Source organism: Mesorhizobium sp. B263B2A (assembly GCF_020165775.1).
Taxonomy (GTDB): Bacteria; Pseudomonadota; Alphaproteobacteria; order Rhizobiales; family Rhizobiaceae; genus Mesorhizobium; species Mesorhizobium opportunistum.
This window is the reverse complement of the sequence record NZ_JAIUIU010000011.1, coordinates 52,530-107,578: the sequence shown is the minus strand read 5'-3', so window position 1 is coordinate 107,578 and position 55,049 is coordinate 52,530. Positions and strand designations below refer to the sequence as shown.

Annotated in this window: 65 protein-coding genes (2 of these 65 cut by a window edge); 16 read left to right on the top strand and 49 right to left on the bottom strand. The window is 61.3% G+C overall.

Translation table 11 applies throughout. The features are described from left to right. The 5 genes from LB568_RS18640 to sucD form a co-directional block, all read left to right on the top strand. Positions 1-602, top strand: the 3' portion of a protein-coding gene (locus LB568_RS18640) for a LuxR C-terminal-related transcriptional regulator (RefSeq protein WP_023779197.1). The gene continues 67 nt to the left of window position 1, outside the view; 602 of the gene's 669 nt are visible here — the last part of the coding sequence; the start codon falls outside the window, past its left edge; the stop codon is at positions 600-602. A 137-nt stretch (positions 603-739) separates the two neighbouring features. Next, positions 740-1,930 (top strand): aminotransferase class V-fold PLP-dependent enzyme, encoded by a 1,191-nt coding sequence (locus LB568_RS18635; RefSeq protein ID WP_224730936.1) that lies wholly within the window; start codon positions 740-742, stop codon positions 1,928-1,930. A gap of 13 nt (positions 1,931-1,943) precedes the next feature. After that, positions 1,944-2,921: an HpcH/HpaI aldolase/citrate lyase family protein gene (locus LB568_RS18630; protein ID WP_013894917.1), complete on the top strand. Its 978-nt coding sequence runs from the start codon at positions 1,944-1,946 to the stop codon at positions 2,919-2,921. Between the two features lie 24 nt (positions 2,922-2,945). After that, positions 2,946-4,130 carry a malate--CoA ligase subunit beta gene (locus tag LB568_RS18625; RefSeq protein WP_224730935.1) on the top strand — a complete coding sequence of 395 codons (1,185 nt, stop codon included), beginning with the start codon at positions 2,946-2,948 and terminating at the stop codon, positions 4,128-4,130. A 14-nt stretch (positions 4,131-4,144) separates the two neighbouring features. Continuing rightward, positions 4,145-5,044, top strand: a complete 900-nt coding sequence (gene sucD, locus LB568_RS18620) for a succinate--CoA ligase subunit alpha (RefSeq protein ID WP_013894915.1) — start codon at positions 4,145-4,147, stop codon at positions 5,042-5,044. A gap of 220 nt (positions 5,045-5,264) precedes the next feature. On the opposite strand, the gene LB568_RS18615 is transcribed toward sucD, so the two are convergent. The 3 genes from LB568_RS18615 to LB568_RS18605 all read right to left on the bottom strand — a co-directional run bounded on the left by LB568_RS18615 (position 5,265) and on the right by LB568_RS18605 (position 7,597). After that, positions 5,265-5,759 (bottom strand): DUF302 domain-containing protein, encoded by a 495-nt coding sequence (locus LB568_RS18615; protein WP_224730934.1) that lies wholly within the window; start codon positions 5,757-5,759, stop codon positions 5,265-5,267. 63 nt (positions 5,760-5,822) lie between these two features. Then, positions 5,823-6,683, bottom strand: a complete 861-nt coding sequence (locus LB568_RS18610; RefSeq protein ID WP_041164816.1) for an alpha/beta fold hydrolase — start codon at positions 6,681-6,683, stop codon at positions 5,823-5,825. Between the two features lie 143 nt (positions 6,684-6,826). After that, positions 6,827-7,597 (bottom strand): alpha/beta hydrolase, encoded by a 771-nt coding sequence (locus tag LB568_RS18605; protein WP_140575878.1) that lies wholly within the window; start codon positions 7,595-7,597, stop codon positions 6,827-6,829. A 207-nt stretch (positions 7,598-7,804) separates the two neighbouring features. Between LB568_RS18605 and LB568_RS18600 the strand changes: the two genes are divergently transcribed. The 4 genes from LB568_RS18600 to LB568_RS18585 all read left to right on the top strand — a co-directional run bounded on the left by LB568_RS18600 (position 7,805) and on the right by LB568_RS18585 (position 11,895). Further along, complete coding sequence (locus LB568_RS18600; RefSeq protein ID WP_140575880.1) at positions 7,805-8,767, top strand: AraC family transcriptional regulator; 963 nt, start codon at positions 7,805-7,807, stop codon at positions 8,765-8,767. Between the two features lie 175 nt (positions 8,768-8,942). Further along, positions 8,943-9,800: a MipA/OmpV family protein gene (locus LB568_RS18595; protein ID WP_224730933.1), complete on the top strand. Its 858-nt coding sequence runs from the start codon at positions 8,943-8,945 to the stop codon at positions 9,798-9,800. 17 nt (positions 9,801-9,817) lie between these two features. Next, positions 9,818-10,579 carry a response regulator gene (locus tag LB568_RS18590; RefSeq protein ID WP_224730977.1) on the top strand — a complete coding sequence of 254 codons (762 nt, stop codon included), beginning with the start codon at positions 9,818-9,820 and terminating at the stop codon, positions 10,577-10,579. Beyond that, complete coding sequence (locus tag LB568_RS18585) at positions 10,576-11,895, top strand: ATP-binding protein (RefSeq protein ID WP_224730932.1); 1,320 nt, start codon at positions 10,576-10,578, stop codon at positions 11,893-11,895. Before LB568_RS18590 ends, LB568_RS18585 begins: the two co-directional genes overlap by 4 nt. Positions 11,896-11,920: 25 nt before the next feature. Here LB568_RS18585 and LB568_RS18580 read toward each other — a convergent pair whose 3' ends face one another. Beyond that, positions 11,921-14,359: a GcvT family protein gene (locus LB568_RS18580; protein ID WP_224730931.1), complete on the bottom strand. Its 2,439-nt coding sequence runs from the start codon at positions 14,357-14,359 to the stop codon at positions 11,921-11,923. A gap of 975 nt (positions 14,360-15,334) precedes the next feature. Here LB568_RS18580 and LB568_RS18575 point away from each other — a divergent pair. From LB568_RS18575 to LB568_RS18555, 5 genes are read left to right on the top strand one after another with little or no spacing between them, the layout of a single operon-like run. Next, entirely contained in the window at positions 15,335-15,553 is a 219-nt protein-coding gene (locus tag LB568_RS18575; protein ID WP_224730930.1) for a hypothetical protein, read from the top strand. Then, a complete protein-coding gene (locus tag LB568_RS18570) occupies positions 15,550-15,837 on the top strand; it encodes a hypothetical protein (RefSeq protein WP_224730929.1) in 288 nt (95 codons plus the stop codon). The genes LB568_RS18575 and LB568_RS18570 overlap by 4 nt, the downstream gene beginning before the upstream one ends. Beyond that, positions 15,838-16,071, top strand: coding sequence for a hypothetical protein (locus LB568_RS18565; protein ID WP_224730928.1), 234 nt, complete (start codon positions 15,838-15,840; stop codon positions 16,069-16,071). A gap of 30 nt (positions 16,072-16,101) precedes the next feature. After that, the gene (locus LB568_RS18560) at positions 16,102-16,326 is read left to right on the top strand and encodes a hypothetical protein (RefSeq protein WP_224730927.1); all 225 of its coding nucleotides are present in this window, start codon (positions 16,102-16,104) and stop codon (positions 16,324-16,326) included. A 3-nt stretch (positions 16,327-16,329) separates the two neighbouring features. Next, complete coding sequence (locus LB568_RS18555) at positions 16,330-16,509, top strand: hypothetical protein (protein WP_224730926.1); 180 nt, start codon at positions 16,330-16,332, stop codon at positions 16,507-16,509. 582 nt (positions 16,510-17,091) lie between these two features. Here the strand turns inward: LB568_RS18555 and LB568_RS18550 are convergent. The 12 genes from LB568_RS18550 to LB568_RS18495 all read right to left on the bottom strand — a co-directional run bounded on the left by LB568_RS18550 (position 17,092) and on the right by LB568_RS18495 (position 28,708). Next, positions 17,092-17,400, bottom strand: a complete 309-nt coding sequence (locus tag LB568_RS18550; RefSeq protein WP_224730925.1) for a hypothetical protein — start codon at positions 17,398-17,400, stop codon at positions 17,092-17,094. A gap of 23 nt (positions 17,401-17,423) precedes the next feature. Continuing rightward, complete coding sequence (locus LB568_RS18545) at positions 17,424-17,720, bottom strand: hypothetical protein (protein WP_224730924.1); 297 nt, start codon at positions 17,718-17,720, stop codon at positions 17,424-17,426. A gap of 180 nt (positions 17,721-17,900) precedes the next feature. Next, positions 17,901-18,317 carry a hypothetical protein gene (locus tag LB568_RS18540; RefSeq protein WP_224730923.1) on the bottom strand — a complete coding sequence of 139 codons (417 nt, stop codon included), beginning with the start codon at positions 18,315-18,317 and terminating at the stop codon, positions 17,901-17,903. Further along, entirely contained in the window at positions 18,314-18,670 is a 357-nt protein-coding gene (locus tag LB568_RS18535; RefSeq protein WP_224730922.1) for a hypothetical protein, read from the bottom strand. Before LB568_RS18535 ends, LB568_RS18540 begins: the two co-directional genes overlap by 4 nt. Before the next feature lie 97 nt (positions 18,671-18,767). After that, positions 18,768-19,124 carry a hypothetical protein gene (locus tag LB568_RS18530; RefSeq protein ID WP_224730921.1) on the bottom strand — a complete coding sequence of 119 codons (357 nt, stop codon included), beginning with the start codon at positions 19,122-19,124 and terminating at the stop codon, positions 18,768-18,770. A gap of 1 nt (position 19,125) precedes the next feature. Continuing rightward, complete coding sequence (locus LB568_RS18525) at positions 19,126-19,617, bottom strand: carboxypeptidase (RefSeq protein ID WP_224730920.1); 492 nt, start codon at positions 19,615-19,617, stop codon at positions 19,126-19,128. A 137-nt stretch (positions 19,618-19,754) separates the two neighbouring features. Continuing rightward, on the bottom strand, positions 19,755-20,435 hold the full coding sequence (locus LB568_RS18520) for a hypothetical protein (RefSeq protein WP_224730919.1): 681 nt from the start codon (positions 20,433-20,435) through the stop codon (positions 19,755-19,757). Beyond that, entirely contained in the window at positions 20,432-20,941 is a 510-nt protein-coding gene (locus LB568_RS18515; RefSeq protein WP_224730918.1) for a hypothetical protein, read from the bottom strand. Before LB568_RS18515 ends, LB568_RS18520 begins: the two co-directional genes overlap by 4 nt. 4 nt (positions 20,942-20,945) lie before the next feature. Beyond that, a complete protein-coding gene (locus tag LB568_RS18510) occupies positions 20,946-24,416 on the bottom strand; it encodes a phage tail protein (RefSeq protein WP_224730917.1) in 3,471 nt (1,156 codons plus the stop codon). Beyond that, positions 24,416-25,261, bottom strand: coding sequence for a DUF2163 domain-containing protein (locus tag LB568_RS18505; RefSeq protein ID WP_224730916.1), 846 nt, complete (start codon positions 25,259-25,261; stop codon positions 24,416-24,418). Before LB568_RS18505 ends, LB568_RS18510 begins: the two co-directional genes overlap by 1 nt. Further along, a complete protein-coding gene (locus LB568_RS18500) occupies positions 25,258-25,869 on the bottom strand; it encodes a DUF2460 domain-containing protein (RefSeq protein ID WP_224730915.1) in 612 nt (203 codons plus the stop codon). Before LB568_RS18500 ends, LB568_RS18505 begins: the two co-directional genes overlap by 4 nt. After that, positions 25,859-28,708: a hypothetical protein gene (locus tag LB568_RS18495; protein WP_224730914.1), complete on the bottom strand. Its 2,850-nt coding sequence runs from the start codon at positions 28,706-28,708 to the stop codon at positions 25,859-25,861. Before LB568_RS18495 ends, LB568_RS18500 begins: the two co-directional genes overlap by 11 nt. A 56-nt stretch (positions 28,709-28,764) precedes the next feature. Here LB568_RS18495 and LB568_RS18490 point away from each other — a divergent pair, with 56 nt between their 5' ends. Beyond that, positions 28,765-29,169, top strand: a complete 405-nt coding sequence (locus LB568_RS18490; protein WP_224730913.1) for a TM2 domain-containing protein — start codon at positions 28,765-28,767, stop codon at positions 29,167-29,169. Here LB568_RS18490 and LB568_RS18485 read toward each other — a convergent pair. From LB568_RS18485 to LB568_RS18420, 14 genes are all read right to left on the bottom strand, one after another. After that, positions 29,159-29,476: a hypothetical protein gene (locus LB568_RS18485; RefSeq protein WP_224730912.1), complete on the bottom strand. Its 318-nt coding sequence runs from the start codon at positions 29,474-29,476 to the stop codon at positions 29,159-29,161. The two genes, LB568_RS18490 and LB568_RS18485, sit on opposite strands and share 11 nt — an antisense overlap. Positions 29,477-29,499: 23 nt before the next feature. Next, the gene (locus LB568_RS18480; protein WP_224730911.1) at positions 29,500-29,946 is read right to left on the bottom strand and encodes a hypothetical protein; all 447 of its coding nucleotides are present in this window, start codon (positions 29,944-29,946) and stop codon (positions 29,500-29,502) included. Positions 29,947-30,041: 95 nt separating this feature from the next. Then, the gene (locus LB568_RS18475; RefSeq protein WP_224730910.1) at positions 30,042-30,227 is read right to left on the bottom strand and encodes a hypothetical protein; all 186 of its coding nucleotides are present in this window, start codon (positions 30,225-30,227) and stop codon (positions 30,042-30,044) included. Between the two features lie 11 nt (positions 30,228-30,238). Continuing rightward, entirely contained in the window at positions 30,239-31,474 is a 1,236-nt protein-coding gene (locus LB568_RS18470) for a phage tail tube protein (RefSeq protein WP_224730909.1), read from the bottom strand. Between the two features lie 43 nt (positions 31,475-31,517). Then, positions 31,518-32,435 carry an NUMOD3 domain-containing DNA-binding protein gene (locus LB568_RS18465; protein WP_224730908.1) on the bottom strand — a complete coding sequence of 306 codons (918 nt, stop codon included), beginning with the start codon at positions 32,433-32,435 and terminating at the stop codon, positions 31,518-31,520. A gap of 82 nt (positions 32,436-32,517) precedes the next feature. Continuing rightward, a complete protein-coding gene (locus LB568_RS18460) occupies positions 32,518-32,970 on the bottom strand; it encodes a hypothetical protein (protein ID WP_224730907.1) in 453 nt (150 codons plus the stop codon). Position 32,971: 1 nt separating this feature from the next. Then, positions 32,972-33,574 (bottom strand): hypothetical protein, encoded by a 603-nt coding sequence (locus LB568_RS18455; RefSeq protein WP_224730906.1) that lies wholly within the window; start codon positions 33,572-33,574, stop codon positions 32,972-32,974. After that, a complete protein-coding gene (locus LB568_RS18450) occupies positions 33,575-33,931 on the bottom strand; it encodes a hypothetical protein (protein WP_224730905.1) in 357 nt (118 codons plus the stop codon). Continuing rightward, positions 33,928-34,833, bottom strand: coding sequence for a GIY-YIG nuclease family protein (locus LB568_RS18445; RefSeq protein ID WP_224730904.1), 906 nt, complete (start codon positions 34,831-34,833; stop codon positions 33,928-33,930). The genes LB568_RS18450 and LB568_RS18445 overlap by 4 nt, the downstream gene beginning before the upstream one ends. Positions 34,834-34,906: 73 nt before the next feature. After that, on the bottom strand, positions 34,907-35,338 hold the full coding sequence (locus LB568_RS18440; protein WP_224730902.1) for a hypothetical protein: 432 nt from the start codon (positions 35,336-35,338) through the stop codon (positions 34,907-34,909). 307 nt (positions 35,339-35,645) lie between these two features. Then, on the bottom strand, positions 35,646-37,133 hold the full coding sequence (locus LB568_RS18435; RefSeq protein WP_224730901.1) for a hypothetical protein: 1,488 nt from the start codon (positions 37,131-37,133) through the stop codon (positions 35,646-35,648). Then, entirely contained in the window at positions 37,133-39,046 is a 1,914-nt protein-coding gene (locus LB568_RS18430; RefSeq protein WP_224730900.1) for a hypothetical protein, read from the bottom strand. Before LB568_RS18430 ends, LB568_RS18435 begins: the two co-directional genes overlap by 1 nt. A gap of 84 nt (positions 39,047-39,130) precedes the next feature. Further along, positions 39,131-39,730, bottom strand: coding sequence for a hypothetical protein (locus LB568_RS18425; protein WP_224730899.1), 600 nt, complete (start codon positions 39,728-39,730; stop codon positions 39,131-39,133). An 87-nt stretch (positions 39,731-39,817) separates the two neighbouring features. Continuing rightward, entirely contained in the window at positions 39,818-40,573 is a 756-nt protein-coding gene (locus LB568_RS18420) for a hypothetical protein (protein ID WP_224730898.1), read from the bottom strand. Here LB568_RS18420 and LB568_RS18415 point away from each other — a divergent pair. Next, positions 40,555-40,731 carry a hypothetical protein gene (locus LB568_RS18415; protein WP_224730897.1) on the top strand — a complete coding sequence of 59 codons (177 nt, stop codon included), beginning with the start codon at positions 40,555-40,557 and terminating at the stop codon, positions 40,729-40,731. The genes LB568_RS18420 and LB568_RS18415 overlap by 19 nt on opposite strands. Here LB568_RS18415 and LB568_RS18410 read toward each other — a convergent pair. The 19 genes from LB568_RS18410 to LB568_RS18320 all read right to left on the bottom strand — a co-directional run. Further along, on the bottom strand, positions 40,713-41,111 hold the full coding sequence (locus tag LB568_RS18410; protein WP_224730896.1) for a hypothetical protein: 399 nt from the start codon (positions 41,109-41,111) through the stop codon (positions 40,713-40,715). The genes LB568_RS18415 and LB568_RS18410 overlap by 19 nt on opposite strands. Positions 41,112-41,113: 2 nt before the next feature. Next, on the bottom strand, positions 41,114-41,707 hold the full coding sequence (locus tag LB568_RS18405) for a hypothetical protein (RefSeq protein WP_224730895.1): 594 nt from the start codon (positions 41,705-41,707) through the stop codon (positions 41,114-41,116). A gap of 11 nt (positions 41,708-41,718) precedes the next feature. After that, positions 41,719-42,216, bottom strand: a complete 498-nt coding sequence (locus tag LB568_RS18400) for an N-acetyltransferase (RefSeq protein WP_224730894.1) — start codon at positions 42,214-42,216, stop codon at positions 41,719-41,721. Continuing rightward, the gene (locus LB568_RS18395; RefSeq protein WP_224730893.1) at positions 42,213-42,995 is read right to left on the bottom strand and encodes a hypothetical protein; all 783 of its coding nucleotides are present in this window, start codon (positions 42,993-42,995) and stop codon (positions 42,213-42,215) included. Before LB568_RS18395 ends, LB568_RS18400 begins: the two co-directional genes overlap by 4 nt. A gap of 2 nt (positions 42,996-42,997) precedes the next feature. Further along, complete coding sequence (locus LB568_RS18390) at positions 42,998-43,396, bottom strand: hypothetical protein (protein ID WP_224730892.1); 399 nt, start codon at positions 43,394-43,396, stop codon at positions 42,998-43,000. A 68-nt stretch (positions 43,397-43,464) separates the two neighbouring features. Further along, positions 43,465-43,998, bottom strand: coding sequence for a hypothetical protein (locus LB568_RS18385; protein ID WP_224730891.1), 534 nt, complete (start codon positions 43,996-43,998; stop codon positions 43,465-43,467). An 83-nt stretch (positions 43,999-44,081) separates the two neighbouring features. Further along, positions 44,082-45,530, bottom strand: coding sequence for a phage major capsid protein (locus LB568_RS18380; protein WP_224730890.1), 1,449 nt, complete (start codon positions 45,528-45,530; stop codon positions 44,082-44,084). Positions 45,531-45,626: 96 nt separating this feature from the next. After that, a complete protein-coding gene (locus LB568_RS18375) occupies positions 45,627-46,310 on the bottom strand; it encodes a head maturation protease, ClpP-related (RefSeq protein WP_224730889.1) in 684 nt (227 codons plus the stop codon). Between the two features lie 10 nt (positions 46,311-46,320). Next, a complete protein-coding gene (locus LB568_RS18370) occupies positions 46,321-47,289 on the bottom strand; it encodes a collagen-like protein (protein ID WP_224730888.1) in 969 nt (322 codons plus the stop codon). Next, positions 47,282-48,628 (bottom strand): phage portal protein, encoded by a 1,347-nt coding sequence (locus LB568_RS18365; RefSeq protein WP_224730887.1) that lies wholly within the window; start codon positions 48,626-48,628, stop codon positions 47,282-47,284. Before LB568_RS18365 ends, LB568_RS18370 begins: the two co-directional genes overlap by 8 nt. Then, entirely contained in the window at positions 48,628-50,460 is a 1,833-nt protein-coding gene (locus tag LB568_RS18360; protein ID WP_224730886.1) for a terminase large subunit domain-containing protein, read from the bottom strand. The genes LB568_RS18365 and LB568_RS18360 overlap by 1 nt, the downstream gene beginning before the upstream one ends. Then, on the bottom strand, positions 50,457-50,846 hold the full coding sequence (locus LB568_RS18355; RefSeq protein ID WP_224730885.1) for a hypothetical protein: 390 nt from the start codon (positions 50,844-50,846) through the stop codon (positions 50,457-50,459). Before LB568_RS18355 ends, LB568_RS18360 begins: the two co-directional genes overlap by 4 nt. A gap of 95 nt (positions 50,847-50,941) precedes the next feature. Beyond that, positions 50,942-51,241, bottom strand: coding sequence for an HNH endonuclease (locus tag LB568_RS33795; protein WP_224730976.1), 300 nt, complete (start codon positions 51,239-51,241; stop codon positions 50,942-50,944). 739 nt (positions 51,242-51,980) lie between these two features. Further along, complete coding sequence (locus LB568_RS18345; RefSeq protein WP_224730884.1) at positions 51,981-52,310, bottom strand: HNH endonuclease signature motif containing protein; 330 nt, start codon at positions 52,308-52,310, stop codon at positions 51,981-51,983. Between the two features lie 344 nt (positions 52,311-52,654). Then, a complete protein-coding gene (locus tag LB568_RS18340; protein ID WP_224730883.1) occupies positions 52,655-52,930 on the bottom strand; it encodes a hypothetical protein in 276 nt (91 codons plus the stop codon). Further along, positions 52,930-53,160, bottom strand: a complete 231-nt coding sequence (locus LB568_RS18335) for a hypothetical protein (protein ID WP_224730882.1) — start codon at positions 53,158-53,160, stop codon at positions 52,930-52,932. Before LB568_RS18335 ends, LB568_RS18340 begins: the two co-directional genes overlap by 1 nt. Further along, a complete protein-coding gene (locus LB568_RS18330; protein WP_224730881.1) occupies positions 53,157-53,885 on the bottom strand; it encodes a hypothetical protein in 729 nt (242 codons plus the stop codon). Before LB568_RS18330 ends, LB568_RS18335 begins: the two co-directional genes overlap by 4 nt. Continuing rightward, positions 53,885-54,523 (bottom strand): hypothetical protein, encoded by a 639-nt coding sequence (locus tag LB568_RS18325; RefSeq protein WP_224730880.1) that lies wholly within the window; start codon positions 54,521-54,523, stop codon positions 53,885-53,887. The genes LB568_RS18330 and LB568_RS18325 overlap by 1 nt, the downstream gene beginning before the upstream one ends. A 96-nt stretch (positions 54,524-54,619) precedes the next feature. Further along, positions 54,620-55,049 carry the 3' portion of a hypothetical protein gene (locus tag LB568_RS18320; RefSeq protein WP_224730879.1) on the bottom strand. It continues 14 nt past the right edge of the window, so only the last 430 of its 444 coding nucleotides appear in the window; its start codon lies beyond the right edge, outside the window; its stop codon occupies positions 54,620-54,622.

Below are 55,049 nucleotides of genomic sequence, written 5' to 3'. Positions count from 1 at the left end.
AACGCAATCCGCTCGTCATATCGGCCCTGCGCGAAATGCTGGAATGTGACGGGCGTTTCGAACTCCTGGCATCGGTGCAGAGCGGCAAGCATTTCCTGGAACTGGCGACGGCACGCGAATTCGACGTCGCCGTCATCGGCTGGAAGCTCGCTGACATGGACGGCGCCGATGTCCTGGCCGAAATCCAGGCCAGCAAGCTCCCCGTGCGCATCGCCGTGTTTTCAAACGACCATGACATCGGCATCCTGAAGCAGTGCGTGCGGCTCGGAGCCCAGGGCTACTGCTTCCAGTTCGACGATCCGCATATCATCTTCGAGACGATCCTGGCGGTCGCGCACGGACGCATCTGCATCCCTTACATCGACATCAACAAGGTCAACGACACACCCTTGGCGCAGCTCACGGTTCGTGAGCGCGAGCTGCTCGCGGTGCTTTCCGACGGCTGGACCAATCTGCAGATCGCGACGCGGACCGGCATTTCCGAGAACACGGTGAAGTACCACCTCAAGAATCTCTACGACAAGCTCGACGTCCGCAACCGGGCGATGGCCGTCGCGCTCTATTCACGCGAGAGGCGCACCCAGAAGCAGCCTTTCGGGTAAGGTAAGCGGGTAGGCCAACCGGGTAGGCCCACCCCACCCGCGCGCGGCGAGATGTTACCCGCCAAGGTGTTGTTGGCATTGGCCGTCGAAACGAAACTCCCCATCACCGCTTTGCTGGATCAGGAGGAGTTCGCACCATGGCCGGTTTCACCCATCTTTTCATTCCCGGGCCGACCAACATCCCCGAACAGGTCCGGCAAGCGATGAACCTGCCGATGGAGGACATGCGCGCCGCATCCTTCCCCGATCTCACCTTGCCGCTGTTCGAGGATATCAAACGCGTCTTCAAGAACGAGACCGGCCGCGTCTTCATCTATCCGTCCTCGGGCACCGGCGCCTGGGAAGCGGCGATGACCAATGTGCTCAGCCCCGGCGACCGCGTGCTGATGTCGCGCTTCGGCCAGTTCTCGCATCTGTGGGTCGACATGGCCGAGCGGCTGGGTTTCGAGGTCGACGTCATCGACTGCGAATGGGGAACCGGCGTCCCGCTCGAACTCTATGCGGAGAGGCTGAAGGCCGACAAGACGCACCGCATCAAGGCGGTCTTCTGCACGCAGAACGAGACGGCTACGGGTGTCACCAGCGACGTCGCCGGCTGCCGCGCCGCGCTCGATGAGGCAAACCACCCTGCCCTGCTCTTCGTCGATGGCGTGTCGTCGATCGGCTCGATCGACTTCCGTCAGGAAGAATGGGGCGTCGACTGCGCCGTCAGCGGCTCGCAGAAGGGTTTCATGCTGCCCGCCGGCCTCGGCTTCCTGTCGGTGAGCAAGAAGGCGCTTGTCGCATCGAGAACTGCGGCCCACCGGCGCTGCTTCTTCTCCTTCGAGGACATGATCCGCGCCAACGACGCCGGCTATTTCCCCTACACGCCGGCGACGCAGCTGCTGCGCGGCCTGCGCGCCTCGCTCGACCTGATCGCCGAGGAAGGGCTCGACACTATCTTCGCCCGTCACCATCGCCTCGCCGAAGGCGTGCGCAAGGCGGTCGATGCCTGGGGCCTGAAACTCTGCGCCAAGGCGCCGAAATGGCATTCCGATACGGTCAGCGCCATCCTGGTGCCGGATGGCATCGACAGCGGCGACGTCGTCAAGCGTGCCTACCGCACCTACCAGACATCGCTCGGCGGCGGCCTCAACAAGGTGTTCGGCAAGGTCTTCCGCATCGGCCATCTCGGCTGGCTGAACGAGGTGATGGTGCTGGCCTCGCTGTCGGCAGCCGAAATGGCGCTGCTCGATTGCGGCGTGCGGCTGGCGCCGGGCTCCGGCGTCGGCGCGGCCATCCAGCATTTTCGCGCCTCGGCCGCGGTGCCGGTCGCCGAAGCGGCGTGAGAGGGAGCCGACGATGAGCCACACCATCAACCATTTGAAGAAACTGAGGCTGCAGCGCAGCGAGCTGGCGGTTCCCGGCTCCAGCCCCGAGATGATCGACAAGGCGGCCAACAGCGCCGCCGACTTCGTCTTCCTCGACATCGAGGACGCGGTCGCGCCGCCCGACAAGGAACGCGCCCGCAAGAACATCATCCAGGCGCTCAACGACATCGACTGGCGCGCCAAGGGCAAGACCGTCTCGGTGCGCATCAACGGGCTGGATACCCACTATATGTACCGCGACGTGGTCGACGTCATGGAACAGGCCGGCGACCGGCTGGACACCATCTTGGTGCCGAAAGTCGGCGTCCCGGCCGACCTCTATATGGTCGAGGCCATGGTCAACCAGATCGAGATGGCCAAGGGTTTCAAGACCCGCGTCGGCCTCGAAGCGCTGATCGAGACCGCGCTCGGCATGGCCAATGTCGAGGCGATCGCCGCGACGCCTGGCCGGCTGGAAGCCATGCATTTCGGCGTCGCCGACTATGCGGCGAGCTGCAAGGCGCGCACCGTCAATATCGGCGGCCTCAACCCCGACTATCCCGGCGACCAGTGGCATTTCGCGCTGTCGCGGATGACCGTCGCCTGCCGCGCCTATGGGCTTCGCGCCATCGACGGGCCGTTCGGCGATTTCTCCGATCCGCAAGGCTACATAGCTGGGGCCAGGCGCGCCGCGGCACTCGGGATCGAAGGCAAATGGGCGATCCATCCCTCGCAGATCGTACTCGCCAACGACGTCTTCTCGCCGCCGGAAAAAGAGGTCACGCGCGCCAGGCGCATCCTCGAAGTGCTGAAGGAAGCCGAGGCGCAGGGCAAGGGAGCGGCCGCGCTCGACGGCAAGATGATCGACGCCGCCTCGGAGCGCATGGCCAGAAACGTATTGGTGGTCAACGAAGCGATCGAGCGCGCAGGCCAACTTAGCCAACGAGAGCCGCGCGTCGCAGCACTTTGACTTTGACTGTTCAGGGAGGACAAAATGGATATCCACGAATATCAGGCCAAGGAACTGCTGGCACGGTACGGCGTGCATGTGCCGCGCGGTGGGCTGGCCTACAGCCCCGAACAGGCGACCTACCGGGCGCGCGAGATCGGCGGCGGCAAATGGGTGCTGAAGGCGCAGGTGCATTCCGGCGCGCGCGGCAAGGCCGGCGGCATCAAGCTGTGCGCCAATGACGAGGAGATCTCGAGTGCCGCCGAAGCGATGTTGGGACGCAAGCTGGTGACGCAGCAGACCGGCCCACGCGGCAAGCTGATCTCCAGGCTCTATCTCGAGGAAGCCGTCGACATCGCGCAGGAACTCTATGTCGGCTTCGTCCTCGACCGCAAGGAAGAGCGCGTCATGATCGTGGCGTCGGCCGCCGGCGGCATGGAGATCGAGGACATCGTCGAGAAGGCGCCCGATTCCATCCTGCGCACATCGGTCGATCCCGGCGTCGGCATGCAGCGGTTCCAGGCGCGCGAGATCGCCTTCGGGCTCGGCCTCGACCACGATTTGATCGGCAAGGCGACCGAGACCATCTTCAGCTGCTATCAGGTGTTTCGCGACTACGACGCTTCCATGCTGGAGATCAATCCGCTGGTGGTGACCCGCGACGGCAATCTGATCGCGCTCGACGCCAAGATGTCGTTCGACGAGAACGCGCTGTTCCGGCGGCCGGAAATCTCCGAACTGCGCGACAAGAGCCAGGAAGACCCGCGCGAGACCTTCGCCAGCGACCGCGGCCTCTCCTATGTCGGCCTCGACGGCAACATCGGCTGCATCATCAATGGCGCGGGCCTCGCCATGGCGACGATGGACATGATCAAGATCGCCGGCGGCGAGCCGGCGAACTTCCTCGACATCGGCGGCGGTGCCTCGCCCGAGCGGGTGGCGAAATCGTTCCGCGCCGTGCTCGGCGACAAGAATGTCGAGACCATCCTGGTCAACATCTTCGCCGGCATCAACCGCTGCGACTGGGTCGCCGAAGGCGTCATCAAGGCGATCCGCGAGGTCGGCGTCAACGTGCCATTGGTGGTGCGGCTCTCCGGCACCAAGGCCGAGGAAGGGCGCCGCATCCTGGCCGATTCCGGCGAGGCGGTGATCGTCGCCGACACGCTGGCCGAAGCCGCCGAAAAAGCCGTCGCCGCATGGCGCGCGGCCGCCAAGAAAAAAGCAGCCTGAGGGAGGTCGAGAAAATGGCAATCCTGCTCAACCGCAGCACCCGCGTCATCGTCCAGGGGTTCACCGGCAAGATCGGCAGCTTCCACGCCGAGGACATGAAACGCTACGGCACCAAGCTTGTCGGCGGCGTCACCCCCGGCAAGGGCGGCCAGAAGCATCTCGGCCTGCCCGTCTTCAACACGGTCAAGGGCGCGGTGCGCGAGACCCGCGCCGAGGCCAGCATCGTCTTCGTGCCGCCGCCCTTCGCCGCCGATTCGATCATGGAAGCAGCAGACGCCGGGATAAAACTCTGCGTCTGCATCACCGACGGCATCCCCTCGCAGGACATGATGCAGGTCAAGCGCTACATGCGCCGCTACCGCTTCGAGGACCGCATGCGGCTCGTCGGCCCGAACTGCGCCGGCGTGATCACGCCCGGACAGGCGCTGATGGGCATCATGCCCGGCAACATCTACCTGCCCGGCCGCATCGGCATCGTCGGACGCTCCGGCACGCTGGGCTACGAGGCGGCCTCGCAGATGAAGGCGCTCGGCATCGGTGTGTCGACCAGCGTCGGCATTGGCGGCGACCCGATCAACGGCTCGTCCTTCAAGGACATTCTGAAGCTGTTCGAGCAGGACGACGAGACCGACGCCGTGGTGATGATCGGCGAGATCGGCGGACCGCAGGAGGCGGAAGCCGCGATCTGGGCGCGCGACAATATGAGGAAGCCGCTGATCGCCTACATTGCCGGACTTTCCGCCCCAAAGGGCCGACGCATGGGCCATGCCGGCGCCATCATCTCCGCCTTCGGCGAGTCGGCGCAGGAGAAGGTCGAAATCCTGAAGGAGGCCGGCGTCATCATCGTGCCGACGCCGTCATCGTTTGGCGAGGTGGTGGCCGATACGCTGGCCAGGATGAAGAAGGCGGCCTGATTTCAGGGTCTCTCCACGCTGGCGGTGTCCTTCACACACGCCCGCGCGATCGTTCCGTGTCATAAGGAGAGTCGGCGATCACCCTTGCCGGGCGCCGCTCGCCGAGAATTGAAACCTCCAGCGCCGTACCGGGCGTTCCAAGCCCAGCGGCAGCAGCGCCAATGCTATGTCATGGCCAAATACGTGGGCGTAACCTGCCGCTTGAAGCGTCACCATGAGCCTAGTGCGCGCATTCGCGCAGCAAGGTTGTGATTTTCGCATCAAGATCGCGAGCGACGGCAAGGGCCTCCAAACTGCCATAAGGGAGCAGACAACTCTCCATTTTGTCGTAGGAGACATGAACGCCATCGAGACGTTCATCAACAAGGACTGTGACTGGAGCGTAAGATCCAGCATCGGGAACGTGCTTGACCATTTCTTTCATGATGAGTGGATTGCCCACCAGGAACCGCATGCTCTTGGGAGTCTCGGTTCCAGTTTCGCGGCGCAGAATGGCGCCCAAGTCGAATTCCCCGAAGAGCATGAGACCTGTTCGGCCGAGGCCGCTTTGCACAACGCGCTCCAAATCCGAGAAGGAATTTGCAGCCCTCGTCGCCTTGAAAAATTCGACCATGTCAGGTTGCCCGACCGCTGACTTGAGCGCGGCCACAACGGCGTCGAATGGTTTGGAACACGTCAGGCTGAAACGCTCAACCTCGACCTTTGCGATTGTCATTTCTTTCTCCGCAACAGCTCTCAGGAATAAAGGGGCGACCGATCGCGCCGTGACCACCGCTGATTACGCTTCCAGGAAGGTCCGGACGTGGCTGACGAACAATTCGTGGTACTGAAACAGGGCGCCGTGGCCGGAATCGGGATAGAGGACCAGCTGAGCGTTGCTTAGAGCCTTGAACATTGCATAGGCGTTGTCCGCCGGCAGCATGGTATCGTGGCTGCCGCTGACCACAAGGGCGGGCTGATGGATGGCGCGCAGAATAGCGTGCTCGGGATCAGGTGTGGCGCACCAGGTAATAAGCGCCTTGGCCTGTGGATCCGTCACCGCGCCGCCATTATCGGTGTCCCGATCTTCCCCGCGCGCCTTCGCCCGCTTCAGGAACGCCAGGCCGGCCGACTGGCTGGCGGACGACTTCGTGAAGAACAGCGGCAGGCGGGGGTCCGGCGCGTCGGTTTGGGAAAACGCGTCCTGCAGAACCGCCAACAGATGTTCCTCTCCGCCTTTCGGAGCGGTGCCGACGAGGATGAGCTTGCGCACCAGCGTTGTGTGCTCGGCGGCGATCTGCTGCGCGATGAAGCCGCCGAGGGAAAAGCCCAGCAGGTCGACTTGGGAGAGGCCGAGCAGGTTGATAAAGGCGACCGCGTCTGCGGCCATCGCCGCGATGTTGTCGGGCGTTTGGCCTGTCGAGCGGCCGACCCCGGCATTGTCGAAAACGACCACCGGTCGATCGGTGGCCAGGGCATTGACGACGGCGGGGTCCCACGCATCGATGTTGCCCGAGAAATGCTGCAGGAGAACCAGCGGCGTTCCGGTCGATGGGCCGAGGCGGCGATAGGCGAAGCGGATTCCGCCGCCTTCGATGTAAAGGGTGGGCGCCGTTTCTAGAGTGGCGGCGTTCTGGCTCGCGGTGTCGAGTTCAGTCATGTCATCCTCCGGATGCTTGGCATAAATAATCGAGTAGCTGGTGCGGTTTTGGCCAAGTTTGAGCCGCTCGCGGCCCAAGGCATTTCGTAGCCGGTCGAGCACGGGTGGTTGCTCCCGGCACGAAAGTGCCGGGAGCGGTATCGTCACTTCACGAGTGCGGCCTTTTCAATCACCGCGGCGACTTCCTTGGCGTGGACGACCAGGGAGGCGTGGCTGCCGGCGACCTCCGTCGTATGGGCCTTCATTCTGGTAGCGAAGATCTTCTGGACCTCGGGTGCAATGACCTTGTCCTTCGTGCTGATCACATAGAATGTCGGCTTGTCGTGCCAGGCTGCCGTATCGACGGGAGCCTCGAACGCCGTGTGGTTCAACGGCAGCTGATGGTTTGCCAGGGATTCGGCGATCTCAGGAGGAAGATCGGCCGCGACTGCCGAAGGAAATACTTTGGGATCGATGTAGAGGTTGCCCTTTTCGTCGGGATGAATCGCCGCGCCGCCTTCGGTTGCCGGACCGCTCTTGGCCAGGCTCGCCAGGGATTCTCCCACGTCGGGCGCGAATGCGGAGACATAGACGAGCGCCGACACCTTGGGATCTTCACCTGCCTGCGTGATGACCACACCGCCCCAGGAGTGGCCAACGAGAACGGTCTTGCCGTCCTGTTTGGCGAGCGCCTGTTTGGTGGCATCGACGTCCGCCGCGAGGGAGGTGAGCGGGTTTTCGACGAGCGTTACGTTGTAGCCCTTCTTCGTGAGGATATCGGCAACCGGCTTCCAACTCGTCTGGTCTACGAAAGCGCCATGGACGAGCACGATATTGTGAGCCGCCCCCTTGGGCAGTTGAGCTGATTGGGCGGGGGCGGCAACTGTTGCTCCGGCCATGAGGACGGTGGCGACCGAGAGGAGAAGATTTCGCATTGGTGCTCCTGTTGAGATACGGACGACGCGGGTCCGGGAAAGGACAGATGTGTCGGCACAAGTCGCGGTTCTTCCATCTGCCGTTTGCGGGTTTGCTCCGCGACCTGTTGGCTCGACTTGGGATCAGTTAGTACGTGGGGCATTCGGACGTTAGGCATCAATCGTCCGAATATTGTGTCTGACCGTCCGTCGTATTAGCATCGGGGGATGGACATCCTCGCCCAAGTGCTTGATCGCGTCCGCCTCGGTGGCACCCTGCTCTTCCACTTCGAGCTCGGCCATCCATGGAATCTGGCATTGCCAGCGCGCCCATACGCCCTGTTCCATTATCTCAGTCGTGGCTCAGCCACCCTCGCGCTCGATCAGGGGGGAGAACTCCACATGACCGAGGGCGACTTTGTTGTCGTCACGCGTGGCGAGCCTCATGTGATCTACTCGGATAGCCGGACAGAGCCGTTACCGATTGTCGATATCGATCGGCTAGCTGGGCGTCTTGGCATCGTTCGTCACGGAGACAGCGCGCAGCCGCTCGCGACGATGATTTGTGGTAATTTCACAGTGGCACGGCCCTCGCGCGGCAGCGTTTTGGAATTGCTTCCGCCCCTGCTTCTGCTGAAACCGACGGAAGACGGTGGATGGCTCGAGGCGATTCTACAACGCATGGTGAGCGAGGCAGCGTTCGAGCGTCCCGGACAAGGCGTCGCGCTCTCGCGTCTGACTGAAGTGCTCTTCGTTGAGGTGTTGCGGAGCTGGATCAAGTCGCTCGGCCCCGGAGAAGGCGGGTGGCTGGGGGCGATGGCGGATCCGCACATAGGACCGGCACTTCAGTTGATCCACGAACGACCGGATCGGCCCTGGACGATTGGCGAGCTCGGGCAAAGCGTGGGACTTGGTCGGTCGGCGTTTTCGGCTCGCTTCACCAAGCTCGTTGGCGAGCCCATGTACCGTTATCTGATCTCACGCCGGATGTCGGAGGCCGCTTTTCTGCTCGAAACCAGCGACGAGGGGATTGCACGGATTGCGGCCCGTGTCGGCTATGAGACCGCGGCCGCGTTTTCGAAGCTGTTCCATCGACATCACGGCCTATCGCCCGGCCGCTACCGAGCATTTCGCCGCTCTGACGGTGGCCGGAGGCAAGGGGACGATCTGGAAGCAGAAGTCGTCGATTGAGCTCCCGCGCTTGGGGATAGTCGAGCGTGCGCGGCAACCAGAGCCGCGCGCATGGAGCCAAGATCAGGCCAAGATTGCGCAACAAAACTTAACATCACTTCACGCATGCAGCCACTTTCATTTGAAATAGTCCGAGCATCAGGGGCACTTACTGCCTCGCTGCTCTGGAGCATGCATGTTCAAAATCGTGTCTGGAATGTTCGCCGGCCGAGCCTCTCTCGCGGCGATGACAATCCTGTTTTCAACGCATCCGGAGATCGTACTGGCGGCGGACGCTATTGCCGTCGATACCGAAGAAGACTTGACCCCGCCGCCCGAGCCTTCGCGTTTCGGGCGGTTCGAACAGAAACTGGCCGACTGGCATGTCGTCCTTGGCGGCGGCGCCATCATCGTCCCCAAATATGAGGGCAGCAACGAGTTCAAGGTCATGCCGGTGCCCTTCGTATCGGCGACATTTCTCGACACGGTGAGGATCGACCCGACGGGCGCCAACATCGCCCTCTATGAACAAGGGCCGTTCGAATTCAGTGCGCGGCTTGGCTATGACATGGGCCGCAAGGAAGACGATGCCGATCACCTGCGCGGCCTGGGCGATGTCGACATGGGCGCGATCGTCGGCGCGAAGGCCGCGATGAAGTTCGGCCCGGCGGAAATCTTCGCACAGTTGGACAAGACCATCGGCGGCAGCGATGGCATAGAGGGCACGATCGGGATCGAGGTGACCCGGCCGCTGTCGCAATCGTTGATCGTCGGCGCCGGCGCATCGGTCATCTTCGCCGACGAAAAATACATGCAGGCCTACTTTGGCGTCACGCCGGAACAATCGGCCCGCTCGGGGTTGGCGCGCTATGATGCCGGCGCCGGGTTAAAGCGCGCCGATTTTTCGATTTCCGCCACATATATGCTCAATCAGAACTGGATGGTGCGCGGCCAGGCGGGGGTCGGCATTCTCTTGGGTGACGCCGCCGACAGCCCTGTTGTGGTCGAGAAGGTCCAGCCCTCGGGGATGCTTCTCGTCGGATATCGGTTTTGATGCCAACACATGGTGCAATGCAGGCTGCGGCAAACCGGATCGATTTGAACGCAGAGTTCAAATCGCCGAGGCAAGGGTCGCATGTCCTCATTGTCGAAGACGATGTCGAGATCGCGCGTATGCTGGGCGAGACGCTCACCGAAAACGGCATGATCGTGGAAATCGCCGGCAACGGCGCCCGGATGAACGCCGCGCTTCTCAACCAGAAATTCGACCTGATCGTGCTCGATATCATGCTGCCTGGTGAAAACGGCCTCAGCATCTGCCGCCGTCTTCGCGCGCACACGAATGTTCCGATCCTGATGCTGACGGCGCTTGGCGAGGAAATCGATCGCATCTTCGGACTGGAGATCGGTGCCGACGACTATGTGACGAAACCGTTCAGCGCGCGCGAACTGACGGCAAGGATACGGGCGTTGCTGCGCCGTACGGCCTACGCTCCCGAAGAGCGGGATCGATCGAAAGTGCTTCGCTTCAACGGCTGGCGCCTCGATCCCGTTCGCCGGCAATTGCATGACCCGAGCAATGCGCGGGTTGCGACCACGACGCACGAATTCGATCTGTTGCTTGCGTTCTGCCGCAATCCAGGCCGGGTTCTGTCGCGCGAGGAACTTCTCAGCGTAACCCATGCCGGACTTGCCGGCCCGATCGAGCGAAGCGTCGATGTCCATGTCAGCCGCATCCGCCAGAAGATCGAAAAGGACGCACGCGACCCGGTGCTTCTGAGGACGGTCCGGCTGGGTGGCTACATTTTCACCGCGACTGTGGAGGAAGCGTGAGGGATTTGGCCCGGCGTTTCCTGCCGCAGTCGGTCCGCGGGCAGTTTGCGGCAATCATTTTCACCGCGGTGATTGTGATCATGTCGGTCGGATCGGTCGTCGAAGGTTGGATAGAGAATGTCGACCTTCCCGTTGTGGAAGATTGCGAAAGGCGGGCCGCCATTGTCGCCGCCCTGTTGCGCAAAACACCGAGCGAAGCCCGTGGTGCCCTTCTGGCAACGGCAACGCGGGCAGGCTTCGATTTCAAGATCATGCCCAAGGAACAGACCCACACTATTCCCTTTTCCTATCTGCAATCGCGGAGCATCGAATGGCTCTTCGCAATCGACAGGGGTGATGGGCACTGGACAAGGATCGACGGCCAATACGCGTATGTCGTCGATCTGGACCAGCAGAGCGTCCTGGCTCACTTCGGCATGCCCGATTCCTGGCTGACATCAGGCTTCGTCCGTGCCTTGTTCTACCGATTCATGGCTTTTGTCGCCTTGCCCGTCCTGATCTGGCTGTTTGCGGTATGGGCCGTGACCGACCCATTGAAGCGCATCTCGGCGGCGGTGGGGGAAGCCGAGATCGAGAATGGCAACGAGCTTTTCGCCGAACACGGCTCGATCGAAATGGTCGGCCTGGCGCGCGCCCTGAACACGATGCGGAGGCGTATCCGCACGATGATCGAAAACCGCACGCGCATGCTGCGCAGCGTCAGCCATGATCTGCGCACACCGTTGACGCGGCTGCGGCTTCGCGCCGAGCGCATGGATGATGGGTCGGTCCGAACCGCCATACTGTCCGATGTCCAGCACATAGAAGATCTGATCGACGAGACGCTGACCTATCTGCGCAACGATGTCTCGACGGAGAAACTTCAGCGGGCAGACATTGCCAGCGTGCTGCAAACCGTTTGTGCCGAATTCTCCGATGTCGGGTTCTCGGTTACCTATTCCGGACCGGACAGACTCCTGGGCTGGTGCAAGCCCAATGCGCTGGCGCGTGCGATCACCAATCTGTGCGACAACGGGGTCAAATTCGCCGGCAACGTCACCGTTGCATTGACGCAGGCCGACACAGCGGCGCGCATCGCAGTCGGCGACGACGGGCCGGGCATTTCGATGACGGCACGCTCCAGCGTTTTCGAACCGTTCTTCAAGGAAGACATGTCGCGCGGCGTTGCCTCGAAGCACGGTTTCGGCCTGGGCCTCTCGATCGTGGCGGACATCATCCAGGGCCACGGCGGCAAGATCGAGTTGCATGACAACGAGCCGAACGGCCTCGTTGTTACGATCGATCTGCCGAACGGACCAAACGTCCAGCCCTTATAGGACGGCCACCGTGCCGGGGATTCCCCTACATGCGTCCGCGCGCGCCTTCCGGGTCATAGGGAGAGTCCGCGATCACTTTTGCCGGGCGCCGCTCGCCGAGGATTGAAACCTCCAGCGCGGTGCCTGGCGTGCCAAGCTCCGCCGGCAGCAGCGCCAGGGCTATGTCGTGGCCAAACGTATAGGAGTAACCCGCCGAGGTGACGCGGCCGACAAGCTTGCCGTCGCGATAGACGCCCTCATAGGCAAAGGCGCTTGCCCCATCCGTATCGATGGACAGCGTGACGATCCGGCGCGTCGTGCCCTGCTTTTGCTTCGCGGCCAGGGCGGCACGGCCGATGAAGTCGCCCTTGTCGAGCCTCACGAAGCGGTCGAGGCCGCTTTCCCAGGCCGACAGTTCGAGGTTCATGTCGCGGTACATGGCGCGGTAGGACTTGTCGAGACGCAGCGATTCCAGCGCCTGCAGCCCGACCAGCCTCAGCCCATGCGCCTGTCCCGACGCCAGCAGCGCATCCAGCAAGTGCCGCTGGTAGCAGAGCGGATGATAAAGCTCCCAGCCAAGCTCGCCCGAATAGTTGACGCGCATCAGCCGCACGTCGCTGGCCAGGCCAACGGTCGCCGACCGCACGCTGAACCAGGGGAAAGCCTCGTTCGACAGATCGATCTCGGTCAGCGGTTGCAGCACTTCGCGCGCCTTGGGTCCGACCACGGTGAAGCTGCCGCGATCGTTGGTGACATTGCGCAGGTGCACGCTGCCGTCCTTCGGCAGCAGCCGGCTGAGGTCGTCGTGGTTCCAGCGCTCGGCGCGGGGCGTCGAGACGAGGTAGAACAGGTCGCTCTCCAGCCGCGCCACGACATACTCGGCCTGCACGCCGCCGGCCGGCGTGATGTGATGGGCGAGCGCGATACCACCGAGCTTCGGCAAGCGGTTGGCGAGGATCCCGTCGAGCCAGCGCTCGGCGCCCGGGCCGCTAACCTCGAACTTGGTCATAGGCGTCATTTCGACCAGGCCAACGGCTTGCCGGACGGCCTGGACCTCCTCGCCGACATAGGTACCCTTGGCGGTCCAGCGCCAACTGTACGAGTTGCGGGCCTCGACGCCCGAAGGCGCGAACCAACTTGGCATTTCCCAGCCGTTCAGCACATCCCACACCGCGCCGAGCTGGCTCAGCCGCTCGTAGGACGGAGCCGTTTTCTGCGGCCGTGCCGCCGGCATGTCCTGGCCGGGATAATGCTGTGCCGCATGGGTGCCCCAGGCTTCCCGCACCTTCTCCCGGGTCCAGTTCTTGTTGGCATGGTCGCCAAAGCGTCGCGGATCCAGTTCCGCCGTGTCGATGCTGTTGCCGCCTTCGACAATCCGCTCGGAAAGATAGTGGCCGATCGCTCCGCCCCACAGGATGCCGCCAGGCACGCCTTCGGCGAGCCAGACATTTTGAAGCCCCCAGGCCGGCCCCATCAGCGGCAGTTCATCGGCCGTCATCTGGAAAGGTCCGCGCACATTCCGCTTGATGCCGGCGCGCCCGAGCGCGGGCACCAGTTCGCTCGCCCGTTCCCAGTTCCAGGAAACGGCGTCGAAATCCTCATCGAGCAGGTCGGCGCCGAACCATTCCGGCACGCCGTTCTCGGCGAACAGCTTGAGCTGTTCGGTGCGCTCGTAGGGGCCGAACATCAGCCCGTCTCCCTCTTCGCGCAGATAACCCTCGTAGCCCTCGTCCCGCAGGATCGGCATTTCCGGCAGGCCAAGCCGCTTGCGCTCCACCACTTCGGGCACCGCCTCGGTGATCCAGTACTGATGCACGATCGGGATGGCCGGAATGTCGAGGCCAAGCATGGCGCCGGTCTGGCGTGCATAATTGCCGGTGGCGAGGATGACGTGTTCGCAGATCATGTCGCCACGCGAGGTTCTGACCTTCCACTCGCCGCCTGGCAACCGCTCGAAACCCGTCACCTCGGTGCCGAGATGGATCTTCGCGCCAAGGTCGCGCGCGCCCTTGGCCATTGCCTGGGTCACGTCGGCGGGCGCGATATGACCGTCATCGGGATGATAGAGCGCGCCCAGCATGTCGTTGTTGTTCAGCAGCGGCCAGATCTCGTGCGCCTCTGCCGGCGATACGATCCGCGCCCGGATCGCCTGGACCTCGGCGACATCCATGTAGCTGCGGTATTCGTCGAGCCGGTCGCGCGTGTTGGCGATGCGCAGTTGGCCGCATTTGTGCCAGCCGACCTTCTGGCCGGTTTCGGCTTCGAGGCCTTCATAGATCTCGATGGACTTGGCGATCATGCGGCCGACATTGAGGCTGCGCGCATAGGAGGGTATCAGCCCCGCCGCATGCCATGTCGAACCGGCGGTGAGCTGCGTTCGCTCGAGCAGCGCGACATCGCTCCAGCCGCGCTTCGCCAGGCCGTAAAGAATGCCTGCGCCGACACAGCCGCCACCGACGACCACGGCCCGGAAATTGCCCAACATAAGCGATGCCCCTGGATGGAGTTGTCACGGGCACTATAGGCAAGCGCGAACTCGTCGGTCACGCCATTTGCGACGCTGGCGTGGCGAATGGCGATTGGTGCACCATTGCGTGCCGGCGCGCACTGGCGCCGAGGCAAGGCGGATCGGAGAGAGAATGGTGCGGTCGAGAATTGTCGCATTATGAGGCTGGCAAAGGACTTCCGGCCAAAATGCCCCTCACCTCGACCGTTGATTCCGTTGAACAACCCCTTGTGCTCCCCCCACCGCTCGCGGCGCTCTATGTCGAAACTGGCGGTTCATATTTCAATCTACCTGGCGTCGATCCTTGGGATGAAGCGCGTGACGCGCGCCAGTACGCCGGGCCATGGCCGGTTGTCTGCCATTCTCCATGTCAGCGGTGGGGTAAATTCTGGGCTGGCCAACCGCTGTTCATCAAGCAGACCGGTATCAGGAAGATAAAGGGCGATGACGGCGGGTGCTTCGCCCATGCGCTATGGGCGGCCCGGACCTTTGGAGGTATCCTTGAGCATCCATGCGATAGCCATGCCTAGGACCATTTCAATCTGAACAAGCCACCACGAGAAGGCGGCTGGGTCGCTGCGGATTTCGAAGGCGGATGGACATGTTGTGTCGAGCAGGGGCGCTATGGCCACTACGCACGCAAGCCGACATGGCTTCTGGCCTATCGCTGCGAACTGCCGGAACTGGACTGGGGCATCGGAGAGCCACGCCTTGACCCTGCTGTCATAGCGCGCATGGGGCTCAAGCGCGCCAAGCGCCTTGGCGAGGTCGGCGCGCGTGGTGGAGGCAAGGACAGCGCCCCTCGCATAGGCACACCGGAGCCGTTCCGCGATCTGCTCATCAGTATTGCGCGGTCAGCCGATGTGACAAATCATGGGTGTGAAATCGATTTACACCCAGAATATGTCACAAGCCGGCCGGCCGTCCTGACGTTCTAACCCAAGGAGAAATGCAATGAGCGACCGCGTGGACTTCAACGATGACGGAACGCTCGATGAGGTTGTCTCGACCAAGGGCGCGCATCTGGAGCATCTTGGCGGCAATCGCTGGTTCCTCATCTTCTACCATGAGGACGGGACCGATACCGCGATTTGGTTTAGCTCCAGAGACCTCAAGCGCCCATTTGGGGAAAAACGCAGGCCACGCGCCCGTACTGAGAGGAGCGAGACATGAGCGAGATCCCGGAAATGGTCGAGAAAGTTGCACGCGCGCTTTGCGTGGCGTCTTTGCGTGACCCAGACAAGCTGGTGCCAGCATTGCCTAACAGGACCATCATGGCATGGCAGCAGTTTGAGCACGGCGCCCGCGCTGCGATAGGGGAAATGCGGGAGCCTCTTCCAAGCATGTCGGAAGCGATGCTGACCGCCTTCGCGAAAGACCCGGAAGGCTGGGTGCGCTGGGGCGATGTATGGCGTGCCGGCATCGACGCAGCCCTTGCCACACCAGGAGAGGGATGAATGGACGCTATTACGCTGACTGACCCGCTAGTGTTCTTTCGCGACCAGGACGACGGCACATGCATGGCGGTGATTGTGGCCTTTACGGAGCGCAATCCGAAGCCGACAGGAATCGCTGAGGTTATCACCTTCAATGTGCTGCCGAGCCAGCGGGCTGCTCAGAATTGGGCGGCTGAAACCCTTGGTGGGCCGCTCGCCGATACTGTTTATGTTGCGCCGGGACGCCGTTCCTAACCCCCGCATGTTCGCACCACAGGATAGGAGATGGAAATGCAGCCCGCGATTGAAAAGACCACGCTTGGCGCGATTATCGGGATCGGGCTTCAGATGCCGGATGGGGCTCCCGTGCGCCTGGTGGATACGGCCAAGGTCTGCTGGGTCGTCTGGCCGGCATGCGTCGATGATCAGGCGGCTGTCTATCTCAATGAGGCTGAGGCGCTTTATGATCTCGATCGGCAGATGGAGCGCACCCAACAGGATAGGAGATGAAGGATGAACGACGGCAAGCGGCAGGGCTTTATGGGGTTTCACGAACTTGACGCCGAACGAGACACCAATAGGCTGATCACATTCAAGGACCGAAACCCCATGACTCTCCGCTCACTCCTCTATCTCGCCGCAATCGGTGCCGTGCTGATTGCTCTGTATTGGGGGATTAAGCTGTTTTGGTGAGGGGGATTATGGTAGGGTTTTGCATGGATTGGGAGCCAATCGAGACGGCACAGACCGATGGGACGATCGTTCGATTGCGAGGAACTTGGCCCAGATCTAAGGAAATACTCGAACTGGACGGTTTTTACGACACAGGCGGGTACACTGATGGATGGGTAGATGCTGACAGACACAATGAATTTTGGGCCACACATTGGAAGCCGGCCACTTAGCGCTTCTTCGGCGCAAACGCTTCTAGCCTCGCCCGCACCCCGTCCTGCTCCATAGCTTCCTTCATAGAGTATGCTTCTGCTCTATCCTTTGTAGATAGAACTGTTTTCCAGACCTTCTCTTTGCTGTCATAGGCATCGACAACGTAGGTGGTTATCGGCGTGCTCATTTGAGCGGATATAGCGCGGGGCTGAAACGCGAAAAGGGCCGGCGCATCCCCGAAGGAACGCGCCGGCCAGTCTAGGGGCAAAAGCGGAGATCAGTTCAGCGCGAGCGCCGAGGCGACCTCGAGATAGAGCAGAACGCCGATCATGCCGGCCAGCGTGAACACCAAGCCGGACAGCACGTCGAACTTTTTGGAGCGTGGCATCTTCACAGCTTTGATCCTTTCACATGATCAAGGATTTGTGTCAGTGCCAATAACAACCCCGCAACCGTCAAAATGATCCACATGCTCGTAGAGCCAAGCCAGCGGATACGGGTCCAGAGCTTGACCACTGCGAACCCCGCCTCGAAATGGTCCTTGTCGAGATCCAGGAACTTGTCGAGCCGGTCGCGCTGGTGGCGGTCGAGCTTGCCTGCCCAGATCAGGGCCTCCCGCTGGTCATGGTCAAGGCGGTCGAGCCAGAGGATGGTGTTCGCGTCAAGGTCGCGCAGTCGGTTCGGTATCTCATCGGTCATGCCCCAAAGCCCCAATGCACTGCTCAAGTTCCATTATCGAATTGCGCCTTCTCGCCCGACAAGACGAGGCAGGCGACCTTGCCGTTGCCGAGCAAGACACTGAACGTCCCGGTGTCGGATTTCAGGATGATCACCTGCCGTCCGGTCGCGTCGCCGCTCATGACCGCAAATTCATGGTAGAGGTCGGCCAGGCTTTTCAGCAGCACCGGCACCGGGCCGCACGGCAGCGGATCGGCATGCGCCGGCCGGATGGTCAGGTAGGTGATCGCTGCCAGCGTGAGCGCGATGCAGGCGATGAGGACGGCCCAGGCGCGCTTCATTTCACCAACGCCCTGATGGTATTGATCGCCGCATGCTTGCCGCGGCGGCAATCCCCCAGCGAAGCACGGTCCCTGGCCCATAGCCGGCCTGCCTCGTCATAGGAGAGGAGCCTGTGTGGCACGTCGACAACAGCCTGGCATTCCTGCAACACGCTCGCGTCGACATGTTTTGCCGGCGGGTCAACGGCCAACCCCGTCGATGCCGATAGACACCCTTGCAGGGATGCCAGCATGGCAAGCAGGGCCAGTCTTGGGATCGGATGGGCCAAGGTCTTCGTCCTTCTGTAGCCGGATGTCTTCCTCGAGCGAGGCGATATGCTGTTCGTCGGCATGCTGCTGCTTGGCGTATTCCAAAGCCGCGGCGTCGATCTCGACCTGTTGCGCCTTGGCCTTGGCTTCCGCCTTGATTTGCGCCCTGCGCTGCTGCTCCTGCCAGACGAGGCGTTCGGCGAGTTGGCCGGCGCTGTAGCCTTCGTGATGCTTGTATGCCCCGTAGCCCCACAGGGAGCCGCCTAGAAGCAGCGCGGCCGCTCCGTAGGTGATCAGGCCCGCGGCAAGCGTGTTGACGCCTAGGAGCCTCGCTATGAGCGCTATCATGCCGGCTTCCACTTCCCGTCTTCCATGTCGTCGTGTTGGAGAACGAGGCGAAATTCGGATTCCTTCGTCGCGCCGCCGCAGGTGAGATTGGAATCGAGCCTTGTAAGATCGTCCCAATCTTCTCCGTTGACGGCTTTGACGTAACCCTGGCCCTTGAGGCGGTCGAGAAAGAAATAGCCGCCGACACATGTATTCCAGACGATCTCGCCGCCATGGCCTTTGGTGATCACATAGCAGTCAACGCCTGTCTCGCCGTAGCCTATGCATCTGACGATCTTGTCGAACGAAATCATCGGTTCGTTGAAGTGCTGACGGCACATCTCGTGCAACTCGTCAGAGTGGACCTCGCTCATGCCCACACCGCATACAGCGCCAGCGCCATGGCGAGCATCACCACATAGGGCGCTATGGCCCGCCAGACGGCCAAGGCGAGTTCGATCCGGCCTTCCATCATTTTTCTCCTGGTGGCTCCGGCATCGCCGGGCCGGTCGGCATCTCTGGCGGAACGACCGTGCGGGCCTGATAGATTTCGGTCGACATGCCGCCGCCCATGCCGCCCATGTTGCCGCCAATGTTGGTCAGGCCGCCCTTGTCGTCCCAGACTGCACCGAAGACATAGGAGCCGATGACCGAGGCCATGAGCAGCAGCAGCCCGTTCACCGCGGTCTCGGAAAGCTGAATCGGCCGGCCAAGGATGGCGAGATACGTGACCATGGCGCCGCACCAGACGAGCACGATGATGATGATGCGCCGCCGCATCGTCCACGACGAGCGGAACGCATTACGCGCGGCGCTGCGCGGGTTCATGTCAGCCGACCCACTCGGCTTTCAGGGCCTCGTCATAGTGCTGCGCGATGACGGCGATCTCCTGCGCGCGATCGGTGCCGTTGATGATGCGGCGCGCATCGACGAAATCGGAATGTTGCAGATCGATGAAGTCATTGAGGTCGCGGCCGGTGAACCAGCCTTCCCGCATACCGGTGACCGCGATCTTGGCGGCGACATTCGGATCGAGCGCCAATGCCGGGTTCTGGTGGACGGGCTGGCCAGTCTCGGCTTCGGCGCGCTGATAGTTCTTCTCCCATGTCAACTGAACAAAGCCGCGGCCATACCACGGGTAATAGCGGAGGTTGCGCCGGCGCCAGTCCTCCGAGAGCCAGTAGGCCTCGACTACAGGCTGCATGGTGTGCGCCGTCTCCCAGAATGCGGTTGCCAGCACATAGGCGCACTGGTTGCGCAGCAGGCCCTGTGCCTTGCTTTCATCGATAAGCATGCGGGTGCAGCCCAGGGACAGGTCCATGGCATTTCCTTCCGTGATCGCGGAGTTGCTTGTTCAGATTTTGCGGCATACGGTCGAGGAAGGGTCCACCCCATCCCACCCGATGATAGACCCTAGGCCCGGCGTAGACCCTAGAACCCGCGCCGGGCCGCCCCTATTTAGGTCGAGAGCCCCGGCAGCGCGGCGTCGGCAACGGGCGCGGTCAGCGTCACGGTGCGGATGAAGGTGCCATTGTAGGACTGGTCGGTCGGATCGCCGCCAAATGAGGCGGTCGCCATCGCGTTCATCGTCGGCGTCGCTGTTACCGTCACCACCGCGCTGCCATCGCAGGAGATGCTGAGAAACGCACTGGTGCGCGTCACCGCGACCTTGTGGACGCCTACACCATGCGAGGTATTGATCGCGACGTTTCGGACGATGTTGCTGCTCTCGTGGGCATCGACACGCAGCCCGGTGAAGGCGTTGCCGCGCTCGATGACGAGAGAATGGTCGGAACCTCCAGGCATCTCAAACAGGTAAAGCAGATAGGTGGAGAAGTCGGTCGTCAGTTCCTGCCATTCGATGACGACGGTCCAGTCCATCGACTGGAAATCAGTCAGCAGATCACCGATTGAGTCCACGACGCCATCGACATCGTTGTCGAGGATTTCCAGACCGCTGGCGCCGACCCGAGCCGGCTTGTCGATGATGTCCGCAATGGCGACCGAAGAGCCATTGTTGGTGTAGACTTCGCCGAGGAAATCCAGGCTCCAGTCGAAACCGGTCGGCGGCACATAGCCGGATGGCGGTGAGAGCGCTGCAACCGACGACCACAAGCCGCGTCTGAGATGGAAACTCACGTAAAATTACCCGCGCCGATGGCGCTCAAACCGGCGCCTGTTGTGACCTTCCAAGCCCCGGAGACGCTGATCAACCCGAGCGGAATGACGAACGGGACAAGGTTGGAAAGGCTCGCGGTGCCGCCCGCGAACACAGTGATGGAAGTGGCGCCGTCGAGCAGAATGACATTGCCGGCATCCACCGTCGTCGGGATCACCAGGATATGGCTGATGAAGTCACCAGCCGCACCTGTTGCGCCGAGCACTTGTGCGGTCTGGGATGCCGCGACGGTCTCATATTCGCCGGCACCGATGTCTGTCAGCGTCTTCAGCGAGCTGGAGCGATCGGTGCCGTCGCTGCCGCGCAACTGCACCGGCAGCGGCTTGCCGGAGGCGGTATCGACATCGTTTAGGGTGCCATCCGGGCCCCACCCGGTTTTGACGCGCTGAACCTGGCGACCGCCACCGATATCGTCGGTCGCGATTGTCACGCCGCTGCCGGGAGTTACCGTGATGTCATCTGCCATGGTTTCAAGCCTTTGTCAGTGCGAGGAGAAGCCCGATCGGCTCACCGATGCCGGATGGATAGAAGTGGAAGCGCGCCCGGTAGCCGCGCCCGACGACCGCGCTCATCATGTAGACGTCCATGAAGAAATCGGTTGGCGGGTCGCTGCCGAGATCAGCAATGACATCCGCGGTGGCGTAGTGCATCGAGTTCGTGGTGATGAAAGAGGGCGACTGTCCGAACGTGTTCAGCACCGTCACGCCGTCGGGATCAACGATATCGACCTCGAACCGAAGATAGGCCTCGCCGAAGTTAGCCGGGTTGATCCCTGTGGCAAGGCGCGAGCGATAGTCCCATGAAAGGTCAATGCCATCGGGTGACGCCACGACCGCATCGAGATTGACGCAGGCGTATGGCGTCTCGGCGGCGCCAATAATGAGGTTTCCCCTGACGACACCGGTCGACGGGTCTTGGCCAGTGCCGACAGCCTTGTAGAATTTCGTCTTGTCGAGATCCGCCAAGGGATGCTCGACCGACGTCAGCCACTCCGGCTTGATCATAACAAATAGATCGCCGACCTGGTGCTGGTCGGCGAAAACCTCAGACCCGCGATAGCCGCGAACCGTGAATCCGGACAGCGTAAAGGTGCCGTCTCCATTGTCGGTCACGGTCTTGTAGCCAACGGCCTCCCACCGGCCTTGCTTGCCGATATAGGCGAAGTTGTCGCCGGCCAGCACTTGGTCCTCTGTCTTGTCGACCAGCAGTGTTGCGTCACCCACCGTGAGCCGGAATGTCACTTCAGAAGCATCATCCAGCGCGAACGGATCGACGGGAGCGTTGAACGTCGTCGTGCAGATGCCAATGACGCCCTTGTGTGGCGCCTGCGTCAGCAGCGCCGACAATTGCGAGGCGGTGTCTCCGCGGTACAGGACACCGCCAGCCCAATTCGCCTGCCCACGACCGGCCACGACGCCATACTGCCGCAAGCCGAGCCCGCCGAGGTCATCGGCATAGCGGAACAGCGGCACGTCGAGATGGATGTACTGCGTCGCCAGGCTGACCGGTACGATCTCCTGCCCTATGGTCGAAACCGGCGTGACCGTGGTCGAAACCCTGGTCTGGAAGTCCAAGGCGACGATATCGGCCTTGATGCTGCGATCCATCGCCACGCTGTCGATCTGGACGGTATAGGTGACCGCACCAGAGGGAACCGAGACGATATCTCCAGGAAGGTAGACCGGCTTTCCAGACACCGAAAAAGCATGGTTGCGGCGCTTGGCCTGCAGTTCGAAGAACTTCTGGATGACGAAGGTCTGGCCATCAAGGTCGGTCAACACCAAAGCGCTTGGATAGCGCTCCGTCCTGATTGAATTGGTGATCGCAGGCATGGCGAATGATGCCGGCCGCGTGGTGTAACCCTGATCTTTCGAGATGTATTCAAGCTCGACCCGCGCGACCGAGCGGATATCGGCGTCATCCTCGCTCTTGACCCCTTCGGAATCGCCGAACACCAGATCGGCCGTAGTGATCGCATCATCCAGGGAGAAGCTGGCATCGCGGCCTGGTTTCTTGAAATAGTAGCCGTTGCCGGTATCGGCGAACGAAAACCCGTAGATGTCGGCGATCGACTGCACGACGGTGCGCACATTGGTGTCGCTGACGATGCCGACGCCATAAGCCGAAAGCCCATCAAAGCCTTCGAAGACCAGTTCCGATGGGCCATACCCCCCGAGCGACATCACCTTGGTGAGCATGGCCTCAAGCGTGATCGAGCCCGGCAGCGTGTTCGGCTGGCGATGGACGGTCCAGATATAGGCACCGGTCGCGGTCATGTAACGGGCGTTTCCCTGGTCGACGATAACCTCGGCCAGTCTGGTAAAGTCCGGTGCGGAAAGTCCGGTGGCGAAGGTCGAGATCGACTTGCTGCCGATATCGAGCAGCGCGACCTCATTCGAACCGGTGGTTTGGAACATCGCCACGAACCCAGGCTTGCTGATCATCCGGTCATGGAAGAATGGCACCAGCGCGGCGACGTTGGTGTAAACCTTCGCCGCGTTTGCATCGAAGGTATCGACCACCGTTGCGGTGTCGGGGTCGATGTATTTGAAGCGGTTCGTTGGCCCGGCGAGAAGATAGTTGATGACGAGATAGCCCGTCGCCGGGTCGAACCACAGGACGTTGACGGACAGGCTGGTGAGACCGGTCAAGGTCGCCAGTGGGATGGCGGACCAGGAGTCACCATCGAACCGCAACTCATAGACATCTGCTGTCCCGGCCAGGGTGGCGGTCGCCGAAAAGAACGAAGTGAAACCGGACGTCACGCGGCCTTTTACCGCAACATAGGTTCGTGGCCCGTCGGGCAGGATGTTGGCGACGTCGAGCGAACCGGCTGCGGGGTCGAACACCGCGGCCATGCAGTTCGGATCATCAACCAGGCTTTCGCCGAAGAAGACCCATTTCTGACCGATCTGCTGGCCGGTGAGCCAGACCATGTTGACGGTGTCGACGTAGGAGGCGATCAGGTGGCCAGTTACCGCCTCATAGACCGCCGTCATGTGGTTCGGCATGGTCAAGGTTACGAAATGGACGAAGACAAGCCCGCTGCCGTTCATCGCAATCGGAACGCTCAACTGGTAATCGACGGCATCCGACGTGTAGGTTTCCGATCCCTCCAAGGGGACACGATAAAGCTCCAGCCGAGAATCGACGTCGAGCACGGAAAGCCAGACTCCTGAAAGCCCTGGAATGTCGGTCGGCTCGAGGATCTGATAGATGACGCCCTCTGCCGGATCATAGGCCGAGCCGTGCGGAAAGGCGTCGGTGACACCGCTTGGTGCCTCGCCAGACCAGACGATCTCACCGCTGCCGGCTGTCGTCGTCGCGTTGTTCGAGATCACCGCCTTGACGGACGGAGGGCTGGTTGCCGCGAAACCGTCGAGGTAGACCATGGCGAAGTTCTGCCATGCCCCGGCATTGGCTCCGATCGCCTTCGCGGTTATGGGATCTACGGCGGTATGATTGCCGCCGTAGAAGCGGAAGGTGGTCGATGCACCGATGCCCTTTTCGGCATCGAAGACCACTTCGTCATTCACCTTGAGTTGGACCAGCTTGTAGCCGTCGCCAAAAGGGTCGTAGGCCAGCAGATAGCCCATGGCCGCGACTTGGCTTGCGCCCTGGATGGGCACCAGCGCGACGCGGGAGAACGGATCATTGTTCAGCCACGCCACGCCGCCTACGTCGCCCAAGCCCTGCAGCGTGGTCAACTTCACCTGGGTGTAGCCCGATATGCTGGTGACGGTGGACGCACCGCCAATGACAGGAACCCCGTCGACCGGATAGGTTCCGATTACGATCGGGATCTGGCGACCGAGGACTGACGAAAAGGAAAACGGCGCGGCCGCCGTAACCGGGTCCGGCGGCTTCGTCGTTTCTGCGCTGGGGCCAAACGAAAACGACGGCGCGCCAGGCCTGTTGCCGGATGGCACAAACCAGACCATCAGCCGACACCCTGCACTTCGGCCGGAGTATAGTCCTGGCCGGGGAAGCGGTTGACGTTGTTGTGGAACTTGCACCCGCGCGCACCCGAGCGGGAGAGATCGCAACCATCGCTGATGGTGAGTCCGTCGCCGACCTCAATATCGAACGGAGCGCCATTGACCAGATCGACCAATGATGTCCCCGGCGTCCAACTGCGCGCCCAATCCTCATAGCCGGCATTGGCGCCAGAGGTGAACGCCACCTTGCCATGCGTGAAAACAAGGTTGTCGGGGTTGGTCACGGTGATGGTGAACCTGCCATTGTCGGTCACGGTGGCAACCGTTGCGGTGAGCGTCAGGGGAGCGAGATCGACGCCGCATTGCGTGCCTCCAAACTGGAAAGAGCACTTCGGCTGCACGGTGAGCAGGAAGATATCGGCCAGCGCATCACCCTTGGTGACGACCTCGATGTTGCCGACAAGTCGATCCGTGAACTGTGTCTTGCCGACAAAGCCGGCGACGATGATTTCGCGATCGGACGGGTTCTGCGAATTTGCCAGCCAACAGGTGATCGCCGCCCCTCGCCAGGCACCGCGCTTGATGTCGTCCGCCAGCAACGGGCCTTCGCCATCGAATGGCAGCGTCAGGTCGATGCCGGCCGGCCTGCCGCCGCTGGCCACGGTCCATTTCGTGACGTTGAAGCCGGGGGACTTCAGGAAGACGTTGGCGGAAACCGTGCGATCGGCATCCCAATCCGTCATCCTGACGGTACCCTTGATGGCGCTTACTAATTCGATCATGAAGCAGCGCGTGACCTCCTCGCCTTGCAGCATGGAGACCAGCGTCGGCGACCAGTCATCCCTCACGGGATCACCTCGATCGCCTGAAGGTCATCGATGTCGAGAATGTCGGCGAGACCGCCGGGGATCGACGGAGCGAAGGAATCGCCATCGAACCGCACGGGGACATAGAATTCCCCGTCGACGGTGATCACTTGCCCCATGGTCGGGATGTTGCCGCCGGTAAAAGTGATCAGCCCGGTCGCGCTTACGGTGTAATGCGTCGTCAGGGTCTTGGTGACGCCAGCCACCTTGACCACCAGCGTGCCTGACTTGATGTGGCGGATGATGCGCACATAGGCGTTGAAGCCGGCGGTATAGGTCTTGGTGATCTGGAAGGTGGCATCGCTTCCGTCGCCGATGCCGATCTGTTCGGCGACCAGTTGGAAGTCAGTCCAGTCCTTTAGCAGCCATGCCTTGAAGTCGCCGCGGCGATCATACCAGAAGGCGCGGAGCGTCGCGATCAACGAGGCATCCCGATTGCGCTGCGACCAAGCGAAATAGTGGCGGGCGATCGACAGGTTTTGAAGACGCCTCTCCTGCATGTTGACCGACGTCACCTTGTCGGTTGAAAAGCGCGGCCCGCCCTTGAAGCCGGAGGCGACGCTTTCCGAGAGGATAGCGTTATCGACCATTGATCGACCTCAATCCGTCACGGACAGCGTTGGCGACCTGACGGCGGAGCTCGGCTGTGCTGTCCTTGTTCACCTGGGCGCCGGCTTGCATATAGATCGGCATGTTGATCTCGATCGGCCGGTCACCGCCGGATGATGATGAGCGGCTACCGCGCTGATCACTGATCTGATCGTCGTCTGCGATAATCACCTTTTCCCTTGGCCGCTTGAAGAATTTGACTTCTTGAGTGTCGCGAGAATCGCCGCCGATCATGCCGCCAGAGGCGAAGCCGTACACGGCGCGATGCGCGATCTGTTCCGGGGTGGCGGCCAGACCTTGACCGCCATAACCGATGCTTCCGGCACCGACGATCCCGGCGGCTCGGAAGTTGGAGCGAGCGGTCTGCAGCGCCTTCGCATAGGCTGCTGATTGGGAGTTGTCCGCCGCCGAACCCGACGACGAGGAGGAGCCGCTATACGACCCGCCGCCGATCGAGGCTGATCCTGTCGTCTTGATGTCGTCGAGGATTTGCGCGGTCTTCTTGGTGTTGGTCGCGGTGTCGGTGATGGCGGCGACGAGCTTGTCCTGGTCGGCGGTCGGTACTGTGACCGCCGATTGCGGATCGGCAAGAGCGCTCATCTGTTGGGGCGTGAAGATGCCGACGGTCTCCTGCGGCGACTTGAAGAAGGAGACCTGTTGGCTGTCACCAGGATGGATGACGCCGCCCGTCGCGAAGCCATAGAGCGACTTGGCGAGCGCTGCCTGGTAGTCGTGCGGATCCTGGTAGGTGTTCGGCTGGACGTAGCCATAGGAGCCCGTCGACGTGTTGAAGATCGGCGTCGAGGATATCTGCCGGTCGCTGGAAAACCGGGTGACACCGACCGTGGAGGTGCCGCCACCGCCATATCCGCCCTGGCTGCCGTAAGCGGTGCGCGGGACGTCATAGGCGGACTGCGTCATGGTGCTGGCGCCGCCGTAGCGGGTGACACCGACGCCGCTGGTGCCGCCGCTGCCGTTCGGGACGTCATAGACGGATTGCGTGCCGGAGCCGACCTGGCGCGTGACCACCGTCACCGTCACCGTTCGGTTCGGGATATTCCGGATGCTCTGGCCGAGGCTGTCGACGTTCGATTCCAACTGGCGGACGGCCATTTGACTGTGGACTATCTTGTTGATGAAGGCGTCGACGGTTTGGGCGTCGCCGCCCATCGCAATCAGCGAAGCCCGCACCATTTCGATGGCTTGGTCGACGCCGCCGACGGTCTGCCTGCCCTCATCGAAAGCCGTGAAGACCTTGTCGATCGTATTGACGGCGTTGGCGATTGCACCCTGCCCGCCAGCGCCATCGAACATCTTCCCGAACACATCAGAGACCGGGGTTTGGTCAACGGCCTGCAGATAGGCCTGGACCTTCTTCAGGTCGCTCTGCGTGCCTTGGAGCTTGGTCCGGACGTCTTCGAGACCGGCGAGTTGAGAACGCTTAGCGTCTTCAAAGGCGCGGGTGACGTTCACCGCCTCCTGCTGTATGCCGCCGAACTCAACCTTCACGCCGTTTGCGGCCTGACCGACGCCGCCAAGAGCGCTAGTGAAGGAATTCGCACCGCCGATGGACTTGCCAAAATCAACGTTGGCGATGGTGTCGATATCCTCCAGCGCGTGGTTGGTCTGGATCTGGTCGACAACCGCCTGTCCGAAATCACGGATAGGCGTCTCCTTCATGATCTTCTCGATTGCGGCGTTGCGGTCGACAACGGCCTTCTTCAGGTTCTCCAGGTATTGGTTGTCGAGAGGTGCGACCGTCTGGTCCTTCGCATTGAGCAGCGGCACGTCTTGCCCGGTCAGCCGGTTGAATGCAGCAATGATGCTGTCGACGGCATCCGATGATTTCTTCACCAAGCCGTTTAGCGCTTCGATAGCGATGTTTGCTGCGCCGACGAACGCCGCGCCCATGATGTCGGGGAAGGTGTTCCAGAGCGTCTTGATATCGGTGAACGCCGCATGGAACGAATTGATCACCAATTCGGCGATGTCGACCGCTGCCGAGCCAAGCTTTTGGAAGGCGTAGAGGATCGGATTGATCGCAGTCGTGACGAACGGGCCGAAGGCGTTTGTGAGACCATCGCGGATGACCTGGTAGGTAGCGACAAAGGTCTCACCGAAGCCGATCTGACGCTTTTCCGCATCGCTGGCAGCGTCCCTGATCTGGTTGAAACCCAGTGCCACGCCCGCGAGGACGGCGCCGAACTTGGCGAAGCGGGAGAACAGGCCACCGAACATGGAGCCAAGTTCACTGATCGCCGCGCCGAACCCGCCGCGTCCCATGAAGATTTGGCCGATCTGCGCGAACTGGAAGCCGAGGTTCTGCAGGAAGTAGAGTGGCGATTGGAAAGCAAGGGGGATCGACTGAGCGATATCGATAAGCTGGAATTTGAGGTTTCGCAGCTCGTAGCCGGCAAGCTTGCTGGCCGTGGCGCCTGCCGCCATTGACCCTACTGCGCCAGCCTGCTTGGACCGCACAAGGTCCATGACGCGGGCAATTTCGGCCCCATCAACGCCAAGCTTCCGAGCTGCAGCATCGGCAGCCAACATCGCCGCTTCCATGTCTTTGGTGGCACGATAGGCGGGGTCGACGGAAGCCTTCAGCCGCTCCCATGCTCGGGAGGTAGCCGAGATAGATCCTGCCGTCTTCGTCATCACGATGGTCTGCTTTTCCATCGCCAAGGTCGCGGCGTTTTCCTGCTCGATGACCTTGTCGACGGCTGATTGTGCTGCCTTCATGGCGCGCACATAGGCGGCCGAACCTGCCTCGGCACCCCTCGCGTCAATTGTGAGCTCGGTTACGACGACTTCATCAGCCATGATTGCTCCGGCGGGAATGTTGGTTTAGCGTCCCGTTTTTGGGCGGGAGGAAACAAATGGGGCAGTCAATTCAGGAACAAATACTGATCGAGCAGCGGGTGGCGAATGAAGCCAAGTCGATCGGCGTCGCCTACGCGCTGTGGTTCTTTCTGGGCCTTGTGGGAGCCCATCGGCTTTATCTGGGCAAGAAAGGCACCGGGCTTGCGATGCTTGGTTTGACGATTGTCGGTGTGGCCACCTCGCCCATCGGCATAGGCAGCGCTTTCCTTGTCGCAGCCGCGATCTGGACTCTTGTCGATGCCTTCCTGATCCCCGGCATGATTCAAGCCCACAAGGACGGCGTGAGGCGCAATTTCGGGATGGACGCCATGTTGTCGGAGGCGGCCGCGATGCCAGTCGACACCAGCAAGTGGTCGCAAGCCGACAAACAGCGGTTCATCGCGCAGCGGATCAAGAAGTAGTCTCGCCCTTCCCTGCCATCAGGTACGCCCGGTCGAGCGCTTCCATCATCTCGATTTCCCACGGGTCGAACCGGCGACCGGTGACTCGCAGGAAAGCGTCGATCTCCGACCACAGAAGCGGGGCATCCGCAGACCGGCGGTTGGATATTCTGAGGAAGGTCGACCAGAGATAGGTCAGGCAGGCGGGAAGTGGTGGCACGTCGAGCTCGGCCGCGAGTTCGGCCTTGCGCTTCGGCTCCCTGGCGCGGGCGAGAAGGCCTTGCAAGGTCTCCCGCAACGTAACGCCATCCTCGACAGTGCAGAGCACGAACTCGCGCTCCGCGAAGGCAATCAGGCTTTCGCGGAGGCCTTCGTAAAAGACCGCTCATCACCGATCCATTCGACGATCTGGGCAAAGGCCCATCCCATGGAGGGGCGGGAGAGCAGTTCGATCGCCACGGCGTCAGAGAACGGATAGGTCTCGGCGCCGATCTTGACCGCCGGCGACCAGCCGACAATGCGGCTCACGGCCCACTCGACGTTCTCGCGGCGCACGTCGTCGACCTCACGGTCTTCTGCAACGAACTTACGCCCATTCACTTGGGCGGCTTCGATGCGCTGCTGCCTGCGAAGGTTCCGCTTGGAGATTTCATTCGTCCAGGCAACGGCCTTGGGATGCGCCGGGCCGGCGAGCGTGATCATCCAGCCGGTGCCTTCGGTGCCGCCGGGCTTGAGGATTTCCTTGATGGTCTCGTCCTGTGGGATGATCCCGCCGAGATCGATGGCTTCGTCTTTCATGTCTGTTTTCCTTTGTCGGAAGGGAGCGGGCGACAGGTCCGACAACCCATCGCCCTCTTGCGCGCAAGCTCTGTCCCGTGGTCGGCGGGATTGGTCTATTTCTTGGAGGGTTTGGCTTTGGGCTCGGGAGCCGGCGGCGCGAATTTCTTCGTCTCGCTGACCGGAATGCCAGCAAGCAGATGCTTGGGAAAATCGACGCGCAGACCGATAGCTTCCGCTTCGCCGATGACGGTTTCGAGATTGGCCGCCGCGTCGAGCACGGCCTTGTGACAAGGATGCATGGTCGCTCCTTTCAGGTTGCGTTGCTGACTTGGATTTGAACCTGCGTGGCGTTGTAGCCGGCCCCAGTCACGTCCACACCGACGAGCGCTGCAGGCACCGATATCGACTGCGTGCGCGGGCCGCCAGCCTTGGCCAGTGCCGACTTATCGACGGAGCCAAGCGTGAAGTTCGGCACCGCGATCGAGACGAAGCTTTTCGGCTCACTCTCGTTTTCCGTGGCCAGGATGTGCAGCGAATACGGCGTCTCGGCGAGGAAGTCCGACATGAATGTCAGATCCTTGCGCAGCGCCGTCAGGTTCATCGTCACCATCTCGGAGCCGGAGAAGACGTCCGGTGCGTAGGGCGACGCACTTATGACGTCCGGCGCCACCGGCTGATTGTCGACGGTGATGTCGAACGACGTCAGGTCGACTAGGTCAACGCCGTTCATGCGGACGGTTGCCTCTACCACGGCAAGCGGCACACCGGTCGGCGTGGTCGGCGAGGTGAAGTGCGGCGAGGCGCCGGAAGCCTTGACTTCGGTCTGGCCGGTGCCGACCCACGAGGTGTCGAACAGCAGCAAGCCGTTAGGCTGCATCGAAAGCTTGAACGACCCCCAGACGCAGTCAGTGAAGACCTCGGAGCGATCGGTGTCGTACTCATATTCCTCGACCGTGTAGTAGCGCTTCACCAGCGCGCCAGCGCCAGGGTTGACCAGCACGCGGCCGGTTCTGGTCATAGTGAAAGCGGTATCCGCGACAGCATTGACGGTCAGCGTTTCAGCAACCGTGAGGGTCAGCGCCGTGACGCCCATGATGCGCAAGTTGCGCGAATTGTTTCCGGCCGACGAGTGCCCGGTCAGAACCCAGACGTCATTGACCTTGACCCCAGCGGTGATCCAAGAACCGGCAGCGGCCACGATGGTATTCGCGCCGGTCGTGATGCTGGTCAACCCGGCCGTGGCCTCGGTGATCGCCAGATCGGCTGCGCTCCAAGTGCCGCGCAGGACGGCCTGCATGATGTCATCGAAGCCGCCGACCGAATATTCGCTTGTATAGGCACCCGTCGCCTTGCGCAGCCCGTGGCGTCCGCGCGTCGACATTCCGTCGCGTCGGACTTCCTGGCTTTCGATTGCGGCTTTCGTGGTGCGGCCACCGACGCCGCCCGTCTGTCTGATAATAGTAGCACCAGTAGAACTGGCTTGCGAACCAAGTGCAGACTGGGATTTTGCGGCTGCATAGCCGTTCCATTGCTCGACATATGACACTTTTGCTTCTCCTGTATTTAGGATTTATTGCGAACTTGTGGAACTAAGCGTTACGCTTGGCAGCCTTCATCTTTTCTCTGAAGGCTGGGTCTGCCCACTGCTGTTTGGCTTTTTCGCGCTGTTTCTGTCGGTAGTCATCATTGTCAGTAGCGGCTGCAATCGCAGCAGCCCGCCGTGCAATGAACTCAGGGTCCTTCATCTTCTCTAGGATGGCAGCGGTTAGTTTTGCTCGGGTTTCCTTTGACGGCATCCGGGCGTCGCGGGACAATTCTAAGCGAGCGCGGCTTTCGGGATCGGCCCACACACGGCGGAACTTTTCCGACACCTTATCCCGGTTGGCCGCCATCCATTTTGCTTGAGCGGCGTTACAGGCATCGTTCAGCGGTCGTCCCTTTTTCGCCGCTGACAATTTCGCCTTATGCTCTTCTGTGAGTGGCTTGCCTTTCAGCGCCGCCGATCTGCGATCTAAGGTCTCCTGCCGCCAAACGTGGCCCTTCATGCCGGCCGACATCTTCGCCAAACGCTCCGGCGACAATTTGCGACCACGGGCCTTTTCTCCGACCATCTTCGCAGCGGCTAAGCGCGCTGGTGTATACCAATCTGATCCAGACTGGCCTTGCCCGCCGTTCGTTCGATTTGAGAGGCTGCCAGCCCCTTTGTCAGCGCGGCCATAGAGTGCGATCAGGCGCCGTTCTTCGGCGGCTGCGCCTTTCCAGTCATTGAACCAGCCAGAGATGCTGTAGCCGACCACCTCGCCGGATGCGGCGATGGCGCGCATGACCTTATACTTGGCCGATTGCTTGGCGGATTCCGCGTTCCGCTCGTGATGCATGATCCGGCGCTTCGTCCCGACGCCGACATAGAACGGCGATCCATCCGGCCGATGCAGGATGTAGACGTAACGCTTGCCAGGATTCGCTTTGATTTCCGCCATGCAGGCGGCTAGAGAAGCGGGAGCCATTTCGACCTCTTGTCAGGTTGGCGTGGTCAGGGCCGAGGCGGTGTTACCAGCACCAATTCGGCCCGCTTATTCTACCCTTTCTTCATCCCCTGTGCCAGTAGATGAAGTCACATGTCATCGTGACTCTAAACCAAATCCCGTCATCATCGCCGGAACCACCGCCGTCGACTTGCGGTGAGAGCGTGCGGACATAAGAGCCTTGGCCGTCGTCATAGAATTTCGCGGCCCGGAAGATTTCTCCGATGGTGCAGGCGTATTGGTCGGCCTGCTCGATGCCCTCTCCGACGGGCACGAAAACATGCACATGGATCTCGCCTGGATACCGCCAGCCTCGATTGCCGGGCTCGCCGAAGGTCCAGATCGAGCTGCCCTCGCCGATGATCTCCAGATTGACCCACGGCTCCAGCGATCCGTTGTCGCGTTTCGGCGGCCATGGTTGCGCAGGCTCTTCGTTCTGGTAGGTGATGCGCGTCGTCGTCCAGCCGGTCTCGATCCGCGAGCGGATGGCGGCCTTTGCGCCTGCGTAATCGGCCATGTCAGTCGATCTCTTTGATGAGCATCACCGGGTAGCGCAGGTCCGACCTATTCCCGCGCCTGCCCGTAAGGACCGAACCACCCGTCGAAGTCAGCCCGCGATAGGTGAAACCGATCTTCGCCACATTGCCGAATCTGGCCCGGACGATTTTGACTGCGCGTTCGTAGACGTGAGGCGGGACTCTCATCTTCATCGCGCCGACCTCGATCTTTCTTGCATAAGGTTCCGGGTTCGAAATGGTGATCTCGCCGCCCTTGTAGTTCTTCAGGTTTGGCACCGCGACGCCGCTGACGAACAGCGTATGGGCGTTGCGATACCGGCCCGAGAGCACCGGCGAGAGATCGTAAAGCGTCTCCATCGCGAACTGCGCGACTTCCTCGAGGCGAGGATAGAAATAGACGATGACGCCGTTTGGCTTGACGGCTTCTTCCGGGGCGCCGAGCCGGCCGTCGACAACCCGTTTGAACGATGTCGGGCGTGGCGCCGTGGCCATGATCTTGCCGTGCTCGCGCTTGGCGATCTTGACGACCAGTTTCTGCGTCTCGGCGAGGGTCTTCTGTGCAGCGACCGTAAACTGCACAGAACTGGATTGGAGCCGAGCCATTTACCCGCCCCGCACCTGAAGTTCATATGCGATCAGCGTCGTGCCTATCCGGCGTGTCGAATCGTCGGCCGCCTCGATGTTGCACTCCACGCCGCGAATGACGGCCTTGTCGCCGGTCACCACGGGAAGCGCGAACTGCGCGTCGATCAGATCCTCGACGAGCACGATCAGCTTGCGATCGCCCTGAACCAGAGTTCCAACCAATTCGTGAGGCTGATAGCCAACAACCCTCGCGAGAACGGGTGCATCAAAGCGCGGTCTATTCGCGCCAGAGCCCGTATATCTACGGATCAGTATAGGCTCTCCAACCTCTGAGAGTATGCGCCGATAACTCGTTTTGATTTCGGTCGGCGTCATGTCGTTTTTGCTCTGTTGCGGTTCCGCGCCTCCATCTGAGCAGCGCGGTATTCTGGATTTGCCCACAGTTCTCGCATGGCCCTCGATCGTTCGGCCCTGTGATCTGGATTACTCCAAAGCTTTTTGGCGGCTTTGGACATGCTGGCGAACGAGGCACGCTGACCGGCCATCATTTTTGTCCGACCGGTAGGGTCGGCCCACCTCAGCCGCGTCGCTTCAGTAATTGCCTCTCGGTACGCGATGTCATTCCATGCTTCAGTCGTTGAGAGTGTCACTTTGTGTCTATGGTCTTCATTCGACCAAAGAGCATTACTCGCCGCTGAAAGCTTTTCCTTAACGCTAGGCTGCGACAGCCCTTCGCGCATAGCTGCAATACGCGCGTCCTTATGATGAGGGTCACTCCATTTCTCGGCTACTGCTGCGATAATGCGCTCTCGCGTCGCCTCATTCTCCCACATGCTACGGCTATTGGCTGACGCCTTCCGCCGTGCATCGTCACTCCTACGGGCTTCGCAATAGCGAGCATGTGCCTGCGTCCCAATCTCCATGCCGGCCTCGCCGCCGGGCGTAGCGTTTGCTAGCGGCCCTGTCCCGCAATCTAGCCGGCCTAGTTGCGCAATGAGTTCGACCTCCCGAGCAAGTGCCTCCAGATCGCTGTCCACCCATCGGTCGATGCGATATCCAATAGTTTTCCCTGAACGCAGGAGGCTTCGAATAATATTGGCTTTCCTCGAGCGATCGCTCTTGTCGGTAATGTCGCGCTCGTGACTGGCGATCCTGCGGCCGCGTCCCTTTCCAACATAAAACGGTGTCCCATCCGGCCGATGCAGGATGTAGACGTAACGCTTGCCAGGATTCGCTTTGATTTCCGCCATGCAGGCGGCTAGAGAAGCGGGAGCCATTTCGACCTCTTGTCAGGTTGGCGTGGTCAGGGCTGGTCTGGCGTTGCAATCGCCAAATCAGCCCGCAAGAACACTACCTTACTGCGGCGCGAATTGAAACGGATGTGTTCCCGGAATAAACTCCAGTTGTCGTCAGTTTGCACCTGAGACGATCCCCAAGCACGCCGTCGAAGACGCCCTCGCTGCCGAGGGCCGACACAGCCGACACTGCTTTCGAGAGCAGGCCTGAAAGGTTGACGACCTTCGACGCGTTCGCCGTGGTGAAGTCGAACCGGGCAACATCGATCCAGTTGGCGCCTTGGTCGATCGATGTCTGAACAATGGCTGAAACTGTGGTGCCGCCAGATCCGTATATGAGGCTGGCATAGATCGTGACGGCCGCCATCCAGTCGAGGCCGTCGATAAGCGACTGCGCAACACCGGAGGCGGACACGCCATCGGTGATGACCTGGTTGGTCAGCGCCGTGGTGATTGTGGCATCGCCGAGATTGAAGATTCCGCTCATTGTGTCCTCACTGGCCGCCGCTTGCCGAGAAAGCCTGAACTGCCGACATGGCCTGGTCCCGCAGATGCAGGACGCGCGCTTGCATTGGCCATTCGCCGACCGAGAAAGCTCGATGCGTTCTGTTCAAAGGTTGGCTGGTCCGGTGCAGCCCGATCCGGGAAAACATGCCTCCGGACCAGGAAAGCTCCGGCCCATGACACTGCGGGACCATTGATCAAGGCGGGTGACCGGACGACGCGCTCGCCGGCGCCAGTGACCGAACCCCAACGCCCGCCCCATCGATTGCCCCACCTGGCGCCCCATGCGCTCATGCCGGGCGCCACTCATCCGTTGTTTCGATGCCGTTGCCGGTGATCAGGTCGTCGGCCACATATTTGATATTTGCGTCCACCTGCCCGGATACCGTAAAGCCGAGGCTGTCGGTCTTGGCCTTGATGCTGCCTGTATCGCTCAGGATCGTGTTTGTCGCCGCGATGATCAGCGATTGGTCGGCCGGGTCGGACGGCAGGTTGGCGGTCTTGGCCGAGATCGCCGCGATGCCTGCATTGTCCGGCGCGGTGTAAGAGCCAGATGCGAGCCTTGTGCTGATCGCCGCGTCGAGATTGTCCAGCAACCCGGCCCTGGTGTTGGTAAGCCGAGACAGCAGTGTCGTGGTGCCTGATGTATCGGCACCGGCATAGGTCGAGCGACTGGAAACATCGGCGTCAAGGTGAGCCATGCGAACGCTGGTCACGCTTGCGTCGGCCAAAGCTTGGTCGGCCTGCGTCTTTACCTGCGCGGCGGAAAGATTGTTGAGCGCGGCGATGGCTGCCAGGGTCGCATCGTCGGCGCCGGCAAGCGCTGTGGTCAGTTCGGCATTGGTCGGAAGCGCATCAAGTTGAGTGTCGAGATTCGCCGAGGCAAGGCCGACCGCGCTTCGCACCCCGGCCGCGTCGAGCGGCGCGGTATAGCCAGAAGCGGCAAGCCGGCTCGAGACATCGGCGTCCAGATGCGCAATCCGCGTGTCTCCAAGCGCCGTCAGTCCGGCACCGGCCGCGCCGATCCGCGCAAAGGCGTCCCCTGTCATGGCGGGTGCCGTGGCACTCTTCCAATCGAGTACGTTGACATCGACTTGGTTGGACACGGTGAACGTGACCTTGTCGGTCTGCACCTTGATCGCCGCGGTATCGACTTTGACGGCGGCAACGTCCGCGCTGACAGAAGCACCAGCGGGAGCGCCTATGCGGGCAAAAGCATCTCCGGTCATCGCCGGAGCGGTCGCGCCCTTCCAGTCCACCACATTGCTATCGACAACCCCGCCGACAGTGAAGGTGAGGCTATCCGTCTTGGTCTTGATGGCGCCGACATCGCTGGCGGTGAGCCCGGTGACAGATGCGGCAATCACGCTTGCGCCAATGTCGCGCGCGGTCTGCGCGGTGCCGGCAATCGCAGCGACATCGACGCGACCGTTGCTGTCGATCAGCGCTGTCTTGCCGCTGGTGGTATCGCGGCGGTAAAGTTCGATCGTGCGGGTCACCGGCGCCATGGTGGCGCAAGTGATGTGGACGCAATATTCCTCGTTGTCGGAACCCGATGCGATCGTCGTGTCTTCATCGATCAGCAGCGCGTAAACGCCTGGCATGTTGGCTGCCGACAGTTCGACAACCGTCGGCGTGGTGTAGACCGTGGCGGTTCCACCATTACGCGAACGATAGACGGTGAATGCCGACAGACCGGTCTTGCGGGTGACGCGATCCGTGGAATCGAGCGCCACGAAATCGATGGACTGGTCGACCTTTCCGCTGGGGATCCTCATCAGGCTGCTATCCCCATATCGATCGGATGCAATCCGACATTGGCAACCGCCGCGCTGGCCCGTTCATTCACATAGATGCCCGGAGCCACGACATAGGATTTCGATACAGTGATGCCAGAGATCGACGGCTTCGGGTCGATATAGTAAGTAGTCGATGCCTTGGCGGCCTTGATCGTGATGTTGATCGGCCCCTTCTGCCCCGGCGTAAAACTCGGCACAACGATCTTGAAGCCGTTGCCCGCCCCGCCGCCGGCCCATGTCGAACCGTCCGCACTGTTGTTCGTCGCAGCGGAGGCCGCAAGACTGTTGGCTTTCGTGGTCGTGATGATGGAGCCCAATGGTGAGCCGGAAGCGCCGAGATATTCGACCTCGACCCAGATTTCATCGTCCTTCGGCACGCCGCCGCCGGTGGTAGTCCCATAGATCGTCAGCGACGTGATAGCCGATGTGCTGTCGTTCCAGATCGTGATCGGCTGGCTTTCAAACGGGAATATCCATTTGCTATTGGCCGTCGTGACGATCTTCTCTGAGATCAGCGTCGTGCCATCCGTGGCACCTCCCGTGCGAACGATGGTCGTATCGACAGTCTGCGTGCCCTCATAGGTATATCGGGCATTGAGATAATTGGTCGCGCCGCTGTCGCACTGGATGAAATCGTAGATTGCCCCCCGAGTGTTTGGCGTCGCCGCCAGCGTCACCGAAGCACCAAGCTTGCACCGGGTGACCTTGAAGCGATCCATGCGGTTGGCATTTGCGCCAACAATGGTCTTCCCCGATGTAAAGGCGGAGAGGTCTACCCCATCAAGCAGGACTTCTCCGCCCGTGCCATTCGTCACATCGAACAGCGTCGTTGGGACGCTCCCGGTCGCGGCTATCGAGCCGCCGATGATCTCAACCCGTGCGCCGTTCGCATTCCTCATGGTCTGTCCGACCGCGCCGAACGTGAAGGTGCAAGAAACCAGCCTGACCTTTTCCGCCGATGAAGACCCGAAAACCATGTTCGCGGTAGAGCCAGTCGCAGGGATGGAAAAAGAACACGCTTCGAACAAATGCGCGTTGGCAGAGCCGCTTCCGATCGTCAGGACCGTGTTTTGAGCGGTGGTCCCACAATTGAACGCGGTGGCGTAGAAATCGGCATTGCCTCCGATCGAAAGATTGGAATTTCCCGTTGTCGTGATCGAAGCGCCGGACGACAGATTTGCCGAAACTGGCGGCAGCGTTGTCTTCGTCACGCTGTAGAAAAAACTGGGGTTTGCCTGAGAGCCGGGTGAGGTGACCGTGCGGTTCGCAGCAGATGTCGATAGGCTCTCCGTTGCGATGAAGAAGGCATTGCCGGCCTGTCCCCAAGTGGCCGTGCAAGCGTTCTCTTCCCGCGCATGCGGCGCCTGCCAGCCGGTGAAATTGCCCACCACGCCAAGTGAGGTCCACGTCACTGTGTTGTCGGCTGTGGTCGTGCCCGCTGTGTTCGAAAAAGCCGGTTCCGCGCCATTGCCCGCCGTGCCGGCCGTGGTGCAGATCTGGTAGCTCGCGCCGTTGTCGCGCTTGATCACCTGACCAAGCGTGACCGCTGTATTCTTCACACCTCCGGGAGGCGTTGCCGTGATCGTCCAGCTTGGCGTGTTGGTCGCATCGCCATTGAGAGCCGCGATGCCGGTGCATTCCTGCCAGGTGACGGTGTTGTCCGTCGTCTTGCCGCCGCGCGTGATGACCCATGTCGGTTCGGTGGTCGCGTGTGTTGTGCCGGCGACAATGCAGACGAAGACGCGCTCTGACCCGACTGCCGGTGCGGCGAGTTGGCGCCGAAGCGCACCGGCAGCAATGACCGTTCCTGTTGCCCACTGTATTACGGCATAATAGCCCGTCGACGAGCCGTTGCCGTAGTTCACGTACCAGGCCTGATCAACGAGCGCCATTTACGCACGCCTCATCGTCGCGCCAGCCGGCTTGGTCCAATTGCCGGAACCGGAGGTGAAAGTCTGGACATCAACGGGCATGGTTCAGGCCAAGGCCACGTTGCGAAATCTTTTAAGCTGGCCGGCGACGAGATCGGGAACGGCACCTTCGTTCGATTGGCCTGGGACAGACCCGACCCAATAGGCGGTTTCCTTTTCGAGGAGGCCTGGAACATTTTCACGTTGGCTCTTCACCAGTGGATCGCGGCTCTGCTCCATCCACGAGGAGCGGAAGAAATCGGCCGCCGCCATCTTCAAGTCTTCGGGAACGGTCTCGAACCCGGCTCCATAGACGACAACCACCTTCCGCGCGCTCCACCATGTCGGGTAGTCGCTGCAAAGCTTGGTCACCATTCCCGATTCCGGGTCGGCCATGAAATCTGCATCAACGAGCGTGACGGCATCCTCAACGATGCTGGTGACAGTGACGTCATGTCGGCGCGAAAGGATAAGCGTCTCCCCGCATGCCTGGTAAAAGGTCTCGGTCAGGGTTTCGCGGAGCAGCGTAGGAGGCGACCCGGCCCCGACCGCGATGTTGCACTCCGACATGATCGATGCCGCGACACGGCGCTCCATGGCGCGCAGAGCGGTGTCCGAGCCTGAGCCGGTGACACCTGCAGCGGCGCGCATCTCCTCGATCGACAAAAGCGTGAGATCGCTTGCCGGCGTCGTGATGGTCAGGAGTGATTTCACTGGATCACCGTCAGTCGCTCGGGCTGGTGGAGGCGTTGGTTAGGGGAACACGAACATGACGATGTAGTCAGTGCCATTTGAGATCACGACACACGATGACGACCCCGAGCCAGCAACTACGCTACCAGCGACAGGGAGATTGGCGTCAAATACTACCGCCATCCCTCGGGCGTATGAGCCGGCTGGGAACGACGAATTCAACGAAGCTACAGTGCCGGCATTAGGCACAATTGGAGGGGCGGGAGGCTCTAAGTGCCATTCGACACCGCCATTTGAATTCATCGCATATGGAAGCTGACCAAAGGTGCCCCCGGCTGGTAATGGTTCTCTTTTATTTCGGAAATCTGTTGCGTTATCCCATGACCCATATTGGCAACCCCACCGATATTCGGGGATCACGTCACCATTAAATGCGAAGACGACGTTATTGCCCTCCTGATTGAAGACAACCCGGAAATGATCTCCGATGCTGTTGCCGAGATTGTCGATGCAAGAGATCGTGCCGCCACCATTCTGCTTGACTTGGACCACATCGGCAGGGTTGGTTTGGCTCACGAAAACGACATTGATCGTCCTACCCGGCTCAGCATCACCGACGAAATTCAGCACTTCGATGTCTGCGGTGCCGCCGGATGTCACCTCTACAACAAGCGCAAACCAGCCTTTGTAGTTGGATAGCGTGAGATCGACCGGCGATGCACCAGTGGTGACGGCTACCGTTTGGATCGCGCCGGAAAGACGGCGGACTTGATCACCCTCATCCGAGGCGATCGCATATGTTGAAAGCTTTGGCATCAGGCCGCCTCATCCAAAAGAGTTTCGCCGTCTTCATCGAGGAGTGTGAGGCCGTCTTCGTCGAGCAGTTCGTCTCCGCCCCCACCACCCCCGCCCGCACCGATATTCGCCGCGCTGGCGATGGCACCTGGACCGCGCATCAGGCGGCGACCTGGTAGCCGGAACAATGCCAATGGTTCACACCGACGCGCACCATGTAGAGCACTGCAAACTGCTTGGCTGTGACCAGCGTTTCGGCGGTATCGATGGTGACGCCAGCGGCGCCAATGACAGTGACCTGGCCGGCACCGCCCTGCTCAATCTCGAAAGCGCCGCCGTCGTCAAAGGCTGCCCCATCCGTATCGGCCGGGATGATGACCGAACTTGCACTGCCACTCATCATGCGGAGGCGCGCCCCGGCATCGGTCGACCGCGCTTTCCGCGACGTGCCTTCATGCTCGATAATCCGCACTCTGTTCGAAAGGTCGCGCAATTGCACCAAGATCGGAGACCCGTCCTTGAACACCTGGACCAGTTCGGAGCCATCAAGCACAGACATCGCTACCTCCAGTGCTCCGAGACCCAGAGGTCATTGATTTCATCCATCTTTGGCACCCCGTGGAAATAGACGATCCGGGTGTCGCCAAGCCCATGATCGCGGATGTGGCCTTTGTAGCTCTGCGCCTGGCCGGGGAAGACATCGTCGATGAATACGTGCGGCTGTTTGCCCATGTGTTCCATGTCGTCGCCGCCCTGGTAGGTCGACCAGACGCTTTCGAACCCTGCCGAGACCAGTTGGACACCGGTGCAGGCGCGGTGCTTCGCATAGGGGTCGCGCGGCAGCGCCAGCATGCCAGAAGTCATCGCGAACGCGGCCATCTCGTCACAGTTGCCCGTGACCACCGTATCAAGCCCGACCAGAATCATCGGTTCGCCTTGCCGGTAAGGCTCGATAAGCGCGCCATAGTCTGGCCTTGGATTGGAGAGCATTTCCTGCTCTATCCCGGCAGAGAATTCTCGCTCCCGCTCGGTGAAACAGACAAATCTGAACGGCAACGAAATGTTTCGGCGGAAGCCGCGATGCAGCCGCTCGACCCACTCTTCCGAATAACACCGGCTGAACTCGAACGACGTCTCGTTGGCGTCCCAGAACACAGTCGCGACCGTTAGCATATCAGCCGCATCCGTTTCCGTTGGCTTGACGGCACATGCGACAGGTAGCCGTTGCGTCGAAGGACCATGCCGGCAGGAACATTCCGATCGACGATCGCGCCGGCGGCGACGAACGCGGCGGCGCCGACCGTGTAGCCTGGCAGCACTCTGGCACCCGCGCAGATCGATGCACCGTCCTCGATCCTGACCGTGATGCCGGCGGCGACCGCCTCGTGATCGATCCCGTTGTGCGTGGCATCCGGCCACATGTCGTTGCAGAAGATCGCGCCGGGCCCAACAAACACATAATCGCCGATCACGACGCCGGGATTGATCGAGCAATGGTCTTGGATGCGGCAATTCCGGCCGATCACGGCGCCATCGATCTTGCTGTAGGGGCCGATATTGGTCCCGTCGCCTATCCTGGCGCCGCGGATTACGCTTGCGAACTGCCAGATCGAGACATCCTCACCGATCTCTGCACCTTCGACCACAGCCAGCGGATGGATCATGCCGGCATCCATTCTAAGGGGCGGTAGAGCGGCAGGTCGTTGCCGTCGGCAGCGCCCCAAAAACGTTCAGGCTTGCCCGTCCAGACGACCACCTTTTCGCGGAAGGGATAGTCGGTTTCGCGCGACCTGATCGGCGAGCCGTCATAAGGCGCGCTCCCCATCGGACGCCATGTCAGGCAATCCTCAAGCGAGCGAAACGGAAAGCAGTCGATCGCGCTGCCCGGCGTCGCGTTGACTACGTCGATGGTCAGAACCTTCGCCAGCCCACGCCAGCCGGGAAGGAATTGCCCTTCGAACACCGGCATGTCGTGCAGGCCGTTATAATCCTCATGCCCATGGGTGCGGCCATCGACCGCCCGGCATTCGAACCCGGAGAGGATCGCCCGAGCCCCGCCCATATCCTGCACCAGGCAGGTCATGATGTGCCCACTCGAGGCCTGCGCATGCTCAGCAAAACCGCCGATCCGAGAGGCCAGTGCGTTCACGTCGATATAGCGGACCCGATCACCGAGCCGCCCTTTCGAGTGCCGGTTGGCACAGATCACCGGACCGGGCCAATCCTCGATCAGGTCGATATGCTGTTCGCACCAGGAATTGTCGGTGAAGTATAGGATGTCCTTGTCGGTCGCGATCGGACGGACCTTGCGGCACCCGCTGTTGATCGCCGCGAAGCGATGACCCTTGAGCAGCGCAAGATCGATTGCCGCGTGCGAGGGACCGCCGCCGATCAGGACGACGGTCTGCCCCTCAAGCGACCGATCCGGCTGCCAGCAGGTCAAGGCTATTCGGCTGCGCGGCGCTGCAGTTCGGCGTTGATGACAGCGGCGATGTCGTCCTTGCTGCGGACGGTCTCGTCGGTCAGGGACGCCGCAAGAGCCCGCTGATCGACATAGGGCAGTTTGCTCCAATCGTCGGGGATCTCGACCGCCGCACGTTCCGCGAGCTTGTCGGCCTCGGCTTGCAGCCGGGCGGCTTCAGCGGCTGCCTCTGCCGCAGCCTCATCAGCTTCGGATGTCTCAGCCTCGGCAACCGACACCTTCGGTGAAATGTCTTCGGCCCAGCCGCGATCGATATACTTCTGGGCATAGGCCTCTTCGACCCGGCCGTTGAACTCGACCTCGTCGCCGATTTTGTATTCCGGCCGGCCACCAAGTGGCCTGGCGGTGAACTTGATCTTCATGGGTGCTGATCTCCGGTGGGGAATAGGCCCCGGCTACGTGAGCCGGGGCCAGTCTCAAGCGACTACGATCAGTCGACGATCGCGGAGATCAGCGTCTCTTTGCGGTCGCGCGGATCGTAGAGCATGTATAGGCCGCAGCCGAGCTGCGCGTTGGTGCCTACGTCGGCGACCGAGACGCGGATGCAATCGTAGCCGTTGGCGATATCGAGCATTTCCGGCTTGATATCGATGATCACGATTGCCGCCTGTTCGGCGAGATCCGAGTTCGTGTAGGTGTTGGTCGAGAACGTGTCGTTTGTCGCGGCCGAGGCCGAGGTCGACTTCGTATAGGTGCCGACCGCCAGAAGGTTTGAGGCGGCCTGCTTCTTGTCGACGCGGGTGAGCGTCAGCGCCTTGTTGGTGCCGAACGCGATGTCGGTACCCTGCAAGACAGTGATGGTCGGGTCGTCGCCGGCTGTGCCGACTGCCTTGTAGAAGATGATCAGGCAGCCGCCATAGCCTTTCAGGCTGATGACGTCCCATGTGTTGGCGGCAGTGTTCATCGCCACAGGCAGCGAGCCCTGGCAGAAGTTGAACTGTTCCGCAGCGTGCTGATTGTACATTTTCGTGCCTTTTCAAAATTGGGCGCCATGCCGGCGCTGTTGAGGGGATGCTGGCCGGAGCGGGCCGGCCAGCAAAGGCGCTATCAGCGAGCCTGGAGGGTGACCGCCCAGGACAGTTCGTTGCCGGAGCCATTCTGCCGGGTGATCGTGCTCGACCATGCCGGTTGGCCGTTGACGCGGAAAATGAACCGGAACGCGGTCAGGGCCTGGTCGAAGTACAGATGGATCGAGGTATCGGTCTGCATGCCGCCAGCCTTCGTCAGCGCCCAATACTGGTTGAGGTCGACGAAGATGATGTCGCCGAGATCACCGAGCGCTCCGCACGCCTCGACAGGAACGACTGGACGACCCTTGAGCGTGCCATAGGGCGAGTTCGCGAGCGTGCCCGGCTGCATATAGGCGGGAACCGCCGACGTGCCGGGGATCAGCGAAGACGCACCGTTCGCCTGGAACGCCATACCGTTGAACTGCGGCTCCAGATCCTGGTTGATCAGCCAGATCGCATTGCGGCGCCACGGCGCGTACATGCGGGAATACATGGCTTCGATGTTGACCATCCAGAGCGTGTCGGCCGGCTGCGAAGTGGCCTTGCTGACCTGCACGACCGAATTGCCGACGGCGGTGCCGCCAGGGATGATGCCGAGTGGCTGGCCGACGCCAGTACCGTTGATGATCGCCGTGTTGATCTTCGCGGCCATCTTCGACGGAGCCTTGGCGCGCAGCCAGGATTCCAGACCGGAGGCATCTTCCAGCAACTCATCGCTGACCGGCACGATGCCGAACAGCTTGGAGAGGCGCAGCGAGCCCATTTCGAATGTCGGCTTGCTGTTGGCTGGAACCTGAGCCTCGCCTTCCCAATAGACCTGCACGCCGCCGGTGGTCTGCCACGGCGTGGTTTCGTCCTTGGGGATCATCATTGAGTTGCGATCGGTGACGAGCGGAGCGCAGCGGTTCAGCAGGTTCTCTTCCGCCATCACCTTCTGCCAGATTTCCCGGCTGAATTCCGGGGGGACGAGGAAGCCGCCGTCGGCGCCGGTGCCCTCGTTGCCGTAGGTCGTGGTCGAGTTGGCGATATTGCGCATCCGGGTGACGTCATCATTCTCGACGCCGCGGTAGGAAGCACGAACCGTCTGGGCGAAGGTGCCAAACGACTGGAAGCCGTGGCGCGGATTGTCGGCGCGCGGCTGGGCCGGTACGTGGCGCTGGCCACCCGGCTTGGCGCCATTCTGCGGTTCTGCCGTGGAGCGGCGACCATTGCCCTGGATGGGCGACGCCGGCTGAATGCGGGCGCTGATCTGGCCGTCAAGCTTCAGGATAGCGGCCTTGTTCTCGGCGATCGTCGCCAGGTCTTCGTCAGGAACGTCGATATCGGCCTCGTCAGCCGCATCGAGCAGTGCCTGATTGGCCTCCATAAGTTCGGTGCGGCGATTTTCGAGGCGTACCAACGCTTCGTTGGCATCCATGAACATCGGGCCGAAATATGCAGTGCCGTTGAGCAAGCCATCGCGGGCCCGCACAATGTGCTTGGTCATCGTATTCTCCTGAGTTGTGGGAGGCGCGGCTGAATTGCCGCCGGGATATGCTTGCCCAAGGCGCTGAAGAGGGCCTGCGCCGGCTTCCGCCGGGTTCTATTTGCGGAGACCAGCCATCATGGCTTCTGCCGCATTGCGGTTCGGACGGAGCGAGACCGGCAAATTCTTGAACATTTCGGGACGCTTCACCGCTGACGCCGCGACCTTGAGATTGGCCACCATGCGGTCGGCGAACTTGGCAGCGACGGCTTCCTTGCCGTTCAGCCAAGTCTCGTCCTTCATCATTTTCTTGATCGTTGTCGCATCGTTGCCGGTGCGCGCCACATAGACGTCGACCACGGAGCCGTTGGCGGCATCGAGCAGGTTGGCATAGGAGCGCATGTCCTCGGCGCGGCCCATGCAGCCGCCGGTGCAATCGTGGATCATCACGAAGGCGCCCTCGGCGATCTCAATCTCGTCACCGGCCATGGCAATGAAGGATGCGGCCGAAGCGGCCAGACCGTCGATATGCACGATGATCTTCGCAGCATGGTCATTGAGCAAGGTGTACATGGCCTTGCCGTCGAAGACGTCGCCGCCTTCGGAATTGATGCGGACGTCGATCGTCGTGACGTTGCCGAGCTTCTTCAGGTCATCGGCGAACACCTTGGCCGAGATGCCATCGCCCCAGAAATCCATGCCGATCGGGCCATAGAGGAATACCTCACCGCGGCCGGCGCCGCGATTGATCATGCGGTAGCCTTCCGGCGTTTTCGCGCCAGCGCGGTTCTTGATGGTCATGAATGGTCCCTCAGTCGAGAGTGAGCAGCCGGCGCTCGACGCCGTTTTCATCGATCAGCGAAACGACGCGCAACCGGCCCAAATCGGAAGCCGAAAGGTTGGCCGGCGAAGATTCGGTGAGTTCGTAGGACGTGCCGGCTGGGCCTTGATCGCCTTGCGCTCCAGCCTCGCCGCGGGCGCCGCGCTCACCCTTCACGCCCGCCGGGCCTTGCTGACCCATCGGGCCAGCCTCGCCGACATCACCCTGCGGACCTTGAACGCCCATCGGGCCGGCTTCGCCCTGCGGGCCGATAATAATGCCGACGATCTCGTTCGAGCCGTCGGTGTAGCCAAGGACGAGACGGTTTTCGTCATCGATCTTGCTGGAGATGATCGAACGACCGGCGAGACCGTCACGGCCATCGCGCCCGGCGTCTCCGCGCTCGCCCTGCGCGCCGCGCGGACCTTCCGGCCCCATCTGCCCTTCTGGGCCAGCTTCGCCCTGGCGGCCTTCTATGCCCTGTGGACCGGCTTCGCCTTGAAGGCCGGTCTCACCACGATCACCGATCGGACCAATAGGACCGCGCTCGCCGACAACACCAGGAGAGCCATCAAGACCGGCAACGCCTTGCGGGCCAGCGGGACCGATGCTGCCCTGTGGACCTTCAGGGCCGACTTCGCCCTGCAGGCCGGCGGCGCCGGCAAATCCCTGCGGACCGGCTGGGCCAATATCACCCTGTAGACCGATAGGACCAATGATGCCCTGCGGACCGATGTCACCACGCTCACCTTGAATGCCGCGGTCTCCTTGCGGGCCGATCGCGCCGGCAACGCCAGGAAGACCGTCACGGCCATCGCGCGGCAGTCGCTGCTCGAGCGCAACGAGGCGCGCGGCCAGACCCTTCATGCCATTCCAGACGTCCGCGAAAGGATTGGTCTGCGGCTTTTCCGGCGGCGGCGGCGGCGTGATCGCGCGGTTCTGGATCGGTGTTTTAGCCATGAACAGGCTCCGAAGATGCCAGAATGCGGTTGAAGTCGTCCATGGCGTTGGTCGCTGCCTGATCGGGTGCCGGCGTGTCGGCGGCGGCCGGAGCCGGAGCGGCGGGCGTTACCGGACCTTTCGCAATGAACTCGAGCGGCACCATCTGCTGCTGCATGACGTGGATATCGCCATCCGGGCCGAGCGTGTTTTCGTCTTCGAGTTGCAGGATCTTGTTCGGCGAGTAGGCACCGACGAACTCCATGCCCTTGTAGAATTCCATGCGGGATTTCATGTCGCCGCGCAGCAGAGCGTTCATGTTCATCTTCGTGAAGAGGTTGCGGCGGTTCTGGCCGAAAAGCTTGTAATTGCCCTCGTCCTCGAACCGCTTCGCCCACGGCGTGATGCAGTCGACGACGACCTCGATCGCCTGGTGCTCAATGTTGGAGAAGGTCGCCCGCGCCAGATGCATGACCTTGTGCGGAGGCACGCCGAACCAGCGGCAGATTTCCTCGACGAGGTACATATGCACCTCGATCAACTGCGTCTCGGCAGCATTGAGGCTGATTGTCTCGATGTCGGCATCGTTGTCGAGAAATGCCGCTTTGTTGGAGCGGTATGGCCCCTTGAAGAGATTATCGAACTCGGCGCGCTGCGCCTTCAGGCCGTCGACGCTGAGTGCCTTCTTGTTCTTGACCACCACCGTCGGCGTCGCGCCGTTGCCAAAATAGGCTGCACCGAAAATCTGAGCCGCCTTCGCCCAGCCTAGCGATTGCGCCGCATAGTCGATGACGTTGACGCCGACGACGCCTTCACCGAAGCCGCGGATATGGAACATGTCTGCCGCATCAATTTCGATTCCGGCACCGCCGCCAGGGCCATTGCTGACCTCGTAATAAAGAACGGCGGTATTAGGATCGCGGCAGACCTTCACCCGCTCCGGATGGATCGGCCAGAGCGCAAACGGGCGCCCAAGCGTATCGCGCTCGATCTCGGCGTAGCCATTGCCCCAGCGCAGCGCCCAATGCGTCAACGTCTCGCGAAACTGGAACGATGACCACTCCGGATTCGGCCTGGAATAGAGCAGCCAGTCGATCGGGTTCTTGTCCTGGATCTCCGATCCGCCCTTGACCTTCGCCATGGCGTGCCAGGGAAGGCCGGCGACGGTCTGCGAGATGAAGCGCAGGCAGGCCCAGACCGTCGAAATCGTGACGGCGGTATCCGGCGTAATCGTGACCCCAGCCAGCGTGCGCGGGGCCGATGGAACCCGGCGCGAAGCCGGATAGCGCGGCTCTGTCGAAACGCGCTGCGCGAGGATGGCAATCCCCTGCGCCAAGCTGTTTCGGAAGCCTTCAAGCATCAGTAGTCCTCATCTGCCATGGCGAACCGCTTCTCGTAGCGTTCGCGCATCTCTTGCCACCGCGGATGCCGGGTATCGGCAAGGATGGCCGGGTCAATGTCGTCTGATTGCGGGTCTTCAGCAGGCATTTGCGCCATGCGTTCGAACACCGAAATGCTGGTCTGCGGGCTCAAGCCCATCAGCACCTTGGCGTGAAGCGTGGCCATCAGCGGATCGATCTTGGCCGACCCGGAGACCTGCTTGTCGATCGAGATGGCATTGCCGCGCGGAACGATCTTCGCGTTGCCGACGGCGAAGTTCATGAGCGCCTGGCCGGGATGGATGATGTTCCCGCCGGCCAAGTCTCGTTCGGTATCCTTGATGGCGCCGTTCAATTTCCAGCCTTGCGAGATGCCGACGATGCGTTCCTTGTCGATACCATCGTCTCCGGTCAGCGCCTTGGTGATCGCGGCGACGCCGAAACTGTCGACGCCGACCGTGTTTTCCTCGGCCAGTTTTCCAGACGCCTCGACCTCGAACACCATGTCGGCCAGATGATCGACATCCTCACCCGGCAGTTTCACAAAGGTCAGTTCGCCGGCGCGCTCCAGATCGTCGAGCTTCGGCGCGATTTCCTTGCGCCGCTCCTTCACGATCTCGTGCGCCCAGGCATGGTTCCACAGCAGAAGCTTGCCGGTTTCCTTCTCACGCCCTAGCACCGCCAGGCCGAGCAAGTCGTCCAGCCCGCCGCCGTCTATCCCGATGACGATCACTTCCGAGCGCCGGATGACCTCCTGCATCGTCAACGTCTTGTCGACGTTCGAGGCCCCAGTCTTCGGATTGCCGAGCCAGAAGTCTGCCCCTGCCCATCTGTCGCTGTGCAGCGCCAGGCCGATTTCGATGTTGAGGTGCTGTGAAGCCCATCGGCGTTCCTCGCCGTCACCCTTTTCCTTCGCCTCGGCAAAGCCCGAGATCATCGTGTCGAGATGCTGCGAGCGCCCCAGGTTCGGCGTCACCAGCGGCCAGTTGACCGGCTCGGCCCACGGCTTGGACTGGTCGACCTGCAACTCCTCCGGGAACTCGTAGATGATCGGTAGCATCCGCGAATTCTGGATGCGGCCATCCCTGACGCCGCGGGCATACATCAACTCGGCCCGAAACACTCCCGCCGGCGGCTCATCGCTTTGCGTCGAGATGATCAGCAGGAAGGCGTTCTTCTTCGATTGCAGAGCGCCGCGGATCTGGCCGATGACCCGAGAAGCGAAATGCATCTGCCCCATGATGTGGAGTTCGTCGATCAACACCCCGATCGGCTTCGCGCCTGTCATCACCTTCATGTCGAAGGTTTTCACCTTGACGAAGGCCTTGTTCGTCCGGTCGCGGATCGTCTTGCGGTTCTCGATGACGTGGAACCGCTTCTGAAGGTACCCCTCTGGATCCGCATCTATCATGCCGGCGGCCTGTTGGAAGGCCAGGTCGGCAATCTCTTGCGTAGGCGCCACGAACAGGAATTCGCCGCGCGGCACCTCATTGACGAGGAGCGCGGTGAGCATCAGCCCGGCGCCGTTGGTCGTCTTCGAGTTCTTCTTCGCCACCAGCGAGAAGACTTCCGGGACGTGCCGAACGCCGGCATCATCGAGCGAGCCGAACACAACGCGGACAATGTCGCGGAACCAGTCACCGGCCGCCTCGGCAAATGCCGGCTGGTCAGCGATGTCGGGCACCCGCAGCTTGTCGAATATCCTGACCGCCTTGTCGGCCTTGGCGTTGAACAGTGGCAGATCGGGGACAAGCCGGCCTGTCGATTTCAGCCGCGCGAACCAGTCAGGCTGCGCGAAATTCCATCCTGTCATTGCAGGACGTCACCCCAGCCAGGCGAAGCGCGCGATACCTGCGCTTCCTCGTCGAGGATTTCCTTCTTGCCGAGCTTAGCCGCCTTCGGCTGGGAATGCGGCCTTGGCGGCAGCGCGCCGGCCATTTCGAGGAACTTGTTCTGCGCCGCGACATTGCCGGCCTTCGCAGAATTGTACCTGGCCATGATGATTTCGGCCGTCACCTTGGCCGCGCCGACCTCCAGATCGGCTGAAAAGTATTTCCGAAGCGTCGGCACCGATATGCCAAGCGCCTCCGAGATCGCCTCGTTCGTCATGCTGCTGGAAGCCTTGAGAACGCGGACTTTCTCGCGCTCCTCATCAGTCGGCTCATATTCTGGCCGGCCGCGTGATTTTGTTGCAGCCATCGTGAAATTTGCCTTCGCAGAAAAAAAGGGTGTCAATTGCCCCGGAGCGGATGGACCCCCAGTCGGCTGGTAGCGATTTACCCCTCCCCCCGCCATCATCCGAACAGGCGCGTCTGCCCGAGCGGCTTGGATGACTTGGCGAGGTTGCACGACCTGCAAGCGCACTGTGTATTGCGATACGAGTGCTCACCACCAACAGCGAGCGGAAGGATGTGATCCAACTCGGGCGATGTCGGCTGGTTCTTGCCGCGCAGCTTGCGTGGTGTCTTTACCCCGCATAGTTGGCATCTCCACTTGTCCCGATCAAACACAGCTATGGGGTTCACCGTCTCAACCGTCACACCTCTCAAGCGAAGCTTCCTGGCCTTCCGTAAAGCGGCTAGCTGGCCGGACATCCTCATTTGTTCGCGGGTGCGACGCCTAGCTTTGACCTTGGACTTGCGTTTGCACCCGTCACAGCGGGTCACCCACGCCTCAACGGTCATCGGGACTGCACAATCCTTGCATGTCCTGGTAGATGGTAGCGCAGTGGAGCCGCAGCCTGGCCGACAGTACCTTCTGCTCTTTGCACTTGAGGCGAATAGCGCGTTGCAGCCAGCACAGGATACGAACCAAACAGATCGGCTTGGCCAATGGCGGATGCTGTCCGCTCTGCACCCGTTCGAACAGAACCGTTGCCTCACTCCTGTCTGCTTGCTGCTCCTGCTTCCTTGGGTGAAGCCGCCGCCGCACTGCTCACAGACGCACTGCTTTCTTGCGCGGCTATTTTCACCCCTAGTCCTCTGTGCTTTTGCATTCGCGCAAGCGGCACATATCTTGGCTTTACTCTCTACCGCCGAATAGGGAGCCGAGCACTGCCGACATACCCACTCTCGTGGTGGCGGCCTGCTTCGCCGCATCCGCGCAGCACTAAGCTGGTTCCTCCGCTGGCGGCTACACTCCTCAGAACAGAGGATCTGATGGCGACCAGTGCCGGGCTTAACCTGGATCGGTTTGACGCAGACGATACAGTCTAGCGCACGAGGACATTCCTCGCATATGAATGCGGAAGCCATTTCGATCCTCACTCGATCGTTTTGGTTAGGCTCGGCCTCGTGTTTCCAGCACTTGGTCGAGCCGCTTTTTATAGCAAACTCAGTACTTTATCGCCATCCTTTTGACGCGCTCAGCATGAGTTTTTAAGGTATGATGCGATCCGCATAGGCATTGGCCATTGCGAGGATCGAGCGGAGCACCGCCATCCTTGCGCTCGACGATGTGATCGGCGAACAGCCTTGCTGGCGCGCTTACATGGCAGCGCTTGCCGTCCTCTATGGCCTGGCATCGGTAGCCGGCGCGCTGCAGGACCGCGGTGCGCCATGCCCTATGCTCTGGTGTAAGCAGTTCGGCGTCGGCCTTCTTCGCTATCGGCTTGGCTGAGCGCAGGTCTACCTGCCTGTGTGGCTGGCCGATCTGCTTGACCATCAGATGAAGCCAGCAGCCTTGGCGATTGCCAGACCGACTGCGAACCCCAAGCCGTAGACGACGCCTTTGGCAAATCTGCCCGTCATGGAACCAAGTATCTGGCCAGCGATCCGCCAATTCGAGGTGTCAGCCACTACCTGCACTCCGGATCCACCAGCCACGTATCGAACCTACACGGCTGCTGAGATGCACATGCTGAGAGGGCCAGGATGGCGAGGAGCAGGCTTGTTACCGCGAACCTGCAGCCAGGGCCCATTGCCATGCTAGCCATCCAATGAGCAGGGCGCATGCGATCAAACCCGCGAAGCCTATGATGTCGATTGTCAGGTTGATCGCCGTGGCCATCACGCCGCAGTCCCGTTTACCGCAGCAACCATGAATTCGGCGGCGTCGACATCCATATTGAGCCATTCCGAAGAGGTGACGACGATGTGCTTGTCGTTCTCCGCAATGACGGAATATTCGACCTCATCCCGGTCTAGATCATCCTGGTAGAGAGCGTCGACGATGGCGGGAGGATTTGCCGAATGGCCGCCAGAGACGTTCCATTCCTTGTAAGCGTCCGTTACCCGCCATGGGAGCGGATGCCTTGCGATGACGTCTTTGAACTTGTCGCCCATCACGCCGCCTGCTTCCTGCGCTGCGCAAGGATGGATACCCATGGCAGGAGATGGCGCTTGAGAGGCTTCATGTCCTCGCATTCGTAGTGGGACCATGGACGCGGATGGCCAAGCGGCACATCCTCGAAATACCCGTCGGAGCGAAGCTCTTCGCCACCATCGACGTTATAGGCCCAGACAACATAGCCAATTGGCTTTCCGCAGCGAGTGCAAATCTCAGGGTCGCTCATGCGGCCACCTGTTGCTGCTTCCTGCGCTGCTGCTCTCGCTGGCGGCGGGCTTGGCTGCGCTTGGCAGCCCAACTGAAATCGTCATGCTCGGATGAGAGGATCTTGGAAAAGGCGCCGTCTGCCATCCATGAATTGAGGCAGTCTCGCTCTCCCGCATCTTCGGTGATTGTGGCACAAATATCACTGATTTCGTGGGTAGGTTGCAACAGGCGGATTTGGGGCGATCCGCTATGCTGCGATGCGTTGCGAACCAGAATGGCCGAAATTTGAGCCAAAGCCCGATCTTTTCTTGCGCGGCCTGTGTTTGGATGGATGCCCTCGACCTTGAAACACCAGCGCCGGAATGACTTGCCGCCGACCTTGGAACGAGCCCATGCAAGCAACGCGCGGCGCTCGCTGTCGTTGCCTACGCCAAGCAGCCATTCATAGAGCGCTTCCAGTTCGGAAAGCTCATGCGCCGATGGCATGAAGCCGATGCGCTCCCAGAACGCCTTGCGCTCGGCTGCCAACGGGTCTTCATGCTCGTCCAGCCAGTCGCCCTGGATGAGCTTCCCCTTCTTGATGACGCGCTGTTCCCGCGCCTTGCCCCAGCCGTTCTTGTCGGCCTGGTCGTGGACGTATGGCAGTTGCTGCGCTCGTAGCGGCACGGGCCCGACATGCTCATGGCTGGCGCGCTCGATCTCGGCGGCGCGGATGAACTTCTCAGCAATCGATCCGATGTCCATCAAGCGCTCTCCGCTTCTTCGGGCTCACGTTCGTATTTCTCGCCATAGACCTGCTCATAGAGCGCTTCCGTGGCGTCGCATGTCTGCCATGCTGGCTTTCCGTCCGGCGGGTTGAAAAAACCAGTTGCCGCGAAGTTCCACCCCTCATCGAACGATAGGCACTCGAACTGCAGCGCGGGATAGCGCTTGGCCAACGCCACGAAAACAGGCTCCGGAAAACTCCATGCCGTCTGGAATGTGAATTGGAACGGGTCTTCGCTGACTAGATCGAAATCGTAGGAGTTCCACTTAGTGCCCCAATTGGCGATTGACCAATCATACCATGATTTATGGCCAGTCTCGCCGATGCAGAGCGCCATCTTGCGGGCTCGGTCTATGCACCCAGGATAGAGGTTCTCCAAGCGCTGTTCGATCTCGCCATCCTCGAAACCGACATAGCCTTTCCATTCGCCCAAGTGACCATTGGTGTCATGCTTCCGCAGGCGATTCCAGATTTCCACGATGCCGCTCGACCGGGCCATGATGGCAAGGATATCAGGCGACAGACCGTCTTCCACGACCTCGCCTGCAGATGCTGGCATCGGAACGATCTGCTCGAAGTCGAGAAACGTCTTCCCCTTCTCGTCGGTTCGGATCATTGAGGCGCGGAAAGCCGCTATGTCCTCGGTCGGCCCGGTAACTGTGCATCGCGTCGTCACATGATTTGGCATTGCTTTGGTCCTCTCCGGCGCATCCTACGCCTGCCTTCTGTCATCATAAAGGTCTGGCTGGTTCGCCCATGGTCCGAACCGCTTATATAGCCTCTCCTGCACCATGCCGGCCAGCGCTGGTCTGATCTTGACGAAGCCGCGCAACTGCTGTGCAACGAACTGGAGCTCGCCGACGGGTGCAGCATCCCAAACCTCGAACCAATCAGTCGGCCGCTCATGGTAGACCTTGGCATAGACGCGCAGCAGGTCGGAGGCGGCCCATAGGCCGGATTCGTCGAGCAGCGCCTTGTTGTTTGCCGTCTCGGCCAGGGTGCGCATGACGGCCCTTGCGTGGTGTTCGCCGAAGCGTTCGATGATGCGCTGGATGGATGCCACGGCGCGCGTCTGGCCTATGTCGGGATAGCGGTTCGCCGGCACGATCTCGATGCCGAATTCCAGACAGAGAGCGACGACG

Bases quoted from the DNA above. Each gene is read 5' to 3' on its own strand.
- LB568_RS18345 (WP_224730884.1), bottom strand. From the start codon at position 52,310: ATGGTCAAGCAGATCGGCCAGCCACACAGGCAGGTAGACCTGCGCTCA.
- LB568_RS18415 (WP_224730897.1), top strand. From the start codon at position 40,555: ATGTTGAAAGCTTTGGCATCAGGCCGCCTCATCCAAAAGAGTTTCGCC.
- LB568_RS18625 (WP_224730935.1), top strand. From the start codon at position 2,946: ATGGATATCCACGAATATCAGGCCAAGGAACTGCTGGCACGGTACGGC.
- LB568_RS18410 (WP_224730896.1), bottom strand. From the start codon at position 41,111: ATGTCTGTGCTTGATGGCTCCGAACTGGTCCAGGTGTTCAAGGACGGG.
- LB568_RS18360 (WP_224730886.1), bottom strand. From the start codon at position 50,460: ATGACAGGATGGAATTTCGCGCAGCCTGACTGGTTCGCGCGGCTGAAA.
- LB568_RS18605 (WP_140575878.1), bottom strand. From the start codon at position 7,597: ATGCGAAATCTTCTCCTCTCGGTCGCCACCGTCCTCATGGCCGGAGCA.
- LB568_RS18560 (WP_224730927.1), top strand. From the start codon at position 16,102: ATGGAAATGCAGCCCGCGATTGAAAAGACCACGCTTGGCGCGATTATC.
- LB568_RS18535 (WP_224730922.1), bottom strand. From the start codon at position 18,670: ATGAGCGAGGTCCACTCTGACGAGTTGCACGAGATGTGCCGTCAGCAC.
- LB568_RS18440 (WP_224730902.1), bottom strand. From the start codon at position 35,338: ATGAGCGGAATCTTCAATCTCGGCGATGCCACAATCACCACGGCGCTG.
- LB568_RS18545 (WP_224730924.1), bottom strand. From the start codon at position 17,720: ATGAAGCGCGCCTGGGCCGTCCTCATCGCCTGCATCGCGCTCACGCTG.
- LB568_RS18390 (WP_224730892.1), bottom strand. From the start codon at position 43,396: ATGAAGATCAAGTTCACCGCCAGGCCACTTGGTGGCCGGCCGGAATAC.
- LB568_RS18565 (WP_224730928.1), top strand. From the start codon at position 15,838: ATGGACGCTATTACGCTGACTGACCCGCTAGTGTTCTTTCGCGACCAG.
- LB568_RS18615 (WP_224730934.1), bottom strand. From the start codon at position 5,759: ATGACAATCGCAAAGGTCGAGGTTGAGCGTTTCAGCCTGACGTGTTCC.
- LB568_RS18455 (WP_224730906.1), bottom strand. From the start codon at position 33,574: ATGGCTCGGCTCCAATCCAGTTCTGTGCAGTTTACGGTCGCTGCACAG.
- LB568_RS18435 (WP_224730901.1), bottom strand. From the start codon at position 37,133: ATGAGGATCCCCAGCGGAAAGGTCGACCAGTCCATCGATTTCGTGGCG.
- LB568_RS18465 (WP_224730908.1), bottom strand. From the start codon at position 32,435: ATGGCTCCCGCTTCTCTAGCCGCCTGCATGGCGGAAATCAAAGCGAAT.
- LB568_RS18510 (WP_224730917.1), bottom strand. From the start codon at position 24,416: ATGGTCTGGTTTGTGCCATCCGGCAACAGGCCTGGCGCGCCGTCGTTT.
- LB568_RS18340 (WP_224730883.1), bottom strand. From the start codon at position 52,930: ATGGGCGACAAGTTCAAAGACGTCATCGCAAGGCATCCGCTCCCATGG.
- sucD (WP_013894915.1), top strand. From the start codon at position 4,145: ATGGCAATCCTGCTCAACCGCAGCACCCGCGTCATCGTCCAGGGGTTC.
- LB568_RS18430 (WP_224730900.1), bottom strand. From the start codon at position 39,046: ATGGCGCTCGTTGATCAGGCCTGGTACGTGAACTACGGCAACGGCTCG.
- LB568_RS18590 (WP_224730977.1), top strand. From the start codon at position 9,818: ATGCAGGCTGCGGCAAACCGGATCGATTTGAACGCAGAGTTCAAATCG.
- LB568_RS18555 (WP_224730926.1), top strand. From the start codon at position 16,330: ATGAACGACGGCAAGCGGCAGGGCTTTATGGGGTTTCACGAACTTGAC.
- LB568_RS18635 (WP_224730936.1), top strand. From the start codon at position 740: ATGGCCGGTTTCACCCATCTTTTCATTCCCGGGCCGACCAACATCCCC.
- LB568_RS18380 (WP_224730890.1), bottom strand. From the start codon at position 45,530: ATGACCAAGCACATTGTGCGGGCCCGCGATGGCTTGCTCAACGGCACT.
- LB568_RS18595 (WP_224730933.1), top strand. From the start codon at position 8,943: ATGTTCAAAATCGTGTCTGGAATGTTCGCCGGCCGAGCCTCTCTCGCG.
- LB568_RS18575 (WP_224730930.1), top strand. From the start codon at position 15,335: ATGAGCGACCGCGTGGACTTCAACGATGACGGAACGCTCGATGAGGTT.
- LB568_RS18375 (WP_224730889.1), bottom strand. From the start codon at position 46,310: ATGACCATCAAGAACCGCGCTGGCGCGAAAACGCCGGAAGGCTACCGC.
- LB568_RS18420 (WP_224730898.1), bottom strand. From the start codon at position 40,573: ATGCCAAAGCTTTCAACATATGCGATCGCCTCGGATGAGGGTGATCAA.
- LB568_RS18580 (WP_224730931.1), bottom strand. From the start codon at position 14,359: ATGTTGGGCAATTTCCGGGCCGTGGTCGTCGGTGGCGGCTGTGTCGGC.
- LB568_RS18370 (WP_224730888.1), bottom strand. From the start codon at position 47,289: ATGGCTAAAACACCGATCCAGAACCGCGCGATCACGCCGCCGCCGCCG.
- LB568_RS18530 (WP_224730921.1), bottom strand. From the start codon at position 19,124: ATGAACCCGCGCAGCGCCGCGCGTAATGCGTTCCGCTCGTCGTGGACG.
- LB568_RS18550 (WP_224730925.1), bottom strand. From the start codon at position 17,400: ATGACCGATGAGATACCGAACCGACTGCGCGACCTTGACGCGAACACC.
- LB568_RS18325 (WP_224730880.1), bottom strand. From the start codon at position 54,523: ATGATCCGAACCGACGAGAAGGGGAAGACGTTTCTCGACTTCGAGCAG.
- LB568_RS18450 (WP_224730905.1), bottom strand. From the start codon at position 33,931: ATGACGCCGACCGAAATCAAAACGAGTTATCGGCGCATACTCTCAGAG.
- LB568_RS18490 (WP_224730913.1), top strand. From the start codon at position 28,765: ATGGGGCAGTCAATTCAGGAACAAATACTGATCGAGCAGCGGGTGGCG.
- LB568_RS18365 (WP_224730887.1), bottom strand. From the start codon at position 48,628: ATGCTTGAAGGCTTCCGAAACAGCTTGGCGCAGGGGATTGCCATCCTC.
- LB568_RS18335 (WP_224730882.1), bottom strand. From the start codon at position 53,160: ATGAGCGACCCTGAGATTTGCACTCGCTGCGGAAAGCCAATTGGCTAT.
- LB568_RS18495 (WP_224730914.1), bottom strand. From the start codon at position 28,708: ATGGCTGATGAAGTCGTCGTAACCGAGCTCACAATTGACGCGAGGGGT.
- LB568_RS18515 (WP_224730918.1), bottom strand. From the start codon at position 20,941: ATGGCAGATGACATCACGGTAACTCCCGGCAGCGGCGTGACAATCGCG.
- LB568_RS33795 (WP_224730976.1), bottom strand. From the start codon at position 51,241: ATGTCCGGCCAGCTAGCCGCTTTACGGAAGGCCAGGAAGCTTCGCTTG.
- LB568_RS18630 (WP_013894917.1), top strand. From the start codon at position 1,944: ATGAGCCACACCATCAACCATTTGAAGAAACTGAGGCTGCAGCGCAGC.
- LB568_RS18400 (WP_224730894.1), bottom strand. From the start codon at position 42,216: ATGATCCATCCGCTGGCTGTGGTCGAAGGTGCAGAGATCGGTGAGGAT.
- LB568_RS18600 (WP_140575880.1), top strand. From the start codon at position 7,805: ATGGACATCCTCGCCCAAGTGCTTGATCGCGTCCGCCTCGGTGGCACC.
- LB568_RS18330 (WP_224730881.1), bottom strand. From the start codon at position 53,885: ATGGACATCGGATCGATTGCTGAGAAGTTCATCCGCGCCGCCGAGATC.
- LB568_RS18500 (WP_224730915.1), bottom strand. From the start codon at position 25,869: ATGGTCGATAACGCTATCCTCTCGGAAAGCGTCGCCTCCGGCTTCAAG.
- LB568_RS18610 (WP_041164816.1), bottom strand. From the start codon at position 6,683: ATGACTGAACTCGACACCGCGAGCCAGAACGCCGCCACTCTAGAAACG.
- LB568_RS18480 (WP_224730911.1), bottom strand. From the start codon at position 29,946: ATGAAAGACGAAGCCATCGATCTCGGCGGGATCATCCCACAGGACGAG.
- LB568_RS18385 (WP_224730891.1), bottom strand. From the start codon at position 43,998: ATGTACAATCAGCACGCTGCGGAACAGTTCAACTTCTGCCAGGGCTCG.
- LB568_RS18525 (WP_224730920.1), bottom strand. From the start codon at position 19,617: ATGGACCTGTCCCTGGGCTGCACCCGCATGCTTATCGATGAAAGCAAG.
- LB568_RS18445 (WP_224730904.1), bottom strand. From the start codon at position 34,833: ATGGCTCCCGCTTCTCTAGCCGCCTGCATGGCGGAAATCAAAGCGAAT.
- LB568_RS18355 (WP_224730885.1), bottom strand. From the start codon at position 50,846: ATGGCTGCAACAAAATCACGCGGCCGGCCAGAATATGAGCCGACTGAT.
- LB568_RS18460 (WP_224730907.1), bottom strand. From the start codon at position 32,970: ATGGCCGATTACGCAGGCGCAAAGGCCGCCATCCGCTCGCGGATCGAG.
- LB568_RS18570 (WP_224730929.1), top strand. From the start codon at position 15,550: ATGAGCGAGATCCCGGAAATGGTCGAGAAAGTTGCACGCGCGCTTTGC.
- LB568_RS18475 (WP_224730910.1), bottom strand. From the start codon at position 30,227: ATGCATCCTTGTCACAAGGCCGTGCTCGACGCGGCGGCCAATCTCGAA.
- LB568_RS18540 (WP_224730923.1), bottom strand. From the start codon at position 18,317: ATGATAGCGCTCATAGCGAGGCTCCTAGGCGTCAACACGCTTGCCGCG.